The organism is Nocardia tenerifensis NBRC 101015 (assembly GCF_000308715.1).
GTDB lineage: Bacteria > Actinomycetota > Actinomycetes > Mycobacteriales > Mycobacteriaceae > Nocardia > Nocardia tenerifensis.
In genome coordinates this window covers 1-44,305 of record NZ_BAGH01000344.1, presented here as the reverse complement: position 1 = coordinate 44,305, position 44,305 = coordinate 1, and the positions used below count along the sequence as shown (strand labels likewise).

45 protein-coding genes and 3 pseudogenes are annotated in these 44,305 nt (G+C 68.5%); 25 read left to right on the top strand and 23 right to left on the bottom strand.

The genetic code is table 11. The features are described 5' to 3' along the window. The 5 genes from ON39_RS27005 to ON39_RS46155 form a co-directional block, all read left to right on the top strand. Window positions 1–486: quinone oxidoreductase family protein (locus tag ON39_RS27005; RefSeq protein WP_040738617.1), on the top strand; the 486-nt coding region annotated here is incomplete at its 5' end. Between the two features lie 132 nt (window positions 487–618). After that, window positions 619–1,698 carry a redox-regulated ATPase YchF gene (gene ychF, locus ON39_RS27000; RefSeq protein WP_040738603.1) on the top strand — a complete coding sequence of 360 codons (1,080 nt, stop codon included), beginning with the start codon at window positions 619–621 and terminating at the stop codon, window positions 1,696–1,698. 367 nt (window positions 1,699–2,065) lie between these two features. Next, window positions 2,066–2,779, top strand: a complete 714-nt coding sequence (locus tag ON39_RS26995; protein WP_146251036.1) for a MarR family transcriptional regulator — start codon at window positions 2,066–2,068, stop codon at window positions 2,777–2,779. Continuing rightward, a complete protein-coding gene (locus ON39_RS26990; RefSeq protein WP_146251037.1) occupies window positions 2,772–3,566 on the top strand; it encodes a hypothetical protein in 795 nt (264 codons plus the stop codon). Before ON39_RS26995 ends, ON39_RS26990 begins: the two co-directional genes overlap by 8 nt. A 169-nt stretch (window positions 3,567–3,735) precedes the next feature. Next, window positions 3,736–4,950, top strand: a complete 1,215-nt coding sequence (locus ON39_RS46155; protein WP_051187150.1) for an HNH endonuclease signature motif containing protein — start codon at window positions 3,736–3,738, stop codon at window positions 4,948–4,950. 173 nt (window positions 4,951–5,123) lie between these two features. On the opposite strand, the gene ON39_RS26980 is transcribed toward ON39_RS46155, so the two are convergent. Together ON39_RS26980 and ON39_RS26975 are read right to left on the bottom strand one after the other, a co-directional pair. Further along, the gene (locus ON39_RS26980; RefSeq protein ID WP_051187158.1) at window positions 5,124–6,239 is read right to left on the bottom strand and encodes an FAD-dependent oxidoreductase; all 1,116 of its coding nucleotides are present in this window, start codon (window positions 6,237–6,239) and stop codon (window positions 5,124–5,126) included. A gap of 72 nt (window positions 6,240–6,311) precedes the next feature. Further along, entirely contained in the window at window positions 6,312–7,121 is an 810-nt protein-coding gene (locus ON39_RS26975; RefSeq protein ID WP_040738602.1) for a LysR family transcriptional regulator, read from the bottom strand. Window positions 7,122–7,190: 69 nt separating this feature from the next. Between ON39_RS26975 and ON39_RS26970 the strand changes: the two genes are divergently transcribed. After that, window positions 7,191–8,081, top strand: a complete 891-nt coding sequence (locus ON39_RS26970; RefSeq protein ID WP_040738601.1) for an NAD(P)H-binding protein — start codon at window positions 7,191–7,193, stop codon at window positions 8,079–8,081. A 7-nt stretch (window positions 8,082–8,088) separates the two neighbouring features. On the opposite strand, the gene ON39_RS49035 is transcribed toward ON39_RS26970, so the two are convergent. Beyond that, entirely contained in the window at window positions 8,089–8,241 is a 153-nt protein-coding gene (locus ON39_RS49035) for a hypothetical protein (protein ID WP_157195518.1), read from the bottom strand. Between the two features lie 73 nt (window positions 8,242–8,314). Between ON39_RS49035 and ON39_RS49030 the strand changes: the two genes are divergently transcribed. Further along, window positions 8,315–9,019, top strand: coding sequence for a hypothetical protein (locus tag ON39_RS49030; RefSeq protein ID WP_146251038.1), 705 nt, complete (start codon window positions 8,315–8,317; stop codon window positions 9,017–9,019). Between the two features lie 86 nt (window positions 9,020–9,105). Further along, window positions 9,106–9,660 (top strand): NADPH-dependent FMN reductase, encoded by a 555-nt coding sequence (locus ON39_RS26965; RefSeq protein WP_040738600.1) that lies wholly within the window; start codon window positions 9,106–9,108, stop codon window positions 9,658–9,660. Here ON39_RS26965 and ON39_RS26960 read toward each other — a convergent pair whose 3' ends face one another. The 5 genes from ON39_RS26960 to ON39_RS26940 all read right to left on the bottom strand — a co-directional run bounded on the left by ON39_RS26960 (window position 9,661) and on the right by ON39_RS26940 (window position 14,235). Beyond that, window positions 9,661–10,407, bottom strand: a complete 747-nt coding sequence (locus ON39_RS26960) for a hypothetical protein (protein ID WP_040738599.1) — start codon at window positions 10,405–10,407, stop codon at window positions 9,661–9,663. It lies immediately after the preceding gene. Beyond that, the gene (locus ON39_RS26955) at window positions 10,404–10,712 is read right to left on the bottom strand and encodes a hypothetical protein (protein WP_040738598.1); all 309 of its coding nucleotides are present in this window, start codon (window positions 10,710–10,712) and stop codon (window positions 10,404–10,406) included. Before ON39_RS26955 ends, ON39_RS26960 begins: the two co-directional genes overlap by 4 nt. A 35-nt stretch (window positions 10,713–10,747) precedes the next feature. Beyond that, window positions 10,748–12,553 carry a lipase family protein gene (locus ON39_RS26950; protein WP_040738596.1) on the bottom strand — a complete coding sequence of 602 codons (1,806 nt, stop codon included), beginning with the start codon at window positions 12,551–12,553 and terminating at the stop codon, window positions 10,748–10,750. Between the two features lie 115 nt (window positions 12,554–12,668). Further along, window positions 12,669–13,271 carry a hypothetical protein gene (locus ON39_RS26945; protein ID WP_040738594.1) on the bottom strand — a complete coding sequence of 201 codons (603 nt, stop codon included), beginning with the start codon at window positions 13,269–13,271 and terminating at the stop codon, window positions 12,669–12,671. 28 nt (window positions 13,272–13,299) lie between these two features. Then, window positions 13,300–14,235, bottom strand: coding sequence for an NAD(P)H-binding protein (locus tag ON39_RS26940; protein WP_255219300.1), 936 nt, complete (start codon window positions 14,233–14,235; stop codon window positions 13,300–13,302). A gap of 68 nt (window positions 14,236–14,303) precedes the next feature. On the opposite strand from ON39_RS26940, the gene ON39_RS26935 reads away from it, so the two are divergent. Continuing rightward, on the top strand, window positions 14,304–15,287 hold the full coding sequence (locus ON39_RS26935; RefSeq protein WP_040738609.1) for an Lrp/AsnC family transcriptional regulator: 984 nt from the start codon (window positions 14,304–14,306) through the stop codon (window positions 15,285–15,287). Here ON39_RS26935 and ON39_RS26930 read toward each other — a convergent pair. Further along, a complete protein-coding gene (locus ON39_RS26930) occupies window positions 15,284–15,769 on the bottom strand; it encodes a MarR family winged helix-turn-helix transcriptional regulator (protein WP_040738593.1) in 486 nt (161 codons plus the stop codon). The two genes, ON39_RS26935 and ON39_RS26930, sit on opposite strands and share 4 nt — an antisense overlap. A 73-nt stretch (window positions 15,770–15,842) precedes the next feature. On the opposite strand from ON39_RS26930, the gene ON39_RS26925 reads away from it, so the two are divergent. Continuing rightward, window positions 15,843–17,300, top strand: a complete 1,458-nt coding sequence (locus ON39_RS26925) for an MFS transporter (RefSeq protein ID WP_040738592.1) — start codon at window positions 15,843–15,845, stop codon at window positions 17,298–17,300. A gap of 56 nt (window positions 17,301–17,356) precedes the next feature. Here ON39_RS26925 and ON39_RS50820 read toward each other — a convergent pair whose 3' ends face one another. Both ON39_RS50820 and ON39_RS50815 read right to left on the bottom strand, forming a co-directional pair. After that, window positions 17,357–17,641 carry a WYL domain-containing protein gene (locus ON39_RS50820; RefSeq protein ID WP_246002828.1) on the bottom strand — a complete coding sequence of 95 codons (285 nt, stop codon included), beginning with the start codon at window positions 17,639–17,641 and terminating at the stop codon, window positions 17,357–17,359. 124 nt (window positions 17,642–17,765) lie between these two features. Beyond that, window positions 17,766–18,308: pseudogene (locus ON39_RS50815) on the bottom strand (helix-turn-helix transcriptional regulator); the annotation flags it as partial. A 112-nt stretch (window positions 18,309–18,420) separates the two neighbouring features. Between ON39_RS50815 and ON39_RS26915 the strand changes: the two are divergent. Then, window positions 18,421–19,068, top strand: a complete 648-nt coding sequence (locus tag ON39_RS26915; RefSeq protein ID WP_040738591.1) for a TIGR03086 family metal-binding protein — start codon at window positions 18,421–18,423, stop codon at window positions 19,066–19,068. A gap of 55 nt (window positions 19,069–19,123) precedes the next feature. Here the strand turns inward: ON39_RS26915 and ON39_RS26910 are convergent, their stop codons facing one another. The 6 genes from ON39_RS26910 to ON39_RS26885 form a co-directional block, all read right to left on the bottom strand. Further along, window positions 19,124–20,098, bottom strand: a complete 975-nt coding sequence (locus ON39_RS26910; RefSeq protein WP_040738590.1) for a glycine betaine ABC transporter substrate-binding protein — start codon at window positions 20,096–20,098, stop codon at window positions 19,124–19,126. After that, window positions 20,095–20,877, bottom strand: a complete 783-nt coding sequence (locus ON39_RS26905) for an ABC transporter permease (protein WP_040738588.1) — start codon at window positions 20,875–20,877, stop codon at window positions 20,095–20,097. The genes ON39_RS26910 and ON39_RS26905 overlap by 4 nt, the downstream gene beginning before the upstream one ends. Then, entirely contained in the window at window positions 20,874–22,073 is a 1,200-nt protein-coding gene (locus ON39_RS26900) for an ABC transporter ATP-binding protein (protein WP_051187145.1), read from the bottom strand. Before ON39_RS26900 ends, ON39_RS26905 begins: the two co-directional genes overlap by 4 nt. Then, the gene (locus tag ON39_RS26895; protein WP_040738607.1) at window positions 22,066–22,716 is read right to left on the bottom strand and encodes an ABC transporter permease; all 651 of its coding nucleotides are present in this window, start codon (window positions 22,714–22,716) and stop codon (window positions 22,066–22,068) included. Before ON39_RS26895 ends, ON39_RS26900 begins: the two co-directional genes overlap by 8 nt. Before the next feature lie 105 nt (window positions 22,717–22,821). Beyond that, window positions 22,822–23,214 (bottom strand): type II toxin-antitoxin system VapC family toxin, encoded by a 393-nt coding sequence (locus ON39_RS26890; RefSeq protein WP_040738587.1) that lies wholly within the window; start codon window positions 23,212–23,214, stop codon window positions 22,822–22,824. Continuing rightward, the gene (locus tag ON39_RS26885) at window positions 23,211–23,474 is read right to left on the bottom strand and encodes a type II toxin-antitoxin system VapB family antitoxin (protein ID WP_040738586.1); all 264 of its coding nucleotides are present in this window, start codon (window positions 23,472–23,474) and stop codon (window positions 23,211–23,213) included. The genes ON39_RS26890 and ON39_RS26885 overlap by 4 nt, the downstream gene beginning before the upstream one ends. Window positions 23,475–23,725: 251 nt before the next feature. Between ON39_RS26885 and ON39_RS26880 the strand changes: the two genes are divergently transcribed. The 3 genes from ON39_RS26880 to ON39_RS26870 all read left to right on the top strand — a co-directional run bounded on the left by ON39_RS26880 (window position 23,726) and on the right by ON39_RS26870 (window position 26,631). Beyond that, window positions 23,726–24,286: a CHAP domain-containing protein gene (locus ON39_RS26880; RefSeq protein ID WP_040738606.1), complete on the top strand. Its 561-nt coding sequence runs from the start codon at window positions 23,726–23,728 to the stop codon at window positions 24,284–24,286. A 229-nt stretch (window positions 24,287–24,515) separates the two neighbouring features. Next, the gene (locus tag ON39_RS26875) at window positions 24,516–25,667 is read left to right on the top strand and encodes a hypothetical protein (protein ID WP_040738605.1); all 1,152 of its coding nucleotides are present in this window, start codon (window positions 24,516–24,518) and stop codon (window positions 25,665–25,667) included. Window positions 25,668–25,923: 256 nt separating this feature from the next. Further along, complete coding sequence (locus tag ON39_RS26870) at window positions 25,924–26,631, top strand: DUF1906 domain-containing protein (protein ID WP_040738585.1); 708 nt, start codon at window positions 25,924–25,926, stop codon at window positions 26,629–26,631. Between the two features lie 111 nt (window positions 26,632–26,742). Here ON39_RS26870 and ON39_RS26865 read toward each other — a convergent pair whose 3' ends face one another. Then, window positions 26,743–27,096, bottom strand: a complete 354-nt coding sequence (locus tag ON39_RS26865) for a hypothetical protein (protein WP_040738584.1) — start codon at window positions 27,094–27,096, stop codon at window positions 26,743–26,745. Window positions 27,097–27,215: 119 nt separating this feature from the next. Then, window positions 27,216–28,001: an Rv1157c family protein gene (locus ON39_RS26860; protein ID WP_040738583.1), complete on the bottom strand. Its 786-nt coding sequence runs from the start codon at window positions 27,999–28,001 to the stop codon at window positions 27,216–27,218. A gap of 299 nt (window positions 28,002–28,300) precedes the next feature. Between ON39_RS26860 and ON39_RS26855 the strand changes: the two genes are divergently transcribed. Further along, window positions 28,301–29,563, top strand: a complete 1,263-nt coding sequence (locus tag ON39_RS26855; protein WP_051187143.1) for a mannosyltransferase — start codon at window positions 28,301–28,303, stop codon at window positions 29,561–29,563. A 6-nt stretch (window positions 29,564–29,569) separates the two neighbouring features. Here ON39_RS26855 and ON39_RS26850 read toward each other — a convergent pair whose 3' ends face one another. Next, the gene (locus ON39_RS26850) at window positions 29,570–29,866 is read right to left on the bottom strand and encodes a 4a-hydroxytetrahydrobiopterin dehydratase (RefSeq protein WP_040738581.1); all 297 of its coding nucleotides are present in this window, start codon (window positions 29,864–29,866) and stop codon (window positions 29,570–29,572) included. A gap of 95 nt (window positions 29,867–29,961) precedes the next feature. Then, a complete protein-coding gene (locus ON39_RS49735) occupies window positions 29,962–30,138 on the bottom strand; it encodes a hypothetical protein (protein WP_085998267.1) in 177 nt (58 codons plus the stop codon). Window positions 30,139–30,291: 153 nt separating this feature from the next. On the opposite strand from ON39_RS49735, the gene typA reads away from it, so the two are divergent. From typA to ON39_RS26825, 6 genes and pseudogenes are all read left to right on the top strand, one after another. Then, the gene (gene typA / locus ON39_RS26845; RefSeq protein WP_040738580.1) at window positions 30,292–32,190 is read left to right on the top strand and encodes a translational GTPase TypA; all 1,899 of its coding nucleotides are present in this window, start codon (window positions 30,292–30,294) and stop codon (window positions 32,188–32,190) included. A gap of 77 nt (window positions 32,191–32,267) precedes the next feature. Continuing rightward, a pseudogene (locus ON39_RS26840) lies at window positions 32,268–34,074 on the top strand (ABC transporter family substrate-binding protein). Further along, window positions 34,071–34,949, top strand: a complete 879-nt coding sequence (gene mshB, locus ON39_RS26835; protein ID WP_040738579.1) for an N-acetyl-1-D-myo-inositol-2-amino-2-deoxy-alpha-D-glucopyranoside deacetylase — start codon at window positions 34,071–34,073, stop codon at window positions 34,947–34,949. Before ON39_RS26840 ends, mshB begins: the two are co-directional and overlap by 4 nt. Window positions 34,950–35,125: 176 nt before the next feature. Further along, entirely contained in the window at window positions 35,126–36,595 is a 1,470-nt protein-coding gene (locus ON39_RS26830; RefSeq protein WP_040738578.1) for an amino acid permease, read from the top strand. Window positions 36,596–36,631: 36 nt separating this feature from the next. Further along, window positions 36,632–36,790: a hypothetical protein gene (locus ON39_RS49730; protein WP_169335921.1), complete on the top strand. Its 159-nt coding sequence runs from the start codon at window positions 36,632–36,634 to the stop codon at window positions 36,788–36,790. Further along, entirely contained in the window at window positions 36,787–37,215 is a 429-nt protein-coding gene (locus tag ON39_RS26825) for a hypothetical protein (protein WP_051187141.1), read from the top strand. The genes ON39_RS49730 and ON39_RS26825 overlap by 4 nt, the downstream gene beginning before the upstream one ends. On the opposite strand, the gene ON39_RS26820 is transcribed toward ON39_RS26825, so the two are convergent. Together ON39_RS26820 and ON39_RS26815 are read right to left on the bottom strand one after the other, a co-directional pair. Then, complete coding sequence (locus tag ON39_RS26820) at window positions 37,212–38,705, bottom strand: PH domain-containing protein (RefSeq protein WP_083894711.1); 1,494 nt, start codon at window positions 38,703–38,705, stop codon at window positions 37,212–37,214. The genes ON39_RS26825 and ON39_RS26820 overlap by 4 nt on opposite strands. Before the next feature lie 59 nt (window positions 38,706–38,764). Continuing rightward, a complete protein-coding gene (locus ON39_RS26815; protein ID WP_051187156.1) occupies window positions 38,765–39,262 on the bottom strand; it encodes a PH domain-containing protein in 498 nt (165 codons plus the stop codon). Between the two features lie 344 nt (window positions 39,263–39,606). Between ON39_RS26815 and ON39_RS26810 the strand changes: the two genes are divergently transcribed. The 4 genes and pseudogenes from ON39_RS26810 to ON39_RS26795 form a co-directional block, all read left to right on the top strand. Continuing rightward, on the top strand, window positions 39,607–42,207 hold the full coding sequence (locus ON39_RS26810) for a bifunctional FO biosynthesis protein CofGH (protein ID WP_040738575.1): 2,601 nt from the start codon (window positions 39,607–39,609) through the stop codon (window positions 42,205–42,207). Between the two features lie 304 nt (window positions 42,208–42,511). After that, window positions 42,512–42,835 carry a ferredoxin gene (gene fdxA / locus ON39_RS26805; protein WP_040738574.1) on the top strand — a complete coding sequence of 108 codons (324 nt, stop codon included), beginning with the start codon at window positions 42,512–42,514 and terminating at the stop codon, window positions 42,833–42,835. Between the two features lie 7 nt (window positions 42,836–42,842). Beyond that, on the top strand, window positions 42,843–43,952 hold the full coding sequence (dapC, locus tag ON39_RS26800; RefSeq protein ID WP_040738573.1) for a succinyldiaminopimelate transaminase: 1,110 nt from the start codon (window positions 42,843–42,845) through the stop codon (window positions 43,950–43,952). A 74-nt stretch (window positions 43,953–44,026) separates the two neighbouring features. Further along, window positions 44,027–44,305 (top strand): annotated as a pseudogene (locus tag ON39_RS26795) (L-glutamate gamma-semialdehyde dehydrogenase); the annotation flags it as partial.

Genomic DNA, 44,305 nt, shown 5'->3' with positions numbered 1-44,305 from the left:
GGGCACCTCGCCGTTCAGCTCGCCAGGGTGCGCGGCGCGGCGCGGGTCGTCGGCGCGGTGTCGGACGCGGCGAAGGCCGAGTTCGTGCTCGGGCTCGGCGCCGACGAGGTGGTCGAGTACGGACAGCAGTCGTGGGGCGAGCCCGTGGACTACGCGCTCGACGCGGTCGGCGGGGAACTGCTCGGCCCCGCGCTCGCCGCCGTCGCCCCCGGCGGACGGATGGTCACCTACAGCTCCGGCGGCGGCACCATCGAGGCCTACGACCTGCTCGTCGGGGCCAAGTCGGTGATCGGCTTCCAGATGGCCCGCATCGCGAAGGGACAGCCCGAGCTGTACGACCAGTGGCGGCAGGAGCTGTGGCAGTACGTCGCGTCGGGTCAGCTGAAGCCCGCGGTGCACGCCGAAATCGCGCTCGAGGACGCCGCCGAGGCGCACGCGGTCATCGAGAGCCGCGCCAACCTCGGCAAGGTCGTGCTGATTCCCTGATCACGGGGCAGGCGCGGGTCGGGGGACCGCGCCTGCCGCGTAGACTCTTCTTCTCGTGAGCGAGCGAGCGAGCGAACCATCTAGCACAGCGTCCGAGACGAACGAGAATGCCGAGCGAAGCGAGGCAGTCTCGTGAGTCTCACCCTCGGAATCGTCGGCCTGCCCAACGTCGGAAAGTCGACGCTCTTCAATGCGCTGACCAAGAACGACGTGCTGGCCGCGAACTACCCGTTCGCGACCATCGAGCCGAACGTGGGCGTCGTCCCGCTGCCCGACCCGCGGTTGAACACCCTCGCCGAGATCTTCCACTCCGAGCGCATCGTGCCCGCCACCGTGTCGTTCGTCGACATCGCCGGCATCGTCAAGGGCGCCTCCGAGGGGGCCGGGCTCGGCAACAAGTTCCTCGCCAACATTCGCGAGGCCGACGCCATCTGCCAGGTTGTGCGCGTGTTCGCCGACGACGACGTGGTGCACGTCGACGGGCGGGTCGACCCCGCCGCCGACATCGAGGTGATCGAGACCGAGCTCATCCTCGCCGACCTGCAGACCCTGGAGAAGGCGGTCGTGCGGTTGGAGAAGGAAGCCAAGATCAAGAAGGACCGCAAGCCGGTCGCCGACGCCGCCAAGGCCGCGCAGGAACTCCTCAACAACGGCACCACCTTGTTCGCGGCCGGCAACAAGGTGGACACCGAACTGCTCAAAGAACTTTCGCTGCTCACCACCAAGCCCTTCCTCTACGTCTTCAACGCCGACGAGTCCGTGCTCACCGACGAGGCGAAGATCGCCGAACTCAAAGCCTCCGTCGCGCCCGCCGACGCCGTCTTCCTCGACGCCAAGGTCGAGGCCGAACTTCTCGAACTCGACGACGAATCCGCCCTCGAACTCCTCGAATCCATCGGCCAGACCGAACCCGGCCTGCACGCCCTCGCCCGCGCCGGCTTCCACACCCTCGGCCTCCAGACCTACCTCACCGCCGGCCCCAAAGAATCCCGCGCCTGGACCATCCACCAAGGCGACACCGCCCCCAAAGCCGCCGGCGTAATCCACACCGACTTCGAACGCGGCTTCATCAAAGCCGAAGTAGTAGCCTTCACCGACCTCGTAGCTGCCGGCTCCATGGCCGCCGCCAAGTCGGCGGGGAAGGTTCGGATGGAAGGGAAGGACTATGTCATGCATGACGGAGACGTAGTCGAGTTCCGGTTCAACGTGTAGCAGACCTGCGGAGATCTTCTCTTTCCGGCTGTCAAACAAGTCTCACTGCATTTGTTGCTGTAAGCTTGTTTGACAAGTATGGCTCGATTGAGGTATGCGCTGCCGGGAGTGTGACGTGAGTACTCGCGACCTGATAGGACTTCTCCGTCATGCCGGCGTTCAAGTAGTAGGCGGCGCGCCTGGTGGGTTAACTATCAGGAGTCCGCGAACAGGGGTTCCTGTCGACCTAGCATTGCGCATTTGGCCACGACGATTGACGATGAGCATGCTGCGCAGCGGCTCATCGCACTCGACACGTCGAACTTTGCATGTTGCGCCAAGCGCCGGCGCAGCAGTTTCGAGAGCTGCCATGTCGGGGGTTTTCGACTTGGTCATCGACGACCCGCCCTTCACTGTGATCGATGGTCAGGTGCTGACAGACGCGAGCGATCGCGGTGGCTCCGGCAAGGTCGGCCGTACTGCATGGGGCCGATGGGCTGTGCAACGGATTCTTGCTGTGGCCGGTAAGCCATTGACACAGCCTGTGCTGGCCGATTTAACCGGCATCAGTCAGCAGGCGGTATCGCAGGCGTTGCAGTTGATTCCCCTCGTCAGTCACGGTCGAGGTGGCTGGTCTGCGCCGATCGAGTCGCTGGATGCGTGGCTGAGCGAATATCCGGGCCCGAAGGGAACGGTGACGTACTGGTATGGGCTGGACGCTATTTCGGGACAGGCTGCGACCGCATGTGAGTTGCTGGAGGAATTGGAGCTGCAGTCGGTGATCTCCGGGGATCTCGCCGCTGATGAGTATTCGCCGTGGCAAGTTCCCTCAACGGCTTTGCTCTATGTTCCGGAGCTGGTCGATTTCACCCCCGTCGGGCTGAGTCCTGCCGATCGTCTCGATGCGACCATGCAGGTGGTGGTCCCGGACGATCCGACAATTATCCAAGTAGCGACTCACATGAGTACGGGTCGTCGGCATCCGACTGCTGACCCCGCGATCGTGCTCTGGGACCTCCTCAACACAAGTACGGGGCCTGCCGCAGATGAGGCAGCCGCGCGCCTGAAAGCGCACATCGCCGACGGAGCGTTCAGTGACTGAGCCGCGATCTGTCGAAGTGCAGATTATGTCCACCTCGAACGCATCCGACCTCGGGTTCCTAGCCCTCGCGGACCTAGCTCACGCTGCCGCCGAGATCGATATCGACGAGGACGGCGGATACCGTGTCATCGGCGGCCACATGGTGCAGTTGCTGATACACGCCTATCCGACACCGTCACTGCAGATTCGGGGGACCGCAGATGCTGATGCCGGCGTCAGCCGGCCGGTCGCTGCCGGTCAAAGCTTGCATCGGCGACTTCAAGAGCTCGGATACGAGGCTGAAAAGGGAAATCGATACGGCAAGAACAGCTTTGAGGGACGCATGACTGTGGACCTGCTTGTGCCGTTCGGCAGCACGGGGAGAACCAGCATCATCGAGGGTCGTGGATTCGACACGGCGCCCGGGTTGAGTATGGCGATCCAGTCACCTCCGCTCTCAGTCTCTGCTGAGGTGGGGTTGCGCGACGGTAACCGGATCCGCTTCACGGTGTTGATCCCGGACGTCGAAGCGGCCGTTATCTTGAAGGCCCTTGCTTGGGCAAGCCGACATGCGGAGAAGGATGTCGCCGATCTTTGCTCGCTCTTCGAAATAGCTCATCATTACCGTACGAGTATCACGCCGTGGCGGCTCCGAGAGGCTGCGCTCACTGGTACTCGACGAGACGCGGCTACCGCATTGGCGCAACTTGTTTCCCGCGTGGAACGTGGAACCGTCGACCGAAAGCTTTTCGTCTCTGGCCGAGCACGTTTCGGTGCGATGGTCCGAAACCTAGTCACGCTCAACTAAACGCGTTGGTCGGCTGCGCAACGGTGGTCGAGTTTCGGATCCACGTGTAGGCCTTCCAGGGCGGTTTGGGTAGGGCTTTTCCTCGTACGTCTCCGTGTGTGGTCGGTCCCGGCTGCGGAGATCTCGGCGAGATGACGTTCTTGTCGGTGGGGTCGCTTATCGTGTCGATGTGGCGCTCAGGGACTTGACGCGGGATGCGGTCATTGCGGCGATCAGGGAGTTCGACCGGGTTGGGCGTGAGCGGTTCCTGGTGAAGTACGGGTTCGCTGAGTCTCGGCGGTTGTTCGTTGTGTACGAGGGCAAGTTCTACGATTCCAAAGCTCTTGCCGGTGCCGCACACGCGTTCCTGAGTGGGCAGCCTCCCCTGCGAGCTACGGAGTTCTCCGGCGGTTGGAGCCATGCTGCGGGGGTGTTGCAGCGCTTGGGCTTCGACGTCATCGATCGGGTTCCCCTGTTGACGGTTCAGGAGCTGGTCCGCGCGATCGAGGAACTTCGGCCCGCGACGGTGGCGAGCGGTCCCATGCTGAAACAGGCAGTTGTGCTGTTGTGGGCGATCGGCCGAGCGCAGCGGGGAGCGGATCGGGTGTTGGTGTGGGAGCGGACACAGGCGGAGCTCATCCCCTTATTGAGCGCGCACCACAGATCCGGTGAGCGTCCTGAGGGGCGTCCGGACTACCCGATCGCGGCGCTTTGTCGTGCCGGACTGTGGACACTCGATACCTCGGCTGCCGTTCCTACCGCTCACGGTGATGCGCGGCTGCGCCGGTGGTTCGACGAACATCAGCCAGACGGTGGTCTTCCCGCGCCGGTCTACGAACTGCTCCGCTCGTCTGGTCTGGCTCGGGTGCAGGTCGTCACCGCGATCATCGACAAGTTCTTCGGGGACTTCGACTACGTTGCGGTGACGAAAGCGGTTGGCCTCGAGGGAGGCTCGGTCATCGACGACAATCCCGCGCTGACTGATGACGAGGCGAGTAGCGAGGATCCCAAGCGCGCCTACCAGGACTTGATCGACGTGGTCACGAACCGCGAAGCGAGCACCCGTGGGAAGCGGCGTCCGACAGTCGGCAATGATCCGATTCGGCTCGCCGCAGCCCAGAGAGCGGTCATCCTCCGCAGCGGAGGGTTATGCGAAAACCCTTCCTGCGGCAAGCCGGCCCCGGATCACACCGACAGCGGCCTCCCTGTTCTGGAGGTAGACCATGTCTCCGACATCGCCACAGGAGGCCGGGATCACCCGGTGCAGATGATCGCGCTGTGTCCGGACTGCCATGCGGTGAAGACCCGAGGGCGTTCGCGCCACCAGCTCCGCGAGCGCCTCCTCGTCGCCGCGAAGGAGCGTCACGAGGCTTGGTGCGGAACTGCGGAGTTACTCGAGGCTTAGGTCGCGCGGGCGCTGGCGGATGTGCTCGAGCTATCGAGTGTTTGAGCCGTTCCGTTCGGCTAACACGTGGTATCCGGCCTTATTGAACAGCACGGAATTTCGAGACGCGGAGAGCAGATGCGGAATTGAGTGAGCCCCCAGCCGGGTGGGTTGGGGGCTCACTTGGGCACGGCTCACCGATGCTTGTCGAAGGATTCGTGGAAATCGAGTGCTTCTTGGGGGAGGTGGGCGGCGCGGGGGAACATGGTGAGTTCGTATTGGGTGAGGGCGGTTTCGGGGTCGGTGGGGTGGGCGGCTATGGCTTTGGCGAGGTCGGCGCCGTCGAGCATGGCGAAGTTGGCTCCTTCTCCGTTGGGGGGTGCTAGGTGGGCGGCGTCGCCGATGAGGGTTACGCCGGGGACGCGGTCCCAGGTCTGGCCGGTGGGGAGGGTGTATTGGGGGCGTAGGAGGGGTGCTGTGTCGGTTTGGGTGATGAGGGCGGTGAGTTCGGGTGCCCAGCCTTCGTATTCGCGGACGATGCGGGCGGTGGCGGCGGCTGGGTCGGTGAAATCGATGGTGTCGAACCATTCGAGGGGTCTGGTGAGGATGGCGTAGGCGTGCAGAGTCGCGTTCTTTTCCCGGTGCGCGAAGAGTTCGCTGGTGGGGCCCTGGGCGATCATCGATCCGTCGCCGACGATTTTCGCGGTGGCGGGGTGGTTGACGTCGGCGTTGAACAGGTAGGTCTCGATGCCCGCGGCGCCGGCGTACTCGGGGACGGCGGCGGTCAGCAGCGGACGGACTCGCGACCATGCGCCGTCGGCGCCGACCAGCAGGTCGGTGGTGACGGTGGCGCCGTTGGCGAAGGTGAGTTCGTGGCGGCCCGCGCCGAGGGGACGGACTTCGCTGAGCTTGTGTCCCCACTGGACGGTGCCGGCGGGGATCGAGTCGAGCAGGATCTGGCGGAGCTCGGCGCGGTACACCTCGGGGCGGCCGCCGGAACCGTCATCGGCATGGTCGGCCAGGAGGGTGCCGTCCGGACCGACGACCCGCATTGCCTGGTGTCCCTCCAGGATGATGCCGCGGAATTCATCCATGAGGCCGGCCGTCTGGAGGGCGAGTTGGCCGTTGTAGTCGTGGATGTCGAGCAATCCGCCCTGCCCGCGCGCCATGGGGGAGGCTTCCGCCTCGTAAATCGTCGCCGCGATGCCGTGCAGGTGCAGGACGCGGGCGAGGGTGAGGCCGCCGAGTCCGGCGCCGACGATGGTTACCGGAGTGGCGCGATCGGTCTGTTGGTCTGCGTATTCGGTCACGTCGAAGAGCGTGCCGTGTGGAAATTGCATCGAACTTGCGTCGTGCTTGCGTTCGTCATGCGCGCACGGAATTCACCGCTGACGCAGCGTCGTCTCGGCAATCGCCAGGAAATCGCGCAGCAATTTCTCGCGCCGGTCCGCGACGGCGGCCAGGCACGCCTCGGCCACGGGGGCGTCGGTGACGGTGATGTGGACGAGGTCGGGGCGGGCGTAGGAGCGTGCGACGCTCAGCGGAATGAGTGTGATCCCCTGCCCGGAGGCGATGAGCTCGAACTTCTCCTCCAGTGACGTCGTGCGTCTGTTCGGCACGTCGAGCATCCGTTCGCCGTGGAGGTCCGCGAGGGTGAGTTCGGCGCGGTCCGCCAGCGGGTGCGTCGCGGGCAGGCAGGCGACCCTCGGCTCATGGCCGATCGGGATGACCCGCAGACCCGACTCGTCGAATGGTCGCCGCAGGTAGCCGACCTGGGCCCGGCCGTCGCGCAGCGGCGCCTCGCGCTCCCACCAGCGGGCAGGCACCACGTCGGTCTCGACGTCCGGATGGCGCGCGGCGAACGCCCGAATCGCCTCGGACACATGCAATCCCGTGGAGAAGGCGACGACGAGCCGCCGGACACCGCGATCGATGTCGTGCACGCGCCGCACCGCCGAGTCGACCGTCGTGAGAATGCCCTGCGCCTCCTCGTACAGCTGCTGCCCGGCGGCCGTGAGTTCGACGCTGCGGGTGGTCCGCACGAACAGTGTGCAGTCGAGTTCCTGCTCGAAGGCCCTGATCTGGCGGCTGAGCACCGGCTGCGCGATATAGAGCTGTTCGGCGGCCCGGCCGAAGTGCCGCCGCTCGGCCACCGTGACGAAGTAGCGGAGCTTGCGCAGGTCCAGATCCATACCTCGAGGGTATCAACGGGCGGCAAAGGGTATTGGACGGTCGCCGGTGGCCGCCCCGAGACTCGAATCATGATCGTTGTTACCGCCCCCACCGCCCAGATCGGTGGCCGGGTCCTGGAAATCCTGCTCGAACAAGCACCCGACGAGAAACTGCGCGTCATCGCGCGCGACCCGGCGAAGCTGGCCGACTCGGTCCGCGACCGCGTCGAGGTCGTCACCGGCTCGCACGGCGACGCCGAGACCGTCGACCGCGCCTTCGCGGGCGCGGACGCCGTCTTCTGGCTGGTCCCGCCGGATCCGCGGGCGCCGAGCCTGGAAGCCGTGTACACCGAGTTCACGCGTGCCGCCGCCAAGGCCTTCACCGCTCATGGGGTCGGGCACGTCGTCGGCGTCTCGGCGGTCGGCCGCGGCACCCCCGTCGCGGAACGCGCCGGGCATGTGACCGCGTCGCTGGCCATGGACGACCTCATCGCCGAAACGGGCGTGGCCTACCGCGCGCTGGCCAATCCGTCGTTCATGGACAACCTTCTGCGGCAAGTGATTCCGATCCGCGAGCACGGCGTGTTCACCGATATCGTCGACGCCGACCGCGCAGCGCCGCTGGCGGCCACCCGCGATATCGCCGCCGTCGCCGCCGGCCTGCTGCTCGACCGCTCGTGGACCGGCACGGGCGAGGTCCCGGTGCTCGGACCCGAGGATCTTTCGCCGAATGACATGGCGCGCATCATGTCCGACGTGCTCGGCCGCCCGATCCGTTACCAGCGGCAGTCTATCGATGACTTCCGCGCCGCGTTCCTCTGCCGCGGCGGCAGCGAGGCGATGGCGCAGGGCTTGATCGACATGATGTGGGCCAAGGACGCGGGCCTCGACACTGGCGTGGCGCGCACACCGGAGACCGAGAGCCCGACGACCTTCCGCGAGTGGTGCGCGGAGGTCCTCGCGCCCGCGGTCGGCGGGTGAGCGATAGCTAGGTGTACCAGCTGAATTGATAGTCGGGGCTGGTGGAGCTCGCGGTGTCGCGGATGAAGCCCACCGCCTCCACGATAACGTCGCCGTCGGCGGTGGTGCCGATGAGGATGCCGAGAAAGCCGCCGTCGTCCCTCGAACGACACGTTGGCACCCAGGCCGGGATCGGCTGTCGCCGTTACGTTCTCGGACAGATAGCACTCGAAACCGGACGCGATGATCAAGGGATGGTCGGCCCGCTGTCCGAAAGCGTGTACTGCCGTGTACGTTTGGCCTTGGTTCGGGGTGGGCTGCTTCGGCAGCAGGAGGAGATGAGGGTTTCCATGGTGCGGGGTATTCGGCTGCGTGCGATCGCAGGTGCGCTGCTGGCCGCGGTGACGTTGGTATTGGTGTTGGCGGGGTGTGGGTCGAAAGGGTCCGACTCCGCCGCCCCCACGTCTAAGGCGACCGCCACGTCGGTCGCCGCGAAGACGATGACGCCGACGAGTTGGGCTCCGTTGCCACCCCATCCCGGTGTACCGCAGGTCGAAGCATCGAAGCGGGGTGATCAGGGTGCACCCGCCGTCCAGCCGCCGCCCGGGGGCACCGACAACTGCGGCCAAATTCTCTGCGGTGAGCCGCCCGCTCCGCAACCCGGCGGTACCGACAACTGCGGCCAGATCTTCTGTGGCGAGCTACCCGCTCCGCGCCCCGGCGGGACGGACAACTGCAACGACAACTGCGGTGCGCTCTGCACGGAGCGGTTCGATTACACGGGCGATCCACGGTCGCCGGCCGAGATCAACGCGATCGCTCAGCAGACGGGAAAGTGCCCGCCGCCGCCGATCAAGCCGACGCCCACGCCTGCCCCGTCGTCGACGACGCCACCACCCGCCACCACGGTGACCACGTCGCCAGCTCCCGAGCCGACGGCGACCACCACCGCCAAATAGGGACCCGGAGCACGCCGACTTGACCTGAACCTTTGTTCATGTTCGACGCTTGCCTGCGACACCAGCGCACGTCGAAAGGAATTGGCATGTCGGAAAATCCGGTCAAGGTCGCGGTCATCGTGGGAAGTACCCGGACGGGACGGTTCGGGCCCACGGTGTCCGCCTGGTTCGTCGAGCATGCCCGGCGGCGTGGGGACGTCACGCTCGATCTCATCGATCTCGCGGAAGACCGACTGTCAGAACATGTCTCGGGGACGTCTATCAGCGCTCGGCTGGCTGCCGCCGATGGTTTCGTCGTCGTGACTCCCGAGTACAACCACAGCTACCCGGCCCCGCTCAAGAGCGCGATCGACAGCCACTACACCGAATGGCAAGCCAAGCCCATCGGATTCGTCTCCTACGGCGGCGTCTCCGGCGGCCTGCGCGCCGTGGAACACCTGCGCCACGTCTTCGCCGAACTGCACGCCGTCACCGTCCGCGACACCGTGAGCTTCCACGGCGCCGCCCAACTCTTCGACGCCACAGGCAATCCCACCGACCCCGCCGCCCCCGCGGCCGCCGCCGACCAACTCCTCGACCAACTCCACTGGTGGGCATCCGCCCTCCGCACCGCCCGCACCCAAAACCCTTACGCGGCCTGATCAAGCGGTGGCGCGGTGCGGCCCAGGATGATCCTTCCGCCGGATGCAGGCGGCCCCGGCACGCGGAAGCGCTGCGCCACAACGCTCTTCGCGCCGACCCTGCATGATCCGGCCGAGGTCGCCGGCGTCCACTCCGGCGCGTGCGCGCGCCAACGCGGCGCGCAGTGCGGCCTCGGGATCCGGTCCCTCCGGTCCCCAGCCCCGCGACATCGCCGCATCGATCTCGTCTTTCGACAACACAAGGGCGATGGTCTCGTCGAGTAATCCGGCGGCGACGACGGTACGAATGAGACCTTCCGGCGCCGGTTCCGGTCGGAAGTCCCAGCCGTCGAGGCCGATGTCCTCGGCGAGCAGGTCGAGCAAGACCAGGGCTTGCCATAGTTCGGTGGCTTCGTCGAGCGTGAGCCGCCCGCACTGGATCAACGCATTCGCCATGTCGTAGGCGGCGTCGGCCCGGCGCGGGCCCGCGCAGAGGACCTCGATGAGGCCGACGTCGCCGACTATCCGGCTGGAGAAAACGACCCGATGCTGCTTGCCCAGAACATCGAGGGTGTTCCAGCCCGCCAGCCGATCCCCACTGCCCCGGTTGCTCAGCGGATGGCTACCCGCCGGATTGCCGCACAGCGCAAGGAGATCCACCAGGACCGACTCGCATTCGGCAGGAGGCAGGTCCTCGAGGTACTCGACGAACGCGTCGGAGAACTGGATCTCCGCCTGGTCGCCGGGGAACGACTCGCCCTTCCTCACCGATTCGCGACGCGCTCGGCCGCGATGGCACGCACCCTGGCCTCGTCGACCCCCAGCCGGACGCACACCTCCGCGAGGTCGAACGTCCGCGTCCGGTTCGACGCGAGATCGGCCGCGGCATCGAGGATCGCGAGCTTGGCCTCGCGAATTTTGCGCAGGTCCTCATCGATCCGGTCGGCCGAGTCGACCACTGCCACGGCCCGGCCGTGACTGGTCAGTATCACCCGCTGCTCTTCGCTCGCGGCGACGAGTCCGGAGACGCCTTTGCGGGAGGCGGTGGTGATAGGCACTCGGACAGATGTCATCTTGCAAAACTACCTAGATATAGCTAGATATGCAATCACCGCGTGGGGAGGGGGTCGGGGCAGTTGTTCGGGGTGGGGGTTTTGGTCAGGTGGGCGGCGAACCATTGGATTACTCGGGGGGAGACGGCTTTTTCGTTGTGGTTGTCGTGGCCGACACCGGGGTTCCACTGGGTGGTTACGGGGGTGCCTGCGGCGCAGTAGCGTTCGACCAGGGCGGCGGTGAATTTCGGGGGGACCAGTTGGTCGTCTAGGCCTTGGGCGAGGTAGACGGGGGTGCCGGGGGACATGTCGGGGGCGCGGTTGTCCTCGAAGGCGCGTCGCCAGCGGGGGTCGGCGAGCGGATCACCTTTGAAATAGTCGCCCATGCCGGGGATTACGGTGAGCCGGGGGAATAGCGCGGCGAAAGGTGTTGCGGCGCAGCCTGCTTCGGCCAGCTCATGATTGCGGGCGGCGGCTTGGGGAGTGAGCAGGGCGTTGGGGTCGAGTTGGGGATAGGCCTTGGCGTACTGGGTGGTGAGGAAGGGGACGACGGCCCAGCCGTCGAGGAGTTGGGGTGGGCGCTCGCGCAGGATGCCCGCGATATCGGAGGCGGGCGCGGTGGCGGCGTCGGCGACCAGGTGCAATTCGGGTGCGTAGGTGGGGGATTGGGCGGCGGCGGCCAGCGAGACGAGTCCGCCCTGGGAGACGCCGTAGATCAGCATGTCGGTGCTCGCGCCGGTGCCGGGCAGGTTGCGGGCGGCGCGGGCGGCGTTCACGGTGTCGCGGCCCTGGTCGGCGGCGACGAGGTAGTGCTCGCCGTCGCCGGTGCCCGCTGCGCCCGCGTAGTCGCTGGCGGCGACCACCCAGCCGCGCCCGAGCGCGTCGTTGAGCCACGGCATGGACGCCGCGATCCCCGACTGCCTGCTCGGCGCGCACTCGGCGCCGAGGCTCACGGTGCCGTGCGCGAAGTTGAGGATGGGCCGGTCGGCACCCTCCGTGAGCGGCGTCCAGACCATGCCGGACGACACCGTCGGGGCGCCATTACGGTCTTGCGACCAATACAGAATGCGTTGACCGCGGCCGTTCACTCCGGGCAGTGACATCGGCGAGGAGCGGATGACGGTGCCCGGCGGCTCCGGTGAAACCCCCTGCGGCACTTCGTAGAACGCGGCCAGCCGCGCCTGTTCCGCGTCTTGTCGCGCGGCCTGCGTGACGACGGTCCCGTACCAGCCGGCCACCACGGCGAGCACGATTAACTGCACGCTCACCGCCGCCGGACGCCACCAGCGCAGCGCGCTCAGGCGGGGGAGGGGCGCGGTCAACCGGACGCCGCGGACCACCATCGCCACCCCGGTGCTCACCAGCGAGAGGATGGTCCACGCGGTGAAGTCCAAGCCGGTGCGGAAGGGCAGCGTCGCGAGGATCGCCCCGGCCAGCACCTGCCAGCCCGCGAGCGCGGCGGACGCGACCACGACGTCATCGCGCCGCGCTCCGGCCAGCAGCCCGCAGCCGCCGAGCGCGATCCAGAACGCTCCGACCCACACCAGCGACAGCGACACCGGCATGGTCGACGCGGCGATACCGAGGACGCCGAACCCCGCCGCCAGCACGGCCTCGACACCCAGCGAACGCCGAGCGTGAACGAGCCGCCTCGGCGCCTCGCCGTCGGTTCGCGTCATCCACCATCGCGCGGCAGCCGATGCGCCGAGCAGCAGCATCGCGACCGCCACGACAAACCGTCCCTCGATCAACGAGACGCCGAAGGGCGAGTAGAGCAACACACCCGAGAGGATCACGGCGAGCCCGGGCAGCCACCACGCGATGCCGCGTACGTCCCATGTCCGGGCCTTGCCATCGCTCACCAGGGCCTCCGTCCGTCGATCACGCGGCAAAAAGCTCGATGCCGACAACTCTACGGACGGCCGACGAGCAATCCCTGTGATCTTGCCCGTACGCCCGCGCTCAACGGCGACGTACCTACGAGAGCGGTTCCACGGTGGCCCCCGCGAACAACGGAAACACGGAGATGTCGGGGGTGGCTTCGGCGGTCTCCTCGCCGATGTAGAGGTCGAGATGATGCGGTCCACCCGGCCCGGGGATGAACTCGTCGCCGATGATCCACTCGGCGGACTGGAATTCGGTGCAGGGCGGGGCGGATTCGGGGTCGATGATGCCGCAGTCGGCGAGGCGCAGCCGCGTGCCGGGCGCCATCCCCTCGGCGGCGGCGCTGCGGAACGGTTGCAAGATCTCGCCCCCGGCGTCGCGCGGCTGCGTGTCGAGCCAGAAGCCGATGTCGTAGGACCAGTTCAGGTAGGTGCCCGCGTTGGCCCCGCTGGTGATCCGGCCGGTGCCCTCGTCGCGGACGGCGTCGACGAAATCGCTGGGCAGCTCGCCGATTCGGGCGTCGGAGTCGGCGCAGTCGAGGTCGAGGCAGCCGTGCACCGTCTCGCGGGGGCCGTCGTGGTACGACTCGACCGCGGTGTAATACACCGTGACGGTCCAGTCGGACCACTCGTCCGCGCCGGCGTCGCATCCGGCCGCCAGGACCGTCACGGCCAGCAATACGACACCCAGCCTCACACCTCGATCGTACGGGGGCCGGGCCGAGTCAGGCTGCGGCGGACCGGAACTGGGCCGCGTGCTCGACCGCCCACGCGCGGAACGTGCGCGGCGGTACGCCGGTGACCCGTTCGACGGTGTCGTGCACGACGGAGGTGAAGGCCTCCAGCGCGGTGGCTCGCAGCGCCATGATCGCGTCCGCCATGTCGGCGGGCACACCGTGGTCGATGATCGCCCGGCGTGCTTGTTCGGGCTCGACCTCCACGAAGCCGAGCCGTCGGCCGATGACCTCGCCGAGGACGGCGGTCTGCTCGGCGGGCGAGAGCGCCTGTGGTCCGCTCACCGTGTACACCTGCCCGTCGTGCCCGTCGGTGGTGAGCGCTACCTGCGCGACGGCGGCGATGTCGCGCGGATCGATGACGGCGATCCGCCCCTGACCATAGGGCGCGTACACGGCCCCGTGGTCGCGGATCGTGCCCGCCCAGTGCAGCGCGTTGGACATGAACCCGAGCGGGCGCACGATCGTCCATGGCACGCCGGACGCGCGCACCGCGTGCTCGCCCGCGCGGTGCCAGGTGGGGATCGGGTCGGTCGCGGTGTCGTCGCCGGTGCGGCCCGACGACAGTTTGACCAGGCGCGCGACGCTCGCGTCGGCGGCGGCCGCGGCGACCACGGCGTCGTGCTCGGGAATCGCCGGGCCGGTGGACAGCAGGAATACCCGATCCACACCGCGCATCGCGGCGGCCACCTCACTGCGGTCGCTCAGATCGGCGCGGACGACTTCGACGTCGGTCGGCAGTTGCGCCGTCGCCGGGTGCCGGGTGGTCGCGCGTACTCGCTCGCCCGCGGTCCGCAAGTGGTCGATCAGGGCGCGGCCGACGGTTCCGGTGGCTCCGGTCACGAGAATCATGATGTCGCTTGCTCTTTCGATCGTGCGGGCGATCCCGTCGAGCGCCCGCTGCCTGGACCAGAGTGCGATCGGCACGGGGAACCACTCCATCTGCCGCATGAGATCGGTGGAAACTTTCCATGCCGGATGGTGATATGAAAGGAATGACCACACTGGACGAGGTCGATCGCGGCCTGATCCACGCGCTGCACATCGACGGCAGGGCGCCGTTCGCCCGGATCGGCGCGGTCCTCGGTGTGTCGACCCAGACCGTCGCCCGGCGATACCGCCGGCTCCGCACCGAGGCTGGCCTGCGCGTCGTCGGCCTGCCGAACATGGACGGAATCGGCAAGGCGCAGTGGCTGGTTCGGCTCACCACCACGACGGCCGCCGCGCGGACCCTGGCCGGCTCCCTGGCGGCCAGACCCGACACCTCCTGGGTGAAGCTGGTGTCCGGCGGCACCGAGATCCTGCTCATCGTCGACGTCCCGTTGGGTGCGCAGACCTCGCGATCCCTACTGCTGCACGACATTCCGCGCACGGCCGGAATCACCGGGGTGTCCGCGCATTTGGTGCTGCACATCTATCACGGCGGCCCCGGGGTATGGCACGGCCACGTCAACGCGCTGAACACCGCTCAGCAGCAACAACTTCGGGTCGAAGCCGCGCCGCCGCGACAGCGCGAACTCGCCCCCGCCGAGACCGCTCTGCTCGCCGCGCTGAGCCGGGACGGCCGCGCCGGCCTCACCGAGCTCGCCGCGGCGACCGGCTGGTCACCCGCGACGGTCACCAGGCGACTGACCGAGCTGCGCGCGACCGGCGCGCTCTTCTTCGACGTCGAGTTCGACGACGCGCTCCTCGGCGCGACCACGCGGGCGCTGCTGTGGATGTCGGTCACCCCGGCCCGCCTCGACGCGGTCGCCACCGCGCTGGCAACGCACGACGAGCTCGCCTTCGTCGCGGCAACCACGGGGTCGGCGAACCTCGTCGCCCAGGCCATGTGCCCGGATCCCGCCGCCCTGCACCGATATCTCACCGGCCGTCTCGGCGCGATCGATGCGATCCGAACGCTCGAGACCGCTCCGGTCCTCGCGACGGTGAAGGCAGGCGGGCGGGCGGTGTCGGAGTTGAACAAGCTTGTGCGCTAGCGAATCAGCGGTGGCCGCGGCCAGGGATTCTCCTCGATGTGCTCGACGGACTGGTTGAACCGCGCGATCAGCCTGCTCAACTGATCGACGTCGGTATCGGCCCAGTCGGCGACCACCGCCCCGATGCCTTCGCGGCTCTGCCGCCGATCGGAGGCCAGCACATCCAGGCCTTTGGTGGTGGCCTGAATCTTGCGGGCGATGCCTCCGCTCGGGTCGGGCACGCGGTCGACGAGCCCCTGTTTGAGCATCGCGCCGACCTGGCGATTGATTGTGGAGATATCGAGCTGGAACGCCTCGGACAGCTGGCGCAGGCTCAGCGGCTCGTCGAACTCGAGCCTGGTCAGGATGAGGAATGCCGAACGGTCTAGCTGGAAGCCGGGGCGACGCAGCAGCGACGCGGGAAAGTGCCTGGCTAGCAGGGACAACTCGAAGACCAGGCGGGAGAGCGCTGCGTTGTCGTCGGCGGGACCGAAATCGGACATGGGCCTCACTATGTCGGGTGCGTCACGTTTTATCCAATTGTGCACCATACACAACATGTGTAGCGTGCACATAGTGACTGTTGCTGCCGACGCGTCTTCGACCGTCTCCGATACCGACGACCGAAGGCGTCCCACGCCGGCGGTTCTCATCGCGACCCTCGGAATGGTCGGCGTCGTCGTCTCGCTCATGCAGACGCTGGTCATCCCGATCATTCCGTCGCTGCCCGACCTGCTGAGCACCTCGGCGTCCAACGCCTCCTGGGTGGTCACCGCCACGCTGCTGGCCGGCGCCGTGTTCACCCCGATCAGCGGCCGGCTCGGCGACATGTTCGGCAAGCGACGGGTGCTGTTCGTCAACCTGCTCTCGCTGGTCGCCGGATCGGTCGTCTGCGCGAGCTTCTCCGCGCTGATCCCCGAGATCGTCGGCCGCTCCCTGCAGGGCGCGGCGGTCGGCGCCATTCCGCTGGGCATCAGCATCATGCGCGACGAACTGCCCGCCGAGAAGGTGGGTTCGGCGATGGCGATCATGAGCGCGACGCTCGGCGTCGGCGGCGCCCTCGGCCTGCCGCTCGCCGCCGCGATCGCGCAGAACGCGGACTGGCACGTGCTGTTCTGGACCGCGGCGGGGCTCGGCCTCATCTGCGCCGCACTGGTTTTCGTCTTCGTGCCGGAGTCGCCGGTGCGCACGCCCGCGCGGTTCGACTTCGGTGGCGCGATCGGTCTCTCCGTGGCGCTGCTGGCGCTGCTCATTCCGATCACCAAGGGCGCGGACTGGGGCTGGGGCAGCCCGACGACCCTGATCCTGTTCGCGGTGTCGGTCGTGGTGTTCGTCGGCTGTGGCGCGTTCGAGCTGCGTCAGCGTTCGCCGCTGGTCGACCTGCGGGTCTCGGCGCGGCCGCGGGTGCTGTTCACCAATATCGCCTCCGTCGCGGTCGGGTTCGCGCTCTACGGCATGTCGCTGACCTTCCCGCAGCTGCTGATGGCGCCGGAGCAGACCGGGTACGGCTTCGGCTTGACCATGGTCAACGCCGGATTGGCGCTGGCGCCAACCGGTTTCGTGATGATGCTGCTCTCGCCGGTGTCGGCCAAGCTGTCCGCGGCGCGCGGTCCCAAGGTCACCCTCGCACTCGGCTCCGCGGTGATCGCGGCCGGTTACCTGTGCGCGCTGGTGCTGATGAACAGCGTCTGGGAGATCATGCTGGCGTCGATGATCGTCGCCGCGGGCGTCGGCCTCGCCTACGCCGCGATGCCCGCGCTCATCATGGGCGCGGTGCCGATCACCGAGACCGCCGCGGCCAACGGCCTGAACTCGCTCATGCGTTCCGTCGGCACGTCGACCTCCTCGGCCGTCATGAGCGTCGTGCTCGCCCACATGACCATGCAGCTCGGCGTGCACGTGTTCCCGTCGCGCGACGGCTTCCACACCACCTTCCTGATCGCCACCGCGGCCGCCGTGGTCGCCATCGTGCTGACCACCTTGATCCCGATGCGCAAGGCGCCCGACGCGGCGACGACCGTCGGACACGCCTGAGCCGAAGTTGAAGCCGGCCCCGGGAAAACCGGGGCCGGCTTTGTCGTAGGCCCTGATCAAACCTCATCGGGTGGTAGGGCCTCGGTGTAGCGGCGGGCCAGGGTGCGGATGTGGTCGACGAGCTCCGGCGGGCTGTCCACGCGGAAGTCCATCATCAGCATGCTGAGGTAGATGGCGATGGTCTCCAAGGCGTCGGCGCCGGTCAATAGTGCGCAGCTGTCGGCGTCGATGGCCTCCACGACACCGACCGCGGGATTGATTCGGGCGATGACGGTTTCGGCGGGGGCGAGCACGGTCACGCGGGCGTGCACCCGCCAGCCGGTGCTCGCGATGTCTCGCATGACGAAGGCGACGAGGTCCTCGTCGGGCAGTGCGCGGGCGGCGAAGCGGCGCTCGGCCGCGTCCGGCCTGTTCGATCCTGGCGACGGGAATCGCGCTCCAGGAATGGCTTTCGAGCCGGTAGGCGACCAGGTACCAGCGGCGCTGCCAATTGATCAGCCGATACGGCTCGACCTCCTCGCTGCCCTCGGTCAGTCTTATCCGCACGGTGGCACCGTCGCGGATGGCGCCGGCCAGCGTGGTCAGGGTCGCGGCGGGGACGGGGGCGTCGGGTTCGCGGGATCCGGTGGTCGCGGGGCCGATGGCGGTGGCCTGGCGCAGCGCGGTCACCTTGCGCTGCAACCGTTTCGGCAGGATCTGATCGAGTTTGGCGAGGGCGCGGGTGACGTTCTCGCCGATGTCCGCGATGCCGGTGGCGCCGTCCTCGGCTAAGCCGACGGCGACCGCGACGGCGACCGCCTCGTCGTCGTCCAGCAGCAGGGGCGGCATGGTCGAGCCGCGACCGAGGCGGTAACCGCCGATCGCGCCCCGCTGCGCCTGCACCGGGTAGCCGAGTTCGCGCAGCCGCTGGATATCGCTGCGCAGGGTGCGATCGGTGATCGCGAGGCGCTCGGCCAGCTCGCGGCCGGTGTGCGCGCGGTCCTGTAGTAGCGCCAGCAAACGCAGCACCCGGACTGTGGTCGGCGTCACATCAACCCTCGAAAATTTTAGGAACGAAAGCAGCCTAATTGAGCCATAGGCTCATGTCAGAAGCAAGAAACACCGATCGAAAGGCCGAGACATGAACGCCGCCACCTCCTCCATCGCCACCCTCGAGCCGGTGTGGCGTGACGTCGTCGCCGAGTCCTACCGCGCGCTGGCAAACGTCGTCGCCGGGGTCCGCGACGACCAATGGCAGCTGCCGACGCCGTGCTCGGAATGGACGGTGACGCAGGTGGTTCAGCACGCGGCGGGCGACCAGCTCGCCTTCGCCGCGGCCCTCGGGATCGGAATCGGCCCGTCCGACAACCCCTTCGAGCCCTCCGGCACGATCGACGGATCGCCGACCGCGCTGGTCCAGGACGCGATCGAGCAGACCGCGGCCGCCTGGGCGACCGTCGCCGACGGCACCGCGACCGTCCCGACGCCGCTGCCGCACGGCGCGCTGCCCACCCCGGTCGCCGCCGTGATGGGCGCACTGGACGCCGCCGTGCACGCCTGGGACATCGCCGTCGGCACCGGCCAGCCGTCGCCGCTGACCGACGAGCTGGCCGGGTATCTGCTCACCGCCGCGCGCACCGCGCACCCCGCCCCGGGCAGCGGGCAGGAGGCGGAAATCGTTGAGCCGCTGCGGCAGTGGGGCGCGTACGCCGCGATCGTTGACGGCGGATCCGACGGCGGTGTCGTCGCCGAGCTCCTGCGCTACCTCGGTCGCGCCCCGCGCAGCTGACGCGCTGTCCGTTCTCCCGCACACTTTGGTGCGGGAGAACCATTGCGGGGCAACGTCAGCGGGCGGTGACGAACCCCTCGGCCACCATCCAGTCGCGCGCCACATCGGCGGGCTCGCGACCCTCGACATCGACCTGACGATTCAGCTCGGTGATGGACTCGTTGGTGAGGCGCTTGGAGATCGGCGCCAAGACCTCGGCCACTTGCGGATGCGCGTCAGCGAAGGATCTGCGCATCACCACTGCCGCATTATATTTCGGGAAAAAACGTTGATCGTCTTGCAACAGAACGAGATTCAGCGCCGGAATGCGGCCGTCGGTGGCGGCGACCGAGCCGAACCGGCACTGCTTGGCGTCGGCGGTGGCCTGATAGACCACGGCATCCTGGACGATCTGCCTGCGGGCCTTGCCGAGATCGATGTTGTACTTGCGCGCCAGGCCGGGGTAACCGTCTTGGCGCACATTGAATTCCGTGCCGACGCAGGTGGCCGCGGCGGCCGGGTCCTTCGCGACGAGGGCGGCGTAGTCCGACAGCGTCCGCACGCCCGTCTCCTGAGCGGTGGCCGAACTCATCACCAGCGCATAGGTGTTGTTCATCGGGGCCATGTCGGTCCACAGCATGCCGTGGGCGGCGAGGTCGGCCTCGCGGACGGCCTCGAACTGGCCCACCTCGTCCGGGATCGGGGTCTCCTTGCCGAGGTAGTTGACCCAGCCGGTGCCGGTGTAGTCGTAGGCGACGTCGATCTGGCCGTGCAGCTGTGCGTCGCGAAGACTGTTGGAGCCCTGGATGTTCGTCAGGTCGCGCACCTCGGCGCCCGCCGCCGTCATGGCGAACTCGACGATGTAGCCCAGGATGTTCTGCTCGGTGAAGTCCTTGGACCCCACCGTGATTCGCACGCCGTCGAGTTCGGGAATCGGGCCGATGCTGCCGGGACCCACCCGAAGCGGCACCGCGCTACCGGATTCCAAGCCGCACGCCGCGACGAGCAGCAGCCCGGCCGCCAGCGCGACGCCGCGCCACGCCCGCCTCATTTCAACCCCTTCGGCCCGAGGAACTGCTCGGCCAGCGCGCCGAGCCAATCGACGAGCAGGGCCAGCGCGACCGCGAGCACGGCGCCCACCACGAGCGTGACGTTGTCGCGCAGCTTGTAGCCGGTGTCGATGAGGATGCCGAGTCCGCCCGCGCTCACCAGGAACGACAGCGTGGCGGTGCCGACCGCCAGCACGAGCGAGGTGCGCAGGCCGGCCAGGATATAGGGCACCGCGAGCGGAAACTCGATGCGCCGCAACACCGTCGCCGCCGACATGCCCTGCCCGCGCCCCGCGTCGGTGAGCGTGCTGTCCACCTGCTGGTAGCCGAGGATCGTATTGCGCAACACCGGAAGCAGCGAGTAGAACGCGATCGGCGCGACACCGATCCAGAAGCCGGTCGTGCGGGTGACGAGGTAGAACAGCACGATCAGGCCGATCGCCGGCGCGGCCGCGCCGATATTGGCGATGCCGACGAAAAACGGTGCCAGACGGCGATATCCGGGCCGGGTGAGCAGCGTGCCGAGCGGCACCGCGACCGCGATGACGATCAGCACGACGGTCGCGGTGATGAGGATGTGCTGCCACGTCGAGGTCGCGATATTGCGCGTGTTGAGGCTGGCCTGCTGCGTGGTGGTGAGGTCGCGGGCGAAGGCCCACACCAGCACGCCCGCGGCGAGCAGCAGCACGATGACCGGCTGGACGACCAGCCGGATGCGCTCGGCCCGGCGCTGCGCGGCCGGGGCGGACCTCGCGGGAGGTGTTCCGGTGGCCGTCGTCACGGCGCGTCACCCGATGCGGGGCGGGCGGACCGGTGCTCGGCGCGCATCGCCGACAGATGCGCGACGAGCGTGTCGATGGTGATCAGCCCGGCGTACTCGCCGCGCTTGCCGGTGACGACCGCGTTGGCCGTCTGGTCGGCGAGCAGGGCCTCCAGCGCGTCCTGCAGCGTCGAGCGCAGCGAGAGCGGCTCACCGATCGGAGAGCCGGTGTCGCGCAACGAGTTCGCGTGCGCCAGGTGCTCGGCCGAGACCCAGCGCAGCGGCCGCCGCTGCCGGTCGAGCACCAGCGCCCACGGCCAGTCCTTGTCGGACAGGGCGGTTCGCAGGGTGTCGACGGGTTCGTCCTCGGTGGCGGTGGGGCATTGGCCTAGGTCGACGTCGCTCACCCGGGTGAGCGTGAGCTGCTTGAGCGAGGCGTCCGCGCCGACGAAGCCCGCGACGGTCTCGTCCGCCGGATCGGCCAGAACGGCGGCCGGGGTGTCGTACTGGAGGATGCGGGATCGATCGCCCAGCACGGCGATTCGGTCGCCGAGCTTGACGGCCTCGGTGAAGTCGTGCGTGACGAAGACGATCGTCTTGCCCAATTCGCCTTGCAGCCGCAGTAATTCGTCTTGCAGCAGGCCGCGGGTGATCGGATCGACCGCGCCGAACGGCTCGTCCATCAGCAGCACCGGCGGGTCGGCGGCGAGCGCGCGGGCGACGCCGACGCGCTGCTGCTGGCCGCCGGAGAGCTGGCGCGGGTAGCGGTCGCGATAGGTGTCGGGGTCGAGGCCGACCAGGTCGAGCATCTCGTCGGTGCGGGCGGCGACCCGCTTGCGATCCCACCCGATCAGGCCGGGCACGGTCGCGACGTTCTTGGCGACCGTCATGTGCGGGAACAGCCCGGCCTGCTGGATCGAGTAGCCGATGCCGCGGCGCAACTGGTCGGGGTTCATCGACGCGGCGTCGCGCCCGCCGATGGTGATGGTGCCCGAGGTCGGCTCGATCAGCCGGTTGATCATCCGCATGGTGGTGGTCTTGCCGCAGCCGGACGGGCCGACCAGCACGACGATCTCGCCGGCCGGGATGGTCATCGACACCTCGGCGACCGCCGGATCGCGTTGGCCCGGATAGCGTTTGGTGACGGCGTCGAGCACGATCTCCTCGCCGCACACCGCCGGCGCGGTGCCGCCGGAACGGGTTTCGGTGTCAGTCACGGATTCCCCTCGAGGTGGTGAAACGTCCGACGAGGACGTAGATCCCGTCCAGGATCAGCGCGAGCACGACGATCAGCACCGTGCCGACGAGCGCCTGGGGGACCGCGTTCGGGCTACCGAGCCGGGCGAGCCCGGAGAAGATGAGGTTGCCGAGCCCCGGACCCTTGGCGTACGCGGCGATGGCGAGGATGCCCATGATCAGCTGCGTGCTGACCCGGATCCCGGCCAGGATGGCGGGCCAGGCGAGGGGGAGTTCGATGGCGGTGAGCACTCGCAGGCGGTTCATCCCGACGCCGCGGGCCGCGTCGGTCACCGCGGGGTCCACCGACGAGAGACCGATGATGGTGTTGCGCAGGATCGGCAGCAGCGCGTAGAGCACCAGCGCGGTGATGGTCGGGGCGACGCCGAGCCCGAGCACCGGGATCAGCAGGCCGAGCAGGGCGAACGACGGCACGGTGAGGATGGCGCTCGCCACGGCCGTCGAGACGGAGGAGCCGAATGGGCTGCGGTGCACCAGAACTCCGACCAGCACCGCGACGACGGTCGCGATCAGCACCGACTGCAACACCGCCGACACATGCAGATAGGAGTCGATGAGCAGCTGATGTCGCCGATGCACTACGAAAGTCCACAGCGTGTCCAGGGTCGTACCTCCCCGTCGCCCGGTGTCCTGGGAGGGTAGCGCGGATTCGGTTCGCCCGGAGGGTATTCCGGGCGGCGAACCGCCGCCCGGAATCACGCTCCGTGGTTAGACCGCGGATCTGATATCGGTGTGCACGAAGTCGTTGCCCTTGTAGAGCAGCGGCTTCTTGGTGACGGTGGCGAGTGCGTAGGCGAAGCAGTCGCCGAGGTTGAGCTGTGCCTTGTGCCCGCTGCCCTTGCCGAAGTCGCGGTAGGCGGCTCGGGCGATGGCGGCTTGCTCCAGCGACACGGGGGCGAGTTCGATATCCCCCTCTTCCATCAATTCCTCGAAGCGCCGCGCGATGACCGGGTCGGCACTCCGATCGACCCTGATCGCTACTTCGAAGTGGTTGATCACGGACATCGACCGGGACTTCGCCGCGTCGAGCGCGTCGATGAAGCTGCCCCGTTCGGGCTCCTGCTGGAGGATGGCGAGCAAGGCCGAGGCGTCTACGATCATGCGGGCATCCCCTGCTCGTCGTAGAGATCGTCGGTCGCGAGCAATGCTCGCGTCTCGGCTGTCATCCTGGCGTCGATATCGGCGAGGATCTCCCAGATCCGCGCCTTTCTGGACTGGTGCGCCGCTTCGCGTTCGGCGTCAAGCTCTTTCAACATGCGTTTCATTGCCTCCTCGATAACGCCGGTCTGGGACATTCCCGTCCGCGCCGCTGCCTCACGCACCAAGGCGTGCACCTTCTCGTTTTTTATGTTCAAGCCCATTGGTCTCAACCCTTCTGGACTGGGGATTTCTACCCCTCTAGAACGGGATGGTGGAACAGTACCTCGAGAATCGTGGAAGGCAAAATGTTTTTTCGACGGGAACCGTTCGGCCTTCCCGTTCGTCCAATGCAGCAAGGGCCGAGATCGGCCGAGCACGGGACGAACCGGGGGAGAGAATGTCGGAACAGCACGTCGGAGGCTCTCATCGGGCGCGTTCCCGCGGCGAGGACGCTCGGCGGGGCCCGTGGCTCGTGATCGGGCTGCTCGTGCTCGCCCTCACCGCCGCCGCGGTGGTGGGAGTCCGCTGGTGGCAAGAGCATTCGACCCCCGCGGCGATCGTCGGGCAGCGCGCGACCGAGTTCCCGGCGATCGATGAGTCGACCCTGGACCCGACGCAGGCGAAGGTGGTCGCGGTGACGGCGCGGGAATTCCGTGGCCAGGGCGCGGGCACCAAGTACGCCGAGGGCGTGCGCGAACCGTGGTGCGCGGACTTCGTGAGCTGGGTGATGCGGGAGTCGGGCGCGCCGCTGGCGAACCCGAACTCGGGCTCCTGGCGGATCCCGGGCGTGTTCACCCTGCAGGAGTACTACGCGAGCACGAGCCGATTCGTCCCGGTGGGCGACTACCGGCCGCGCACGGGCGACGTGCTGATGTACGACGCCACCAGCCCTTTCGGTCAGCACACGAACATCGTGCTGAAGTCCGAGGCCGGCGTCGTGACGACCATCGGCGGCAACGAGTTCGGCGAGATCAGCGTGCACACGTTCGCGCCGGCCGAGGTGCCGGGAGTCGTCGGATTCGGGCGACTATGACGATCGACGGCCGTCGGCGGCGGTGTTGCGGGGTGCGCGCGTCCGAGGAGCGCGCGCGATAGCCCTACGATAGATGTGACGGCGCCCGGCAGCGTCGTCGCCGATCCCCGCCCTGCCTCCCCCTCATCGGCAGGACGGGGATCTCGGGTTCGCCCGCCGCAACTTTCGGGCAATGTCGCTCGCGTACCGTGTCAGTGTCCATCGAGAGGTGAGGGTTCCGGAACATCTGATGCAGTCGACCGATGCACCGCGTAGCGACCCGACGTGGATCGACTACGCCGATTTCGGAGAGCGTTTCGTCACCCACGCGGTGACGAAGGACCGGATCGAGGCCGCGGTGTCCGGAATGACCGGGCGGGGCATGGCGATCGGCCCCTTCTCGCTCGGCCCGGCCGGCCTCGCGGGATTCGTCGCCGAGGGCAAGGTCGGTAAGCCGGAGGTCGTGCACAGCGGCCCGCACGTCACGTTCGACGTCACCGTCCCGGTGTCCTTGGCGCTGAAGGTGATGCTCGGCGGCAAGAAACTGCGGCTCGAGGCGCGCGTCGAGATCGACCTCACCCTGCACGCGCGCACCGCCGACCCGTTGCTGATCGTCATCGACATCCCGCCGGTCACCCCCGACGACGTCAGCTTCGTGCTGCGCGCCCAAGCCGTCGAGTCGGCCTGGGAGGTGCTGCTCGATCCCATCGCGGGCCTGGTTCAGCGTGAGGTGGCGAACCGGGTGAACGGCATGCTCGCCGATCCACAGGCGCGGCGCGCCCGGGTCTTCGATATCGAGGCCATCGTGAACGGAACGCGCTCCGAGCACCGGGAGCGCGAAGAGTTCGACTGGATCGGCTACGACGAATTCGGGCACCGGTTCTTCTCCCGGATCGTGACGCGCGAGCGCGTGTTCGGCGTGGTGGAGCGGATGGCCGGACGGCCGATCGAGGTCGGGCCGCTCAAGACCGGGCCGGGCAAGTCGGCGACGGTCACCGTGCGGGGCAGCGTCCGAGTGCCCCACGTGGACGACAAGGCCGATACGCCACGGTCTTTCGACCTCATGCTGCCCGTCAGCCTCGACATCACGGTGGACGTGCTGAAGGCCAACCGCTACCGCGCCGACGTCGAGGTGCCGCTGGTGCTGACCGCGCGCGCCGCCGACCCGTTGCTCGTCGTCATCGACGTGCCGCCGCCGGACCCGGACGACATCCGGCTGGAGTTCAAGGCACACGGAGTGCGCGCGGCGACGCTCGGCGCGCTCGCCGGCATCAAGAAGCAGGTGATCGCGCAGGTCGCGGGGGTGGTGTCCAGAGAACTCGCCGACAGTTCCGGCCGGACCATCGACGTCGCCGCCCGTATCGGCTCCTCGGTGCCTTCGGGTACTTCCGCCAAGGCTTAGCCGAGTCGCGTCTCCCTGTCCCGTGTGACCAGTGTGAAACAGTGTGTCCCATGGGTCTGGCGGTTCCCATGTGAATATGGTGAAATGAGTACACGTTCGAGGCTCCCGGCGCGTGCGTCATCTGGGGAAGGTGCGCCGGGCATGCTGCGATGTGAGCGGCGGTTCCGCAGTGGTGCGGAGCGCGACCACCGCGGGATCCGCGAGTCGCCAAGTGAACACAGCCATCCACGGTCGGGTTGCCCGAAGGAGTCCAACGATGCGGTCCTCTGCTGTCTCCCGGCGTGAGCTGTTCGGGTACGCCGCCGCTGCCGCCGCCCTCGGTCTCACCCTCACCGCGAAACCCGCCGCCGCCAACACTTTCGGCACCCTGATCGACTACGCGGGCGGCGTGCCGTCGGCCGAGTCGATCCGCGACGCCGGGCATCTGGGCGTGATCCGGTACGTCTCCGACCGCCGCCCCGGCGCGGAGTGGATGGCGGGCAAACCGTTGCGCGCCAACGAGGTCGACCAGCTGCACGAGGCCGGCCTGCAGATCGTGTCCTGCTACCAGTTCGGCAAGGGTCCCACCGCTGACTGGCGCGGCGGCCTCGAGGCGGGCAAGAAGCACGCGCAACGCGGGCTCGACCTGCACCTCGCCGCGGGCGGCCCCGACAACGTGCCGATCTACGCTGCCATCGACGACAACCCGTCGGAGGTCGAGTTCGCCACCATGATCGCGCCCTACCTGCTGGGCTGGCAGTCGGTGCTCGGCCGGGAGAACACCGGCATGTACGCGAACGCGCCGACCATCGAGCTGGCCCGCGCCGCCGACCTGGGTTCCTGGTACTGGCAACACAATTGGGGCTCCGACGGCGTCGTGCACCCCGCCGCGCACCTGCACCAGTTCGAGATCGACAAGCGCTCGATCGACGGCGTCGGCATCGACCTCAACAACGCGCTCGCCGAGCAGTACGGGCAGTGGTGAGGACCCGTCGCTACTGCACTAGTGATTTCGCGAGGACATGGGTAACTCGCCAGGTATGAGCCAACTCGCCGACCATCACGCTGTCGGCCGCCAACGCTGCTGTTGTCACACCTAAGTCTGGCCTAAATACTCGGGGAGGCGGGTGAGCTCCTCGTCGGGTACCACCCGTAGCGTCGGGCGGCTGTCCGGCGCCTCGTGATCGCCGAGCCAGGAGAACATCGACCAGCGCGAAACGCCGGAGAACGCGGAGCCGAGGCTGGCGAACGAGAACGAGGAGATCGCCGACCCGAACGAGCCGACGGAGCCGATGGACAAGACCGAGCCGACGCTGCCGATCGACAGGATCGAGTAGGCCGAGCCGATCGACAGGATGGAACCCTCGGATCGGATGGACAGTATCGAGCGATGCGAGCGCCTGCTCCGGATGGAGCGGCCCGGCCGTATCGAACGTTCGATCGTCGCCATAGTTAGCGGTCTACCACAATCGTCGCCTGTTCATAGGTCATCACGGCGTTTCGCGGACAAAGATGTCGCAGAGACGACGAAGGCGGCGACCCCGTGGGGCCGCCGCCTTCGACCGAAACTCATGCGACGGTGAAGAATCCCAGCGTCGGCAGGAACGAGCAGGTGCGCGCGTCCGCGTCGTCGGCCTTGGTGGTCAGCGAGCCGGAGATGACCGCGACCACGCGGCCTGCGCCGGTGTCGGCGATGGCCGACAGGGTGGCCGGGCCGCCGGGGTTGATCTTGGCCTCGTCGGTCAGCGGCAGCAGGTCGGACTGACGGGTGTCCAGGTTCATCCACTGCACGGTCATCGGCGGGTTCTGTTCCGCCGTGGGCGATTTGGTGCCGAGCGCGGTGAAGACGAACCCGGCTTGGCCGACCTTCGGCCCCGGCGGCGGCAGCTGGGCCGGGCCGGAGACGGCGAGCGCGGTGCCGACGGAGTCGGCGGACGGGCCGATGCAGCCCTTGCCGATGGTCGGGTAGAGGAACTGCGCGATGGCCGGTCCCTCCTGGGGCAGCTCGGGGCCGCCGCCGCCGCTGCCGTCGAGGAAGGTGATGATCCGCTCCAGCGTCGACTTGATCTGCGGCGGCAGGCCGAGCGTCGCGAGCAGCTTCCTGGCCTGATCGAGGATCGCGGCCTGCGGGCCTGCGGCGACGTCGGCGGGGCCGGCGATCGAGCCGACGATGGCGGGGGCCAGGGCGGCGAGGGCGTCGATCGGGACACCCTCCGGAACCATCGGCACGGTGTTCGGGGACGCGGCGGGCGCGGGTGCGGGCGCCGCGACCGCTGTCATCGGCGCGGCAAGCGTGGCGCTCGCCGCGATGGCGAGCGCGGACAATGCGATCCGCGATCCTCGGGTGCGAAGCACTGGTCTAGCCGTCCTTACCTCGGGTACATCTGGGGCCGATGCTGAAAAGCCATCGTTTCGGGGGTCACTCTAGGGACAACGCGGCTATGTGTACAGCTGCGCGCCCTACAAGGTGCTACGGACGATCAGTGTTAACAGACGGTAGCGCGGCCTCGGAGTTACTGGTGTGAAAGGTGATGCAAATGTTATCAGTGATTCAAAAGGGGTTTGTGGGTGCGAGGGCGCGGCGATCTGGATCGGCGCTGCGGTTAATCTAGTCGGAGCCGTCCACTCTTGTCGCCGAACACCCGCATCGCCGGGTGCCGGGCCGACGCACCGCACCCGAGTCGAAAGCCTGCGATTTGAACCGTCAACTCCGTTGGGCTCTCACGGCACTCGGCTTGTCCGTGCTGGCCAGGCTGCTCTGGATGTTCCTCAACCACAACGGGCTCAACGTCGTCGATCTGCACGTCTACGTGGACGGCTCGGCGTCGCTGCTGACCGACAAGCTCTACGACTTCACCTACGCCGAGAAGACGCCGGACTTCCCGCTGCCGTTCACCTATCCGCCGTTCGCCGCGCTGGTCTTCTTTCCGCTGCACTATCTGCCGTTCACCGCCGTCGCCGTCGGCTGGCTGCTGGCCACTGTCGCCGCCCTCTACGTCGTCGTGCGCATCGCCCTGGAGTTGATCCTGGGCGAGGAGCGCGTGCGCGAGCCGGGCTGGCAGGCCGGGGCGGTCGGCTGGACCGCGCTCGGCATGTGGATGGAGCCGGTGCGCACCACCATCGACTACGGGCAGGTCAATGTCTTTCTGGTGCTCGGCGCGATGATCGCGGTGCGCAGCTCGCGGTGGTGGCTCTCCGGCGGGCTGATCGGCGTCATCGCCGGGATCAAGCTGACCCCGGCCATCAGCGGGCTGTACTTCGTGGCCCGGCGGCGCTGGGTGACGGTGCTGTGGTCGGCGGTGGTGTTCGGCGCGACGGTCGGGATCAGCTTCCTGATCGCGCCGAAGGAGGCGCGCCACTACTTCGGCAAGCTGCTCGGCGACGCCGACCGGATCGGGCCGGTCGGCTCGGTGTGGAACCAGTCGCTGCGCGGCGCGCTGAGCCGAATCCTGGGCTACGACGTGGAATCCGGGCCGTGGTGGCTGGCGGGCGTGCTCGTCGTCGCGGTGCTGGCCTTCTTCGCCTGGCGGGCGCTCGACAAGGACGACCGGATGGGCACGCTCATCATGGTGCAGTTCTTCGGTTTGCTCGTCTCGCCGATTTCCTGGTCGCACCACTGGGTTTGGCTGCTGCCGACGGTGCTGTGGTTGTTCTACGGGCCGCTGCGGCGGGCGCCGGGGGCCAAGATCATGGCGGGCTACTGGCTGGTGGACACGCTCATCGGCGTGCCGTGGGTGCTCTCGTTCTTCCAGGACTCCATCTGGACCATTCCACGCCCGGCGGTGCTGGCCTGGCTCGGCACGGTGAACGTGTTCGGGGCGCTGGTGTTCTTCGTCTGGGTGATCAGGTCCGGGCGGGGCGGGAAGATCGAGCCGGCGGCGCGCGTGGCCGCCGAGGGCCAAGCGCGCGCCGCCTGAGTCTTTTCAGTCGAGCCTGGCCGCCAGCTGATCGATGGTGTGGGCCAGCTCGGTGTCCAGCGCCGTGAGCCCGCCGGAGTCATGGGTCGACAACCCGAAGCTGACGTTGCGCCAGCGGATGTCGATGTCGGGGTGGTGGTTGGCGGCCTCGGCCGCGTCGGCGACCTGTCGCACGAGCTCGATGCCCGCGAGGAAGTTCGGCGCCTGGACGGTGCGGCGGAGGACGTCGCCGTCCCTGGTCCAGTCCGGCAGATCGGTGAGTGACTCGGCGAGTTCGGTTTCGGTCAGCAACGGGGCGCTCATATCCCGGTTCTACACCTGTGCGGACAGTGATGTCCGTCATTGTCGCCAACGGACGGGCGCGGCGGGCCACGAGCCCGCGCGGAGAGGTCGAGAGATCAGGCGGCGCGCGCTTGCTTGAGCGCCTTTTTCAGGTCTTTGCCGCGGATGCCTGCGGCTTCGCACTTCTTCATGCGCATAATGACCACAGGGCATTTCAGGCAGCGCGTCTTTTTTCGACAGCACTTCTTCTTCGGTTTCAGGCGCGAAACCTGCTTAGCCTTGACCTTACCCATGGCGGTTAGCTTACCCTTAGTAACACGCCTGAAGCGGAGGGGTTGCCCGAACGCAGGTAGGGTGTATACGGCCGCAATGCCCGGTGAGTCTCGATTCTCCACCTGTTTGCAGGGGTCGGCCGGTACCAACACCTAACAGCAGGAGGATTCAGCGTGTCGTCTGCGCGCGATTTTCGCAACGTCGCCATCGTGGCCCACGTCGACCACGGTAAGACGACGCTGGTCGACGCCATGCTTCGTCAGTCCGGCGCGTTCGCCGAGCGAGCCGAGCTCGTCGACCGGGTGATGGACTCCGGGGATCTGGAGCGCGAGAAGGGCATCACCATTCTCGCCAAGAACACCGCGGTGCACCGCCACCACCCGGACGGCTCCGTCACCGTCATCAACGTGATCGACACCCCGGGCCACGCCGACTTCGGCGGCGAGGTGGAGCGCGGCCTGTCCATGGTCGACGGTGTCGTGCTGCTGGTCGACGCCTCCGAGGGCCCGCTGCCGCAGACCCGGTTCGTACTGCGCAAGGCGCTGGCCGCGTCGCTGCCGGTGATCCTGGTGGTCAACAAGACCGACCGTCCCGACGCGCGCATCGAGGAGGTCGTCGAGGAGAGCCACGACCTGCTGCTCGACCTGGCCTCCGATCTGGACGACTCCGCGGCCGAGGCCGCCGAGCTCGCGCTCGACCTGCCGGTGCTCTACGCCTCCGGCCGCGAGGGCAAGGCGTCCAAGGAGCGGCCCGAGAACGGCCACGCCCCCGACGCGGAGAACCTGGACGCCCTCTTCGAGGTGCTGCTCAACAACATCCCGGCGCCCAAGGGCGATCCGGCCGCGCCGCTGCAGGCCCACGTCACCAACCTGGATGCCTCCGCGTTCCTCGGCCGCCTCGCGCTGGTCCGCATCTACCAGGGCGAGCTGCGCAAGGGACAGAACGTCGCGTGGATGCACGCCGACGGCGTCAAGCAGGTGAAGATCACCGAGCTGCTGCAGACCATCGGCGTCGAGCGGCAGCCGGGCGAGGTCGCCGTGGCCGGCGACATCGTCGCCATCGCGGGCATCCCGGAGATCATGATCGGCGACACGCTCGCCGACATCGACAACCCGGTCGCGCTGCCGCGCATCACCGTCGACGAGCCCGCCATCTCGGTGACCATCGGCACCAACACCTCGCCGCTGGTCGGCCGGGTGCAGGGCCACAAGCTCACCGCCCGCATGGTGAAGTCGCGCCTCGATCAGGAACTGGTCGGCAACGTGTCGCTGCGCGTGCTCGACATCGGCCGCCCGGACGCCTGGGAGGTGCAGGGCCGCGGCGAGCTCGCGCTGGCCATCCTGGTCGAGCAGATGCGCCGCGAGGGCTTCGAGCTGACCGTCGGCAAGCCGCAGGTGGTCACCAAGCAGGTCGACGGCAAGGTGCACGAGCCCTACGAGGAGCTCACCGTCGACTGCCCCGACGAGTACCTCGGCGCGGTCACCCAGCTGCTGGCCGCGCGCAAGGGCAAGATGGTGCAGATGGCCAACCACAGCGCGGGCTGGGTGCGGATGGAGTTCATCGTCCCCTCGCGCGGCCTGATCGGCTTCCGCACCGACTTCCTCACCGAGACCCGCGGCACCGGCATCGCCAACGCCGTGTCGCACGGCTACGCGCCGTGGGCGGGCGAGATCCGGGCCAGGCACACCGGCGCGCTGGTGTCGGACCGGGCGGGCACCGTGACGCCGTTCGCGATGATCCAGCTCGCCGATCGCGGGCAGTTCTTCGTCGAGCCCGGCGCGGACACCTACGAGGGCATGGTCGTCGGCATCAACCCGCGCGCGGAGGATCTCGACATCAACGTGACCCGCGAGAAGAAGCTGACCAATATGCGCAGCTCTACCGCGGACGTGATGGAGACGCTGGCCAAGCCGCTGCAGCTCGATCTGGAGGCGGCGATGGAGTTCTGCGCCGACGACGAGTGCGTCGAGGTCACGCCGGAGGTGGTCCGGGTGCGCAAGGTGATCCTGGGCGCGACCGAGCGCGGTCGTGAACTGTCGCGTCGAAAGGCACGGGACCGGGCCGCGCTGTAACTCGCGGTAGAGTGCGCAGCGTGAGCCCGGGGGCTGTATCTGGTCGGCGCGTTCGGGGCGCTGCGTTCTCGCGCAGGCTGCCTCCTTCGGGCTGGAATTCGCGCGCGAGCGGCGCCACCTGGCGCGCGCTGTTGATCATCGTGACGGCGTCGTTGACGGTGTTCGCCGGGTGCACGGCGAACCCGCCGCCGCCCATCGAGAGCACCGACAGCCCGAAGACCACGCCGGCCAAGCCGGGCAAGAGCACCGTGGTGGTGGCGATCGACACCATCGGCATCGGGTTCAATCCGCATCTGCGCTCGGATCAGTCGCCCGCCACGGCGGCGCTGAGTTCGATGGTGTTGCCGAGCCCGTTCCGGCCGGTGCCGAGCCCGGCCGCGCCCGGCGCGACGGACTGGGTGCCGGACACCTCGCTGATCGCGACGGCCGAGGCCACCCCGCTCGAGGCGGCCACGCCGCAGGAGCCGTTCACCATCACCTACACGCTGCGCAACGAGGCGAACTGGTCCGACGGCGCGCCGATCGCCGCCGAGGACTTCCAGTTCCTGTGGCAGCAGATGATCTCCCAGCCCGGCGTGGTCGACTCGGCCGATTACCGGCTGATCACCGACATCGGCTCGGCGGGCGGCGGCAAGGTCGTGACCGTGACGATGCGCGAGCCGTTCCCGGCGTGGCGGCAGCTGTTCACGAATCTGCTGCCCTCGCATCTGATGAAGGACTCGCCCGGCGGGTTCCAGGACGGCTGGGTGAAGAGCATCCGGGTGTCCGGCGCGCAGTTCGCGATCAAGACTATCGACCGCGGCCGCGAGGAGATCCTGCTCGAACGCAACGCCCGCTTCTGGGGCACCCCGGCCGCGCCGGACGAAATCCTGTTGCGGCGCGGCGGAACTCCCGCGCAGCTGGCGGAGTCGCTGCGGACCAACGACGCGCAGATGACGCTGGTGCACGGCGGGGTCGCGACGCGCGCGCAGCTGGCCGCCATTCCGTCGGTGCGCACCGCGATCATGCCGCAGTCGCGCGTGCTGCAACTCGCGCTCAACGCCCGCAGCGGCCCGGTGAGCGATATCCGGGTCCGGCGCGCGGTGCTCGCGCTGCTCGACCCGGCCCTGCTCGCCACGGTCGGCGCGCAGACCGGCGGGTGGGTGGAACCGGCTCGCGCGCAGATACTTTCGCCGTCCGACCCCGGCTACGGCCCGACCTCGCCGCCGCGCCCGCCCGCCGAGGAGTCCTTCGCGTTGCTCGCGGAGGCGGGCTACGGCCGCGCGCCGGAGCCGCCGCCGGTCAACTCGCCGACCTCGCCCGCGCCGACGCCGCGCCCGATCGCGAAAAACGGTAAATCCCTGTCGATTCGGATCGGATCGGTCGAGGGCGACACCACCGCCAGCGCGGTCGCCAATACCGCGGCCGACCAATTGCGCAGTGCCGGAATCGATGCCACGGTGCGCAGCGTCTCGGCCGATCAGCTCTACGGGCGCGAGCTCGTCGAGGGCACCATCGACGCGATCGTGGGGTGGGAGCGGGCAGGCGGCGATCCGGCCACCGTGCTCGCCTCCCGATATGGTTGCCCCCCCACCGGAACCCGGCAACGGCGCCGCGGGCACCGCGCAGTCGAACTCGGACCCCGCGCGCCGCGCCCCGGCCAATCTCTCCGGGGTGTGCGACCCGGCCCTGCAGCTGCCGATGGACGAGGCGCTGCGCGGCATCGAGACGGGCCGGGTGCTCGCCGAGGCCGAGCCGAAGCTGTGGGAGTTGGCGACGGTGCTGCCGATCGTGCAGGACAACGTCGTGGCCGCGGCCGGCCCGCGGGTGGACGGCGCGTCGCTGAACGGCAGCATCCAGGTCGGCATCTTCGGCGACGCCGGACAGTGGCGCAAGATCCAATGACCGGCGGGCTGCTGCTGGTGCACGCGCACCCGGACGACGAATCCATCACCACCGGTGGGACGATCGCGCACTACCGCCGCCGCGGCGTGCCGGTGACCGTGGTGACCTGCACCCTCGGCGAGGAGGGCGAGGTCATCGGGGACGAGTGGGCCCAGCTCGCCGCCGACCAGGCCGACCAGCTCGGCGGCTACCGCATCCTCGAATTGACCAGGGCGCTGCGGGCTTTGGACGCCGCGCCCCCGCGCTTCCTCGGCGGCGCGGGTCACTGGCGCGACTCCGGCATGGCGGGCACCCCGGCGGCGGAGAAGCCGCGGGTGTTCGTGAAGTCCGGCGACGCGGCGGTGCGCGCGCTCACCGAGGTGGTGCTCGAGCTGCGCCCGCAGGTAGTGATCAGCTACGACCCGAACGGCGGCTACGGACACCCCGACCACATTCGCGCGCACCAGATCGCTACGGCAGCAGTGCATTCCGCGGCGGAGCAGGGCTGGGACACGCCGAAGTTCTACTGGACCGTCACCGACGCCGACATGCTGCGCGAGCACACCACCGCGCTGGCCAGGCGCACCGTCGACGGGTTGCCCGGACGGTTGCCGGCGGGCTGGCGGCTGCCCGCCGAGGGTGAACTCGCCAGCGTGCCCAGCCACACCGTGACGACCGCCATCGACGTGTCCGACGTGCTCGCGGCCAAGCGCGCGGCCCTGCGCGCGCACGCCACCCAGCTGACGCTGGCGCCGTCCGGTCGCGAGTTCGCGCTGTCCAACAATGTTGCTCAGCCGGTACTGCCCGTCGAGTGCTACGTCCTCGTGCGGGGTAGACGCGGACCGGTCGGTTCGGACGGTCGCGAACATGATCTCTTAGCCGGGCTCGAACAATGAACTTCCATCGACGGTATCGCTGAACTTTCGCAGGTTCTTCCTCATTGCGGCATAATCGTCGAACGCGCCCTGAGCTGCGAATGTTCGTAGCCTGAGGGTTGCTGTTCACCGGAAATCTTTCGCCGGGTACCGTTCGGCGTGATTTCGATTCATCGATGCGGAGGGCGAAGCGGTTCATGACGGCGGTCGGCGACAAGGCTCACCTCAGCATCGAGGACGAGGGTTATCACAAGAGTCTCAAACCGCGGCAGCTGCAGATGATCGCCATCGGCGGCGCCATCGGCACCGGGCTGTTCCTCGGCGCGGGCGGCAGGCTGGCCAGCGCGGGCCCCGGGTTGTTCCTCGTCTACGGCGTCTGCGGTTTCTTCGCGTTTCTCATCCTGCGCGCGCTCGGCGAGCTGGTGCTGCACCGGCCCTCCTCCGGGTCGTTCGTCTCCTACGCGCGTGAGTTCTTCGGCGAGAAGGCCGCGTTCGTGGCCGGTTGGATGTACTTCCTGAACTGGTCGATGACCGGCATCGCCGACACCACCGCGATTGCCCAGTATTTCCACTACTGGTCCGGGTTCAGCAGCATCCCGCAGTGGCTGCTCGCGCTCATCGCGCTGCTCGTGGTGCTCAGCATCAACCTGATCTCGGTGAAGTGGTTCGGCGAGATGGAGTTCTGGGCGGCGCTGGTGAAGGTGTTCGCGCTGAGCGCGTTCCTGATCGTCGGCACCGTCTTCCTCATCGGCCGGTTCACCGTGCAGGGCAACCCGACCGGGCCCAGCGTGATCGCCGACAGCGGCGGGCTGTTCCCGACGGGCGTGCTGCCGCTGGTCGTCGTGGTCTCCGGCGTCGTGTTCGCCTACGCGGCGGTCGAATTGGTCGGCACGGCGGCGGGCGAGACGGAGAACCCGGCCAAGATCATGCCGCGCGCGATCAACTCGGTGATCGCCCGTATCGCCATCTTCTACGTCGGTTCGCTGGTGCTGCTCGGCCTGCTGCTGCCGTACACGGCCTACACCGCCAAGGAGAGCCCGTTCGTCACCTTCTTCACCATGCTCGGCGTGCCGGGCATCGGCAGCGTGATGAACCTGGTCGTGCTCACCGCCGCGTTCTCGTCGCTGAACGCGGGCCTGTACTCGACCGGTCGCATCCTGCGGTCCATGTCGATGAACGGCAGCGCGCCGAAGTTCACCGGTGTGATGGGGCGCAACGGCGTTCCCTACGGCGGCATCCTGCTGACCAGCCTGATCGCGCTGGTCGGCATCGCGCTCAACGGCGTGGTGCCGGACCGGGCCTTCGAGATCGTGCTGAACATGGCCTCCCTCGGCATCGTCGCCTCCTGGGCCACCATCGTGCTGTGCCAGTTGCAGCTGTGGCGGTGGAGCAAGCAGGGCAAGACCGAGCGGCCGTCGTTCCGGATGTTCGGCGCGCCCTACACCGGGCTGCTCACGCTGGTGTTCCTGTTCTTCGTGGTGGTGCTGACCGGTTTCGACTATCCCGTGGGCACCTGGACGGTGGCCACGCTGGCGGTGATCGTCCCGATGCTGATCGTCGGCTGGCTGGTAGCCCGCAAGCGGGTGCTGTCCATCGCCGCGGAGCGCTCGGGCTACACCGGCGAGTTCCCGGTGGTGGCGAACATCCCGGTCGACGGGGAGAAGTGATCATGCGGACGGAAGCGCCGGAATAGACTCGCTGCCATGTACAACTGGTCGGTCCAGGACGCGATCGTGGCGTTCGTCGAGAGCATGAAGCCGAACTGGCAGGCCCAGCACGAGCTGTACCTCTCCGCGCTGCACGGGTTCGTCGAGATGCAGAGTCACCTGTTGACCCTGCTCGGCTTCCCGCCGGTGCCGTGAGGACGGACCTGGACGGCGCTCGCACATCCGTGGCGGCGGGGGATTCGCCCCTCGCCCCGGTCTGGCTGGCGCCACTGATCCTCGCGATCCTGGTGATCGACGCCTTCCTCACGCTCGCGATAGAGGTGCTGTATTTGCCCGCCTACCTCGGCGCTACCGCGTTTCCCCTGGCGGGTGTGCTGGCCGGTCTGGTGAACGTGCTTCTCGTGCTCGGCGTGCGCGCGGTCTCCACCCGGGCGGCCGCGATGTTTCTGCCGTTGGCCGCCTGGGCCTTCGGGTTTCTCGTCTGCGCGAGCACCGGCCCCGGCGGCGACATCATGCTCGCCAGCGATTGGCGCACGGTGCTGCTGCTGTTCTGCGGACTGGTGCCACCGCTGGTGTACATCTACATTCGCGTGAACTCCGGCTTGTTCAGCAGGCGCTAACGGCGGCCGAGCCGTCCCGGGGTGACCGCCTCGATCAGCGCCCACGCGTCGTCGAGCGGGAGGTCGAGCACGTGGTATCGCTTCTTGCCCGCCGCGGCGGCCGCGACCACCGTGGCGACGCCGGCCCTGCGCTGGAAGAACGACTGGCGCACGGTCCAGCCGATCACGCCGGGCGCCTCCAGGCAGTCGCGATCTCGGTCCAGCGAGCCGGAGCGAGTGATCAACCAGGCTGGGCTCGTTGCCGTTTCGGGCAGCACGGCGTGGCCGAGGCCGCGATAACGGTCCTCCGCCAGCGCGATCGCGACCGGAACCATGACCACCGGTACCAGCCACCACCACGGTGAAAAGTCCACGCCCGCAAGCGAAAACGCCAGCAGGACGAGTGCGGCCACGGCGATGGGGGTCAGCGTGCGGGTGTAGCGCCTGCGCCGGGCGACCGGCCCGTGCGCGATCAGCGGCGCGCTGCCGGGGGACGGCCCGGCGGCGGGCGTGGCAATCGCCTTGTCCTGGAACTCGTTCGGCGCGAGCAGATGGCTCAGCGTGTGCTCCACGGCGGTGCGCGGCGCCTGCGGGAGGACCTTCTGGCGCGGATTCTCGCCCACCATGATCGCCTCCAACTCGGCGGCGCCCGCCAGGCGCAGCAGCAGCGGCTCGTTCACGGTCGCGCCGCGGAAGCGGGCCAGATCCAGGGTGATCTGGCGGGTGGTGAACAGCCCGTGGCGCAGGTGCAGCGTCCGTCCGTCGTCGGTGACGCGAAGGCCGAAATACGTTGTGAGATAACGGGCACAGGCGGCGAGGCTGACGATGAGCACGATCACCAGGAACAGCGCGACGGCGCCGAGCGCGATGATCAGCGCGCCGCCGTCCTCCACCCGGCGCACGGCGTCCGAGCGGAACAGCACCTGACCGACGCCGTACTGGAATGCCAGGCCGACGATCGGCGCGATGATCGCGAAACCGGTCAACGACAGCGGCGCGTAACGAACCCACCCCGGATTCCAGTGCGCGATCTCCCGCCCGCGGTGGGCGTCCGGGCGCTCGTCGGTGTCGTGGGCCGGAACCGGCTGCCCCGTAACGCTGTGCGGCGTCGCGGTGTGGGCGAGCAGGGCGGTCCGCAGATCCGGCACCAACCGCGCGTCGAGCGCGTCCAGCTTGAACTTCTCCCCCGAATCCGCCTGCTGCCCAGTGCCGATGGCGAGCACGGCGAGTCCGAGCAGCCGGTGCAGCAGGTCGGCCTCGATGTCCACCGAGCGGATGCGCGAGCGCGGCACCGCCAGCTTCTTGCGCTGTATCAACCCGGTGCGCAGCTCGACGTGGGTGGGCCCGACCCGATAGGTGGTGGTGAACCAGCGGGTGAGCGCGAAGCCGACGATCAGCGCCAGCGGTATGACGCTCCACCCGTGGTTGCCGCTGCTCGTGCCGAGGATCACCGAGCCGATCAGCACGGGGATGAACTTGACCACTTCAGTTACCGGATGTACCAGCAACATTCGCTTGTCCAGCCGCGACCACGGCTGATCGGTCTCCGGCGCGGGGCTTGCCGTCGGGTTCACGTCGCGTCGCCCCGATGCTGGGCGGCGATCCGGGTCAGCCGGGTCACCGTCTCCTCGGCCATGGGCAGGTCGAGCTCGGAGATCTGCACCGCGCCCGCGGACGAGGCGGTGGTCACCGTCACCGTGGCCAGCCCGAGCAGCCGCTCCAGCGGCCCGCGCTCGGTGTCCACGGTCTGCACCCGCGAGATCGGCGCCACCCGGCTCTCCTGGGTGAGCCAGCCGACCCGCGTGTACACGGCCTCCTCGGTGACCTCCCACCGGTGCACCGCGTACCGCCACCACGGCACCACGCCGATGTGCAGGCCGGCGAGCACCAGCGTCACCACGAACACCGCGAGTTGTATTCCGCGATCGCCGGAGTCGAACACCGCCCAGACGAGCTGCGCCACGAACGGGACAACCCAGACCAGGGCGGCGCGGATCGTCCAGAGCAGTTTCGCCTTGGGACTGGGGCGCCAGGCCGGATCGGCCATGATGGTGCGCGGCTGCGACATGCCTGCCATGGTTCCATGAAGTCCGGCCGGTGGCGCCGCCGATCTGCGCGGCGCGCCCGGCGGACGTCGCTCGAGACGAACGCCATCGGCCGATGGAAGTGCACGGCGCCGGCCGACGGACGTGCACAGCGTCAGTCGAGGCAAGCGCACGGCCCCAGCCCAGGAAAGCGCACTGCTCGCCGCCGATGGAATAGCCCCGACCCGCGCGCAGTTGTCAACGCTCACATGGCGCCTCGCTCGCACCGGGGTGGCGTGGTGCGCGCAGCGCTCATGTGCCCCGATCGGGCTCGGTCGCTACGCTCACTCATCAGCATCGGAAGGAGACAGGTCCGGATGGTCAACGCATGATCGAGAACGTGAGTGAACTGCCGAACCCGAGCATTCCTGCCGCACCCCCCTCCGCGTCGGCCATGCGCCGCGCGCTGCGCCGAGCCCGTGACGGCGTCACGCTCAACGTGGACGAGGCCGCGGTGCTGCTGCATGCCACCGGCGACGATCTGAAGGATCTCAGTCACAGCGCCGCCAGAGTGCGCGACGCGGGACTGGAGTCGGCCGGACGGCCGAAGACCATCAGCTACTCGCGCAACGTCTTCATCCCGCTGACCCGATTGTGTCGCGACAAGTGCCACTACTGCACCTTCGTCACCGTTCCGGGCAAGCTGCGCGCCGAGGGCAAGGGCATGTTCCTCGAGCCCGACGAGGTCCTCGACATCGCCCGCCGCGGCGCCGCGCTCGGCTGCAAGGAGGCCCTGTTCACGCTGGGTGACCGGCCCGAGGATCGCTGGCCGGAGGCCGCGCAGTGGCTCGACGAGCGCGGCTACGACTCGACGCTGGACTACCTGCGCGCCGTCTCGATCATGGTGCTCGAGGAGACCGGCCTGCTGCCGCACCTGAATCCGGGCGTGATGTCCTGGGAGGAGATCTCCCGGCTCAAGCCCGTCGCCCAGTCGATGGGCATGATGCTCGAGACCACCGCCACCCGCCTGTTCACCGAGAAGGGCGCCTGCCACTACGGCAGCCCGGACAAGGACCCGGCGGTCCGGCTGCGCGCGATCACCGACGCGGGCCGGCTGTCGGTCCCGTACACCACCGGCCTGCTGGTCGGCATCGGCGAGACGCTGACCGAGCGCGCCGAGTCGATCATGGCGATTCGCAAGCAGCACAAGGCTTTCGGGCATATCCAGGAAGTGATCATCCAGAACTTCCGGGCCAAGGACGACACCGCGATGCGCGACGTCCCGGACGCGGGCATCGAGGAGTTCCTGGCCACCATCGCCGTGACCAGGCTGGTGCTGGGCCCGGACGTGCCGGTGCAGGCGCCGCCGAACCTGGTGTCGGACGAGGACTGCCTGGCGTTGATCGACGCGGGCATCGACGACTGGGGCGGCGTGTCGCCGGTGACGGTGGACCACGTCAATCCCGAACGGCCGTGGCCGAACCTCGACACGCTGCGCGAGATCACCGAGAAGGCCGGTTACCAGCTGGTCGAGCGGACCTCCGCGCACCCGAAGTACGTGCGGGCGGGCAGCCCGTGGATCGATCCGAGGATCGGCGCGCACGTCGCCGCGCTCAGCGATCCGGTCACCGGCCTGGCCGATCCGGACGCCATGCCCGTCGGCCTGCCCTGGCAGGAGCCGGACCAGTCCTGGGAATCCGCCGGACGCGTCGACCTCAACACCGCCATCGACACCGAGGGTCGAAATACCGAGAGCCGCAGTGACTCCGCGATAGGCCAGGATGTCGTCGGTGCGTTCGGTGATTGGGACACCATTCGTGAACAGGCTCGCGACCTCGCGGTCACCGCGCCCGAGCGCCTCGACTCCGAGGTGCTCGCCGCGCTGCGGGCCGCCGAGCACGACCCGGCCGGGCTCAGCGACGCCGAGTACCTCGCGCTGGCGACGGCCGACGGCGCGAACCTGGAGGCGGTCGCCGCGCTGGCCGATCAGTTGCGCCGGGACGTGGTCGGCGACGACGTCACCTACGTGGTGAACCGGAACATCAACTTCACCAATATCTGCTACACCGGCTGCCGCTTCTGCGCGTTCGCGCAGCGCAAGGGCGACGCCGACGCGTTCACCCTCAGCATGGACGAGGTCGCCGACCGGGCCTGGGAGGCGCACGTCGACGGCGCCACCGAGGTCTGCATGCAGGGCGGCATCGACCCCGACCTGCCGGTCACCGGGTACGCCGACATCGTCCGGGCGGTGAAGCAGCGCGTGCCCTCGATGCACGTGCACGCCTTCAGCCCGATGGAGATCGTCAACGGCGCCTCGCGCGGCGGGCAGAGCGTGCGCGACTGGCTGGTCGCGCTGAAGGAGGCCGGCCTGGACACCATCCCGGGCACCGCCGCCGAGATCCTCGACGACGAGGTGCGCTGGGTGCTCACCAAGGGCAAGCTGCCGACCTCGGCGTGGATCGACGTGATCACCACCGCGCACCAGGTCGGCCTGCGTTCCAGCTCGACCATGATGTACGGGCACGTGGACAACCCGAAACACTGGGTCGGTCATCTGCGCGTGCTGCGCGGAATCCAGGACGAGACAGGCGGTTTCACCGAGTTCGTGCTGCTGCCGTTCGTGCACCAGAGCGCGCCGCTGTATCTGGCGGGCGCCGCGCGCCCCGGTCCGACGAATCGGGACAACCGGGCCGCGCACGCGCTGTCGCGGATCATGCTGCACGGCCGGATCGACAACATCCAGACCAGCTGGGTGAAGCTCGGCACCGTCGGCACTCGGGTGATGCTCAACAGCGGCGCCAACGACCTGGGCGGCACGCTGATGGAGGAGACCATCTCCCGCATGGCCGGCTCGCAGCACGGCTCGGCCAAGACCGTCGCGGAACTGGTCGACATCGCCGCAGGCATCGGCCGCCCGGCCCGCGAGCGGACCACCACGTACGGCGTTCCGCGGCACAAGGTTTCGGCGCTGCCACTCTCGGTGGGCTAGCGGCGTAGGCTGCCGGAGGAGAAGACGTGCGGGTCGTGCGACCCGCGGTCGGACCGAATTCGGATCTCGGTCGGCTCGCCGCGAACCGGCGGGCCGACCGGGCGGTCGCTGAGTGGACGCGGCCGTACCCGCGGTGACGTGGGGCGGCGGCGAACACACCCGATCGGCGGGTTCCGCACGGCGGCGGTTGTGCGCACAATATCTGAAGTTAGGCAAGGCTGACCCGGAGTAGGGTGGGGTGTCCGGATAGGGTTTCGCTGGGCGGACTATCCCCGCAAGGTGAGGACAGACTAGGAGAGCGGCAGTGCCGTACATCATCGCTGAACCGTGCGTTGACGTGAAGGACAAGGCATGCATCGAGGAATGCCCCGTGGACTGCATCTACGAGGGTGGCCGCATGCTGTACATCCATCCCGACGAGTGCGTGGACTGCGGTGCGTGTGAGCCGGTGTGCCCGGTGGAGGCGATCTTCTACGAGGACGACACCCCGGACCAGTGGAGCGGGTACGTGAACGCCAACGTCGACTTCTTCAACGAACTCGGCTCGCCCGGCGGCGCGACCAAGGTCGGTCAGGTCGACTACGACCCGCCGTTCATCAAGGAACTACCGCCCATGGCGAGCGAGTAGCTCTGTCGTGTCCGCTCGTGGCCGGGTCAGCAGTCTGCTTCCCGATTTTCCCTGGGATACCATCGCTTCGGTGAAGGCGAAGGCGGCGACGCACCCCGGCGGGATCGTCGACCTGTCCGTCGGCACCCCGGTGGACCCGGTCGATCCGATCATTCGCGCGGCGCTGAGCGCGGCCGCCGCGGTGCCCGGTTACCCGATGACGCACGGCACGCCGCAGCTGCGCGCGGCCGCGGTCGACGCGCTCGAGCGGCGCTACGGCATCATCGGTCTCGACCAGGCGGCGGTGCTGCCCGCGATCGGCACCAAGGAGCTGATCGCCGGACTGCCCCGGCTGCTCGGCCTCGGCGCGGACGACCTGGTCGTCATTCCCGAGGTCGCCTACCCGACCTACGAGGTCGGCGCGCTGCTCGCGGGCGCGCAGATCGCCCGCGCCGACGGGCTGACTCAGCTCGGCCCACGCAGACCGGCCCTGCTGTTCGTGAACTCGCCGTCGAATCCGACCGGACGCGTGCTCGGCGTCGAGCACCTGCGCAAGGTCGTCGAGTTCGCCCGCGAGCGCGACGTGATCGTCGCCTCCGACGAGTGCTACCTCGGGCTCACCTGGGAGGGCCGCGCCCTCTCCATCCTGCACCCCGAGGTCTGCGACGGTGACCACACGAATCTGCTTGCGGTGCACTCGCTCTCGAAGACCTCCAACCTGGCGAGCTACCGCGCCGGCTTCGTCGCGGGCGACCCGGCGCTGGTCGCCGAGCTGCTCGAGGTGCGCAAGCATGCCGGGATGATGGTGCCCTACCCCATCCAGGCCGCGATGACCGCCGCCCTCGGCGACGACGCGCACGAGGCCGAGCAGCGCGAGCGCTACGGGCACCGCCGCGAGATCCTGCGAAAGGCGTTGGAGCAGGCCGGTTTCCGCATCGATCACTCCGAGGCGGGCCTGTACCTCTGGTCCACCCGCGGCGAATCGTGCCGTGACACCCTCGACTGGCTCGCCGACCGCGGCATCCTCGCCGCCCCCGGCGACTTCTACGGGCCGACCGGCGCCCAGCACGTCCGCATCGCGCTGACCGCCACCGACGAACGCATCGCCGCCGCCGCGGAGCGCCTGACCGACGGCTGATCCCGCGCTCACGACACGCCGGAACCTGTCCGTCGGGCCGAAGACTCGGCCTGCCGGTGGCGCTAGCCTGAAGTATGGACGCTGTCACGGTTGTTCCTACCCCCGTCAACGAGCCGGTGCACTCCTACGCACCGGGCAGTCGCGAGCGCGACGCGCTGGTCGCCGCGCTCGCCGAGATCTCCGCGAACACCGTCGAAGTGCCGCTGGTCATCGACGGCAAGCACCGGCCGGGCAGCGGGCGGCGCCACGATATCGTCGCGCCGCACCGGCACCGCCACGTGCTGGGCACCTACACCGACGCCACGCACTCCGAAGCGCGGGCCGCGATCGACGCGGCGACGGCGGCGGCCCCG

What these genes read in the sequence shown, in the direction of transcription:
- ON39_RS49735 (WP_085998267.1), bottom strand. Translation starts at nt 30,138, where the DNA reads ATGGGTAAGGTCAAGGCTAAGCAGGTTTCGCGCCTGAAACCGAAGAAG.
- ON39_RS50820 (WP_246002828.1), bottom strand. Translation starts at nt 17,641, where the DNA reads ATGCGAGACATCGCGAGCACCGGCTGGCGGGTGCACGCCCGCGTGACC.
- ON39_RS26930 (WP_040738593.1), bottom strand. Translation starts at nt 15,769, where the DNA reads ATGTCCGATTTCGGTCCCGCCGACGACAACGCAGCGCTCTCCCGCCTG.
- ON39_RS26915 (WP_040738591.1), top strand. Translation starts at nt 18,421, where the DNA reads ATGAACGCCGCCACCTCCTCCATCGCCACCCTCGAGCCGGTGTGGCGT.
- ON39_RS26965 (WP_040738600.1), top strand. Translation starts at nt 9,106, where the DNA reads ATGTCGGAAAATCCGGTCAAGGTCGCGGTCATCGTGGGAAGTACCCGG.
- ON39_RS26815 (WP_051187156.1), bottom strand. Translation starts at nt 39,262, where the DNA reads ATGTCGCAGCCGCGCACCATCATGGCCGATCCGGCCTGGCGCCCCAGT.
- ON39_RS26955 (WP_040738598.1), bottom strand. Translation starts at nt 10,712, where the DNA reads ATGACATCTGTCCGAGTGCCTATCACCACCGCCTCCCGCAAAGGCGTC.
- ON39_RS26850 (WP_040738581.1), bottom strand. Translation starts at nt 29,866, where the DNA reads ATGAGCGCCCCGTTGCTGACCGAAACCGAACTCGCCGAGTCACTCACC.
- ON39_RS26820 (WP_083894711.1), bottom strand. Translation starts at nt 38,705, where the DNA reads ATGTTGCTGGTACATCCGGTAACTGAAGTGGTCAAGTTCATCCCCGTG.
- ON39_RS26865 (WP_040738584.1), bottom strand. Translation starts at nt 27,096, where the DNA reads ATGGCGACGATCGAACGTTCGATACGGCCGGGCCGCTCCATCCGGAGC.
- mshB (WP_040738579.1), top strand. Translation starts at nt 34,071, where the DNA reads ATGACCGGCGGGCTGCTGCTGGTGCACGCGCACCCGGACGACGAATCC.
- ON39_RS26875 (WP_040738605.1), top strand. Translation starts at nt 24,516, where the DNA reads ATGCAGTCGACCGATGCACCGCGTAGCGACCCGACGTGGATCGACTAC.
- ON39_RS26830 (WP_040738578.1), top strand. Translation starts at nt 35,126, where the DNA reads ATGACGGCGGTCGGCGACAAGGCTCACCTCAGCATCGAGGACGAGGGT.
- ON39_RS49030 (WP_146251038.1), top strand. Translation starts at nt 8,315, where the DNA reads ATGGTCGGCCCGCTGTCCGAAAGCGTGTACTGCCGTGTACGTTTGGCC.
- ON39_RS26890 (WP_040738587.1), bottom strand. Translation starts at nt 23,214, where the DNA reads ATGATCGTAGACGCCTCGGCCTTGCTCGCCATCCTCCAGCAGGAGCCC.
- ON39_RS26885 (WP_040738586.1), bottom strand. Translation starts at nt 23,474, where the DNA reads ATGGGCTTGAACATAAAAAACGAGAAGGTGCACGCCTTGGTGCGTGAG.
- ON39_RS26970 (WP_040738601.1), top strand. Translation starts at nt 7,191, where the DNA reads ATGATCGTTGTTACCGCCCCCACCGCCCAGATCGGTGGCCGGGTCCTG.
- ON39_RS26975 (WP_040738602.1), bottom strand. Translation starts at nt 7,121, where the DNA reads ATGGATCTGGACCTGCGCAAGCTCCGCTACTTCGTCACGGTGGCCGAG.
- ON39_RS26910 (WP_040738590.1), bottom strand. Translation starts at nt 20,098, where the DNA reads ATGAGGCGGGCGTGGCGCGGCGTCGCGCTGGCGGCCGGGCTGCTGCTC.
- ON39_RS26935 (WP_040738609.1), top strand. Translation starts at nt 14,304, where the DNA reads ATGACCACACTGGACGAGGTCGATCGCGGCCTGATCCACGCGCTGCAC.
- ON39_RS26810 (WP_040738575.1), top strand. Translation starts at nt 39,607, where the DNA reads ATGATCGAGAACGTGAGTGAACTGCCGAACCCGAGCATTCCTGCCGCA.
- ON39_RS49730 (WP_169335921.1), top strand. Translation starts at nt 36,632, where the DNA reads ATGTACAACTGGTCGGTCCAGGACGCGATCGTGGCGTTCGTCGAGAGC.
- ON39_RS26870 (WP_040738585.1), top strand. Translation starts at nt 25,924, where the DNA reads ATGCGGTCCTCTGCTGTCTCCCGGCGTGAGCTGTTCGGGTACGCCGCC.